This is a genomic window from Escherichia sp. 93.0816 (assembly GCF_013368855.2).
GTDB lineage: Bacteria > Pseudomonadota > Gammaproteobacteria > Enterobacterales > Enterobacteriaceae > Escherichia > Escherichia ruysiae.
Genome location: NZ_JABWNC020000006.1, coordinates 173,014 through 218,990 on the forward strand (window position 1 = coordinate 173,014; position 45,977 = coordinate 218,990).

General features: G+C 53.3%; 44 protein-coding genes and 2 tRNA genes (1 of these 46 running past the window's edge). 26 read left to right on the plus strand and 20 right to left on the minus strand.

From position 1 onward, the window contains the following. From pcm to rpoS, 3 genes are all read left to right on the plus strand, one after another. Positions 1 to 188: the 3' portion of a protein-L-isoaspartate O-methyltransferase gene (pcm, locus tag HEM79_RS09665; protein WP_000254704.1), read on the plus strand. Its footprint begins 439 nt before the window's first position; the window shows 188 of its 627 coding nt (coding positions 440–627); its start codon lies off the left edge, out of view; the stop codon is at positions 186 to 188. 139 nt (positions 189 to 327) lie between these two features. After that, positions 328 to 1,467 carry a murein hydrolase activator NlpD gene (gene nlpD, locus HEM79_RS09670; protein WP_001272603.1) on the plus strand — a complete coding sequence of 380 codons (1,140 nt, stop codon included), beginning with the start codon at positions 328 to 330 and terminating at the stop codon, positions 1,465 to 1,467. 62 nt (positions 1,468 to 1,529) lie between these two features. After that, a complete protein-coding gene (gene rpoS / locus HEM79_RS09675) occupies positions 1,530 to 2,522 on the plus strand; it encodes an RNA polymerase sigma factor RpoS (RefSeq protein ID WP_000081550.1) in 993 nt (330 codons plus the stop codon). A gap of 202 nt (positions 2,523 to 2,724) precedes the next feature. Here the strand turns inward: rpoS and pphB are convergent, their stop codons facing one another. Both pphB and mutS read right to left on the minus strand, forming a co-directional pair. After that, entirely contained in the window at positions 2,725 to 3,381 is a 657-nt protein-coding gene (gene pphB, locus HEM79_RS09680) for a protein-serine/threonine phosphatase (protein ID WP_176241669.1), read from the minus strand. Between the two features lie 105 nt (positions 3,382 to 3,486). Next, positions 3,487 to 6,048, minus strand: coding sequence for a DNA mismatch repair protein MutS (mutS, locus tag HEM79_RS09685; RefSeq protein ID WP_000110912.1), 2,562 nt, complete (start codon positions 6,046 to 6,048; stop codon positions 3,487 to 3,489). Between the two features lie 285 nt (positions 6,049 to 6,333). Here mutS and HEM79_RS09690 point away from each other — a divergent pair, with 285 nt between their 5' ends. Further along, positions 6,334 to 6,687, plus strand: coding sequence for a nitrous oxide-stimulated promoter family protein (locus HEM79_RS09690; RefSeq protein ID WP_000015504.1), 354 nt, complete (start codon positions 6,334 to 6,336; stop codon positions 6,685 to 6,687). 38 nt (positions 6,688 to 6,725) lie between these two features. Here HEM79_RS09690 and flhA read toward each other — a convergent pair whose 3' ends face one another. The 6 genes from flhA to hypA form a co-directional block, all read right to left on the minus strand. Next, positions 6,726 to 8,804, minus strand: coding sequence for a formate hydrogenlyase transcriptional activator FlhA (flhA, locus tag HEM79_RS09695; protein WP_010352002.1), 2,079 nt, complete (start codon positions 8,802 to 8,804; stop codon positions 6,726 to 6,728). Between the two features lie 73 nt (positions 8,805 to 8,877). Continuing rightward, positions 8,878 to 9,888 carry a hydrogenase maturation carbamoyl dehydratase HypE gene (gene hypE, locus HEM79_RS09700; protein ID WP_021551282.1) on the minus strand — a complete coding sequence of 337 codons (1,011 nt, stop codon included), beginning with the start codon at positions 9,886 to 9,888 and terminating at the stop codon, positions 8,878 to 8,880. Beyond that, the gene (hypD, locus tag HEM79_RS09705; RefSeq protein WP_001212986.1) at positions 9,885 to 11,006 is read right to left on the minus strand and encodes a hydrogenase formation protein HypD; all 1,122 of its coding nucleotides are present in this window, start codon (positions 11,004 to 11,006) and stop codon (positions 9,885 to 9,887) included. Before hypD ends, hypE begins: the two co-directional genes overlap by 4 nt. After that, positions 11,006 to 11,278, minus strand: a complete 273-nt coding sequence (gene hypC, locus HEM79_RS09710; RefSeq protein WP_000334881.1) for a hydrogenase 3 maturation protein HypC — start codon at positions 11,276 to 11,278, stop codon at positions 11,006 to 11,008. The genes hypD and hypC overlap by 1 nt, the downstream gene beginning before the upstream one ends. Continuing rightward, entirely contained in the window at positions 11,269 to 12,141 is an 873-nt protein-coding gene (hypB, locus tag HEM79_RS09715) for a hydrogenase nickel incorporation protein HypB (protein ID WP_176241668.1), read from the minus strand. Before hypB ends, hypC begins: the two co-directional genes overlap by 10 nt. A 3-nt stretch (positions 12,142 to 12,144) precedes the next feature. After that, positions 12,145 to 12,495: a hydrogenase maturation nickel metallochaperone HypA gene (gene hypA / locus HEM79_RS09720; RefSeq protein WP_001516945.1), complete on the minus strand. Its 351-nt coding sequence runs from the start codon at positions 12,493 to 12,495 to the stop codon at positions 12,145 to 12,147. A 212-nt stretch (positions 12,496 to 12,707) separates the two neighbouring features. Here hypA and hycA point away from each other — a divergent pair, with 212 nt between their 5' ends. The 10 genes from hycA (at position 12,708) to HEM79_RS09770 (ending at position 21,368) form a co-directional block, all read left to right on the plus strand. Continuing rightward, positions 12,708 to 13,169 (plus strand): formate hydrogenlyase regulator HycA, encoded by a 462-nt coding sequence (gene hycA, locus HEM79_RS09725; RefSeq protein WP_000158052.1) that lies wholly within the window; start codon positions 12,708 to 12,710, stop codon positions 13,167 to 13,169. Positions 13,170 to 13,293: 124 nt separating this feature from the next. Further along, positions 13,294 to 13,905, plus strand: a complete 612-nt coding sequence (gene hycB / locus HEM79_RS09730; protein ID WP_176241667.1) for a formate hydrogenlyase subunit HycB — start codon at positions 13,294 to 13,296, stop codon at positions 13,903 to 13,905. After that, positions 13,902 to 15,728, plus strand: a complete 1,827-nt coding sequence (hycC, locus tag HEM79_RS09735) for a formate hydrogenlyase subunit 3 (protein ID WP_176241666.1) — start codon at positions 13,902 to 13,904, stop codon at positions 15,726 to 15,728. Before hycB ends, hycC begins: the two co-directional genes overlap by 4 nt. Positions 15,729 to 15,730: 2 nt before the next feature. Further along, positions 15,731 to 16,654, plus strand: coding sequence for a formate hydrogenlyase subunit HycD (gene hycD / locus HEM79_RS09740; RefSeq protein WP_176241665.1), 924 nt, complete (start codon positions 15,731 to 15,733; stop codon positions 16,652 to 16,654). Positions 16,655 to 16,671: 17 nt separating this feature from the next. Then, positions 16,672 to 18,381, plus strand: coding sequence for a formate hydrogenlyase subunit HycE (hycE, locus tag HEM79_RS09745; RefSeq protein ID WP_016159605.1), 1,710 nt, complete (start codon positions 16,672 to 16,674; stop codon positions 18,379 to 18,381). Positions 18,382 to 18,390: 9 nt separating this feature from the next. Then, entirely contained in the window at positions 18,391 to 18,933 is a 543-nt protein-coding gene (gene hycF / locus HEM79_RS09750; RefSeq protein WP_000493785.1) for a formate hydrogenlyase subunit HycF, read from the plus strand. Further along, positions 18,933 to 19,700 (plus strand): formate hydrogenlyase subunit HycG, encoded by a 768-nt coding sequence (gene hycG / locus HEM79_RS09755; protein ID WP_000067399.1) that lies wholly within the window; start codon positions 18,933 to 18,935, stop codon positions 19,698 to 19,700. Before hycF ends, hycG begins: the two co-directional genes overlap by 1 nt. Then, the gene (gene hycH / locus HEM79_RS09760) at positions 19,697 to 20,107 is read left to right on the plus strand and encodes a formate hydrogenlyase assembly protein HycH (protein ID WP_001291925.1); all 411 of its coding nucleotides are present in this window, start codon (positions 19,697 to 19,699) and stop codon (positions 20,105 to 20,107) included. Before hycG ends, hycH begins: the two co-directional genes overlap by 4 nt. Next, positions 20,100 to 20,570, plus strand: a complete 471-nt coding sequence (hycI, locus tag HEM79_RS09765; RefSeq protein WP_000132961.1) for a hydrogenase maturation peptidase HycI — start codon at positions 20,100 to 20,102, stop codon at positions 20,568 to 20,570. The genes hycH and hycI overlap by 8 nt, the downstream gene beginning before the upstream one ends. Positions 20,571 to 20,612: 42 nt before the next feature. Beyond that, a complete protein-coding gene (locus HEM79_RS09770; protein WP_176241705.1) occupies positions 20,613 to 21,368 on the plus strand; it encodes a hypothetical protein in 756 nt (251 codons plus the stop codon). A gap of 103 nt (positions 21,369 to 21,471) precedes the next feature. Here HEM79_RS09770 and ascB read toward each other — a convergent pair whose 3' ends face one another. Together ascB and ascF are read right to left on the minus strand one after the other, a co-directional pair. Next, positions 21,472 to 22,896, minus strand: a complete 1,425-nt coding sequence (gene ascB, locus HEM79_RS09775) for a 6-phospho-beta-glucosidase AscB (RefSeq protein WP_176241664.1) — start codon at positions 22,894 to 22,896, stop codon at positions 21,472 to 21,474. 8 nt (positions 22,897 to 22,904) lie between these two features. Then, positions 22,905 to 24,362, minus strand: coding sequence for a PTS cellobiose/arbutin/salicin transporter subunit IIBC (ascF, locus tag HEM79_RS09780; RefSeq protein WP_176241663.1), 1,458 nt, complete (start codon positions 24,360 to 24,362; stop codon positions 22,905 to 22,907). A gap of 259 nt (positions 24,363 to 24,621) precedes the next feature. Here ascF and ascG point away from each other — a divergent pair, with 259 nt between their 5' ends. From ascG to hypF, 3 genes are all read left to right on the plus strand, one after another. After that, positions 24,622 to 25,632 (plus strand): DNA-binding transcriptional regulator AscG, encoded by a 1,011-nt coding sequence (ascG, locus tag HEM79_RS09785; RefSeq protein ID WP_165383309.1) that lies wholly within the window; start codon positions 24,622 to 24,624, stop codon positions 25,630 to 25,632. Between the two features lie 148 nt (positions 25,633 to 25,780). After that, positions 25,781 to 26,308 carry an electron transport protein HydN gene (gene hydN, locus HEM79_RS09790; protein ID WP_001078777.1) on the plus strand — a complete coding sequence of 176 codons (528 nt, stop codon included), beginning with the start codon at positions 25,781 to 25,783 and terminating at the stop codon, positions 26,306 to 26,308. A 152-nt stretch (positions 26,309 to 26,460) separates the two neighbouring features. Next, positions 26,461 to 28,701, plus strand: coding sequence for a carbamoyltransferase HypF (hypF, locus tag HEM79_RS09795; protein WP_176241662.1), 2,241 nt, complete (start codon positions 26,461 to 26,463; stop codon positions 28,699 to 28,701). Between the two features lie 77 nt (positions 28,702 to 28,778). Here the strand turns inward: hypF and norW are convergent, their stop codons facing one another. Together norW and norV are read right to left on the minus strand one after the other, a co-directional pair. Then, the gene (gene norW / locus HEM79_RS09800) at positions 28,779 to 29,912 is read right to left on the minus strand and encodes an NADH:flavorubredoxin reductase NorW (protein ID WP_176241661.1); all 1,134 of its coding nucleotides are present in this window, start codon (positions 29,910 to 29,912) and stop codon (positions 28,779 to 28,781) included. Beyond that, positions 29,909 to 31,348: an anaerobic nitric oxide reductase flavorubredoxin gene (norV, locus tag HEM79_RS09805; RefSeq protein ID WP_176241660.1), complete on the minus strand. Its 1,440-nt coding sequence runs from the start codon at positions 31,346 to 31,348 to the stop codon at positions 29,909 to 29,911. Before norV ends, norW begins: the two co-directional genes overlap by 4 nt. Positions 31,349 to 31,534: 186 nt before the next feature. On the opposite strand from norV, the gene norR reads away from it, so the two are divergent. Beyond that, positions 31,535 to 33,049: a nitric oxide reductase transcriptional regulator NorR gene (gene norR / locus HEM79_RS09810; RefSeq protein ID WP_176241659.1), complete on the plus strand. Its 1,515-nt coding sequence runs from the start codon at positions 31,535 to 31,537 to the stop codon at positions 33,047 to 33,049. Here the strand turns inward: norR and gutQ are convergent. The 7 genes from gutQ to srlA form a co-directional block, all read right to left on the minus strand. Then, the gene (gutQ, locus tag HEM79_RS09815; RefSeq protein ID WP_001287440.1) at positions 33,046 to 34,011 is read right to left on the minus strand and encodes an arabinose-5-phosphate isomerase GutQ; all 966 of its coding nucleotides are present in this window, start codon (positions 34,009 to 34,011) and stop codon (positions 33,046 to 33,048) included. The two genes, norR and gutQ, sit on opposite strands and share 4 nt — an antisense overlap. Continuing rightward, positions 34,004 to 34,777 carry a glucitol operon DNA-binding transcriptional repressor SrlR gene (gene srlR, locus HEM79_RS09820; RefSeq protein ID WP_176241658.1) on the minus strand — a complete coding sequence of 258 codons (774 nt, stop codon included), beginning with the start codon at positions 34,775 to 34,777 and terminating at the stop codon, positions 34,004 to 34,006. The genes gutQ and srlR overlap by 8 nt, the downstream gene beginning before the upstream one ends. A 66-nt stretch (positions 34,778 to 34,843) precedes the next feature. Next, on the minus strand, positions 34,844 to 35,203 hold the full coding sequence (gene gutM, locus HEM79_RS09825) for a transcriptional regulator GutM (protein WP_176241657.1): 360 nt from the start codon (positions 35,201 to 35,203) through the stop codon (positions 34,844 to 34,846). A gap of 118 nt (positions 35,204 to 35,321) precedes the next feature. After that, positions 35,322 to 36,101 (minus strand): sorbitol-6-phosphate dehydrogenase, encoded by a 780-nt coding sequence (srlD, locus tag HEM79_RS09830; RefSeq protein WP_176241656.1) that lies wholly within the window; start codon positions 36,099 to 36,101, stop codon positions 35,322 to 35,324. 3 nt (positions 36,102 to 36,104) lie between these two features. Continuing rightward, the gene (srlB, locus tag HEM79_RS09835) at positions 36,105 to 36,476 is read right to left on the minus strand and encodes a PTS glucitol/sorbitol transporter subunit IIA (protein WP_000216197.1); all 372 of its coding nucleotides are present in this window, start codon (positions 36,474 to 36,476) and stop codon (positions 36,105 to 36,107) included. Between the two features lie 10 nt (positions 36,477 to 36,486). Beyond that, a complete protein-coding gene (gene srlE, locus HEM79_RS09840; RefSeq protein WP_176241655.1) occupies positions 36,487 to 37,446 on the minus strand; it encodes a PTS glucitol/sorbitol transporter subunit IIB in 960 nt (319 codons plus the stop codon). Further along, a complete protein-coding gene (srlA, locus tag HEM79_RS09845) occupies positions 37,443 to 38,006 on the minus strand; it encodes a PTS glucitol/sorbitol transporter subunit IIC (protein ID WP_000573315.1) in 564 nt (187 codons plus the stop codon). Before srlA ends, srlE begins: the two co-directional genes overlap by 4 nt. A 255-nt stretch (positions 38,007 to 38,261) precedes the next feature. On the opposite strand from srlA, the gene mltB reads away from it, so the two are divergent. Continuing rightward, the gene (gene mltB / locus HEM79_RS09850) at positions 38,262 to 39,347 is read left to right on the plus strand and encodes a lytic murein transglycosylase B (protein ID WP_012311623.1); all 1,086 of its coding nucleotides are present in this window, start codon (positions 38,262 to 38,264) and stop codon (positions 39,345 to 39,347) included. Positions 39,348 to 39,385: 38 nt separating this feature from the next. Here mltB and HEM79_RS09855 read toward each other — a convergent pair whose 3' ends face one another. After that, positions 39,386 to 39,634, minus strand: a complete 249-nt coding sequence (locus tag HEM79_RS09855; RefSeq protein ID WP_176241654.1) for a hypothetical protein — start codon at positions 39,632 to 39,634, stop codon at positions 39,386 to 39,388. Between the two features lie 180 nt (positions 39,635 to 39,814). On the opposite strand from HEM79_RS09855, the gene pncC reads away from it, so the two are divergent. The 7 genes from pncC to HEM79_RS09890 all read left to right on the plus strand — a co-directional run bounded on the left by pncC (position 39,815) and on the right by HEM79_RS09890 (position 45,861). Further along, positions 39,815 to 40,312 (plus strand): nicotinamide-nucleotide amidase, encoded by a 498-nt coding sequence (gene pncC / locus HEM79_RS09860; protein ID WP_176241653.1) that lies wholly within the window; start codon positions 39,815 to 39,817, stop codon positions 40,310 to 40,312. A 79-nt stretch (positions 40,313 to 40,391) separates the two neighbouring features. Further along, entirely contained in the window at positions 40,392 to 41,453 is a 1,062-nt protein-coding gene (gene recA, locus HEM79_RS09865) for a recombinase RecA (protein ID WP_000963153.1), read from the plus strand. 240 nt (positions 41,454 to 41,693) lie between these two features. Then, entirely contained in the window at positions 41,694 to 42,194 is a 501-nt protein-coding gene (gene recX, locus HEM79_RS09870; RefSeq protein WP_176241652.1) for a recombination regulator RecX, read from the plus strand. A 128-nt stretch (positions 42,195 to 42,322) separates the two neighbouring features. After that, positions 42,323 to 44,953: an alanine--tRNA ligase gene (alaS, locus tag HEM79_RS09875; RefSeq protein WP_000047207.1), complete on the plus strand. Its 2,631-nt coding sequence runs from the start codon at positions 42,323 to 42,325 to the stop codon at positions 44,951 to 44,953. 234 nt (positions 44,954 to 45,187) lie between these two features. Further along, the gene (gene csrA, locus HEM79_RS09880; protein WP_000906486.1) at positions 45,188 to 45,373 is read left to right on the plus strand and encodes a carbon storage regulator CsrA; all 186 of its coding nucleotides are present in this window, start codon (positions 45,188 to 45,190) and stop codon (positions 45,371 to 45,373) included. 315 nt (positions 45,374 to 45,688) lie between these two features. Further along, positions 45,689 to 45,781: transfer RNA gene (locus HEM79_RS09885), tRNA-Ser, on the plus strand. A 3-nt stretch (positions 45,782 to 45,784) separates the two neighbouring features. Next, positions 45,785 to 45,861 (plus strand) — tRNA-Arg (locus HEM79_RS09890). Positions 45,862 to 45,977 lie beyond the last annotated feature (116 nt).

The following is a 45,977-nucleotide window of genomic DNA, read 5'->3' on the forward strand; positions in this document are numbered from 1 at the left end:
TAACGGCAGCACCGCCCGAAATTCCTACTGCGCTAATGACGCAACTGGATGAAGGCGGGATTCTCGTCTTGCCGGTCGGGGAAGAGCACCAGTATTTGAAACGGGTGCGTCGCCGTGGAGGCGAATTTATTATCGATACCGTAGAGGCCGTGCGCTTTGTCCCCTTAGTGAAGGGGGAGCTGGCTTAAAGTGCGAGAGAATACCTGGAATTTTCCTGGTTATTTTGCAGCAAGTCAGCGTATCGTGAACATCTTTTCCAGTGTTCAGTAGGGTGCCTTGCACGGTAATTATGTCACTGGTTATTAATCAATTTTTCCTGGGGGATAAATGAGCGCGGGAAGCCCAAAATTCACCGTTCGCCGTATTGCGGCTTTGTCACTGGTTTCGCTATGGCTGGCTGGCTGTTCTGACACATCGAATCCACCGGCACCAGTTAGTTCCGTTAATGGCAATGCGCCGGCAAATACCAATTCAGGTATGCTGATTACGCCGCCGCCGAAAATGGGAACGACATCTACAGCGCAGCAACCGCAAATTCAGCCGGTACAGCAGCCACAAATTCAATCTACGCAACAACCACAAATCCAGCCGGTACAGCCTGTCGCTCAGCAACCGGTGCAAATGGAAAATGGGCGTATCGTCTACAACCGTCAGTACGGGAATATTCCGAAAGGCAGTTATAGCGGTAGTACCTATACCGTGAAAAAAGGCGACACACTTTTCTATATTGCCTGGATCACTGGCAACGATTTCCGCGATCTCGCCCAACGCAATAATATTCAGGCACCATACGCGTTGAACGTCGGTCAGACCTTACAGGTTGGCAACGCCTCCGGTACGCCAATCACTGGCGGAAATGCTATTACCCAGGCGGATGCAGCAGAGCAAGGAGTTGTGATCAAGCCTGCACAAAATTCCACCGTTGCTGTTGCGTCGAAACCGACAATTACGTATTCTGAGTCTTCGGGTGAACAGAGTGCTAACAAAATGTTGCCGAACAACAAGCCAACTGCGACCACGGTCACAGCGCCTGTAACGGTGCCAACAGCAAGCACAACCGAGCCGACTGTCAGCAGTACATCAACCAGTACGCCTATCTCCACCTGGCGCTGGCCAACTGAGGGCAAAGTGATTGAAACCTTTGGCGCTTCTGAGGGGGGCAACAAGGGGATTGATATCGCAGGTAGCAAAGGACAGGCAATTACCGCGACCGCAGATGGCCGCGTTGTTTATGCCGGTAATGCGCTGCGCGGTTACGGTAATCTGATTATCATCAAACATAATGATGATTACCTGAGTGCCTACGCCCATAACGACACAATGCTGGTCCGGGAACAACAAGAAGTGAAGGCGGGGCAAAAAATAGCAACCATGGGTAGCACCGGAACCAGTTCAACACGATTGCATTTTGAAATTCGTTACAAGGGGAAATCCGTAAACCCGCTGCGTTATTTACCGCAGCGATAATTCGGCGGAACCAGGCTGTTGCTTGAGCGTTCCGTCAAGGGATCACGGGTAGGAGCCACCTTATGAGTCAGAATACGCTGAAAGTTCATGATTTAAATGAAGATGCGGAATTTGATGAGAACGGAGTTGAGGTTTTTGACGAAAAGGCCTTAGTAGAAGAGGAACCCAGTGATAACGATTTGGCCGAAGAGGAACTGTTATCGCAGGGTGCCACACAGCGTGTGTTGGACGCGACTCAGCTTTACCTTGGTGAGATTGGTTATTCGCCACTGTTAACGGCCGAAGAAGAAGTTTATTTTGCGCGTCGCGCACTGCGTGGAGATGTTGCCTCCCGCCGCCGGATGATTGAGAGTAACTTACGTCTGGTGGTAAAAATTGCCCGCCGTTATGGCAATCGTGGTCTGGCTTTGCTGGATCTTATCGAAGAGGGCAACCTGGGGCTGATCCGCGCGGTTGAGAAGTTTGACCCGGAACGTGGTTTCCGCTTCTCAACATACGCAACATGGTGGATTCGTCAGACGATCGAACGGGCGATTATGAACCAAACCCGTACTATTCGTTTGCCGATTCACATCGTAAAGGAGCTGAACGTTTACCTGCGAACCGCACGTGAGTTGTCCCATAAGCTGGATCACGAACCGAGTGCGGAAGAGATCGCAGAGCAACTGGATAAGCCAGTTGATGACGTCAGCCGTATGCTTCGTCTTAACGAGCGCATTACCTCGGTAGACACCCCTCTGGGCGGTGATTCCGAAAAAGCGTTGCTGGACATTCTGGCCGATGAAAAAGAGAACGGTCCGGAAGACACCACGCAAGATGACGATATGAAGCAGAGCATCGTCAAATGGCTGTTCGAGCTGAACGCCAAACAGCGTGAAGTGCTGGCACGTCGATTCGGTTTGCTGGGGTACGAAGCGGCAACACTGGAAGATGTAGGTCGTGAAATTGGCCTCACTCGTGAACGTGTTCGCCAGATTCAGGTTGAAGGCCTGCGCCGTCTGCGTGAGATTTTGCAGACTCAGGGGCTGAATATCGAGGCGCTGTTCCGCGAATAAGCAAGCATCTGTCAGAAAGGCCAGTCTCAAGTGAGGCTGGCCTTTTTCTTTTGTATGATCCGTCCTGAATAGCGTTGATGGTGACGCCGGCTTCTGACAGTAAACTGGTGTGCGAAACCCGATGTCTTTATGAAGAAATTCATGACCGATATTGGCAATAGCGGATCTGAACCAGAGCTGATCCTTATCCTGACTGGATTAACTATTTAATTTTATAAAACGATAAGCGTCCGCTTTTCGGCGATCCGGTATCAATATAAATCTGGTTAGCGAATGTCTGAATGTTATCAAACATCATATGTCCAAATATAAAATAATCAGCACCATTTATTTTTTGTAACTCGCCATGAAGCGACTTCTGCACACGATCAACAGGCCGGAGTAATTCGCTTTCCGCAATTTCTTTGCCAAAGTGATATTCATTACCCGGATAATCTGCATGTGCGATGACATATTTTCTAATATCGTTACTCAATTCGATAATATGCGGGAGATGATGAAACCTCAGCAACAGATCTATTGCTTCTTTTTGCTCTGAATCATTTAAATCAAAAAACCATTCGCCGCCGCTGGCTAACCACATATTGCCATCACCGGTTGCGAATGCATCAAGCGCCATCGCTTCGTGGTTGCCTTTCACGGAGGTAAACCAGGGCTGGTTTAACAGGCGTAGCACGTTAAGACTCTCCGACCCACGATCAATATTATCGCCTGTGGAAATAAGTAAGTCTGTTTCGTGACAAAAAGATAATTCATGCAAACGGGATTGTAATAATTGATAGTCACCATGAATATCACCAACAGCCCAAATATGGCGGTAGTGATGAGCATCAATTTTTTGATAGCGTGTTGATGGCATGATTTTACCCTGTAAAATAATCTCTACTATTATACAGGGTATTTTTATTAGATTCGCCAGTTGTCATTAATATTCCCGATAGTAAAAGACTATCGGGAATTATTTTTACACCAGACTCTTCAACCGATAAATCCACTCCAGCGCCTGACGCGGAGTCAGAGAATCTGGATCGAGATTTTCCAGTGCTTCGACCGCTGGCGAGGTTTCTTCCGGCACAGAAAGTAGCGACATTTGCGTACCATCTACCTGTGTAGCGGCAGCATTCGGCGAAATGCTTTCCAGCTCACGCAGTTTCTGTCGCGCACGTTTGATCACTTCTTTCGGTACACCTGCCAGCGCAGCAACCGCCAGACCGTAGCTCTTACTCGCCGCGCCGTCCTGCACGCTGTGCATAAAGGCGATAGTGTCTCCGTGCTCCAGCGCATCGAGATGCACATTGGCGACGCCTTCCATTTTCTCCGGCAGTTGAGTCAGCTCGAAGTAATGGGTAGCAAACAGCGTCAACGCTTTAATTTTATTCGCCAGATTTTCCGCACATGCCCACGCCAGCGACAGGCCATCGTAAGTGGACGTCCCGCGCCCAATCTCATCCATCAACACCAGACTGTACTCGGTGGCGTTATGCAGAATATTAGCGGTTTCGGTCATCTCCACCATAAAGGTTGAACGTCCGGAAGCCAGATCATCCGCTGCGCCAACACGGGTGAAGATGCGATCGATCGGTCCAATCTCGACTTTTTGTGCCGGTACGTAACTGCCAATATACGCCATCAGCGCAATCAACGCGGTCTGGCGCATATAGGTACTTTTACCGCCCATGTTCGGACCGGTGATGATCAACATGCGACGCTGAGGCGACAGATTCAGCGGGTTAGCGATAAACGGCTCATTCAGCACCTGTTCAACCACCGGATGGCGACCTTCGGTAATGCGAATGCCGGGTTTATCGATAAAGGTCGGGCAGGTGTAGTTCAGGGTATATGCGCGTTCCGCCAGATTTACCAGCACGTCCAGTTCTGCCAGCGCGCTCGCACTCTGTTGTAACGCTTCCAGATGCGGCAGTAGCAGGTCGAACAACTCTTCATAAAGCTGTTTTTCCAGCGTCAGTGCTTTACCTTTTGAAGTCAGTACCTTGTCTTCGTACTCTTTCAGCTCCGGAATAATGTAACGTTCGGCGTTTTTCAGCGTCTGGCGGCGCATATAGTTGATTGGCGCCAGATGGCTTTGCCCACGGCTGATTTGAATGTAGTAGCCGTGCACCGCATTAAAGCCGACTTTCAGTGTGTCCAGACCGGTACGTTCACGCTCGCGGATTTCCAGACGCTCCAGATAATCGGTCGCACCGTCAGCCAGCGCACGCCACTCATCCAGTTCTTCGTTATAGCCTGGAGCGATGACGCCACCGTCGCGTACCAGCACTGGCGGTGTCTCGATAATTGCCCGCTCCAGCAGGTCACGCAGCTCGGCAAACTCACCCATTTTTTCACGCAGCGCCTGTACTGGTGCACTATCGATATTTTCTAACTGTGCGCGCAGTTCCGGCAGTTGCTGGAAGGCATGGCGCATACGAGCCAGATCGCGCGGGCGAGCAGTGCGTAACGCCAGGCGCGCCAGAATACGCTCCAGATCGCCGACCTGCCGTAGTACCGGCTGTAACTCGGCGGTGAAATCCTGCAATGCGCCAATAGTTTGCTGACGCTCAAGCAACACACGGGTGTCGCGCACCGGCATATGCAGCCAGCGTTTCAGCATACGGCTACCCATCGGCGTGACGGTGCAATCGAGCACGGAAGCCAATGTATTTTCCGCACCGCCCGCCAGATTCTGGGTAATTTCCAGGTTACGACGTGTCGCAGCATCCATAATGATGCTGTCCTGCTCACGTTCCATAGTGATAGAACGAATATGCGGCAGGGTCGTGCGTTGGGTATCTTTCGCATACTGTAACAGGCAACCGGCAGCACAAAGCCCGCGAGGCGCGTTCTCGACGCCAAAACCGACCAGATCGCGGGTGCCAAATTGCAGGTTCAACTGCTGGCGCGCGGTGTCGATTTCAAACTCCCACAGCGGACGACGGCGCAGGCCGCGACGACCTTCAATCAACGACATCTCGGCGAAATCTTCTGCATAAAGCAGTTCCGCCGGATTGGTGCGTTGCAGTTCTGCCGCCATCGTTTCGCGGTCAGCCGGTTCGCTCAGACGAAAACGGCCGGAGCTGATATCCAGCGTCGCGTAACCGAAACCTTTACTGTCCTGCCAGATAGCCGCCAGCAGGTTGTCCTGACGCTCCTGCAACAGGGCTTCATCGCTGATAGTGCCCGGCGTAACGATACGCACAACTTTGCGCTCAACCGGCCCTTTGCTGGTGGCCGGATCGCCGATTTGTTCACAAATCGCAACCGACTCACCTTGATTCACCAGTTTGGCGAGATAGTTTTCCACTGCATGGTAGGGAATACCCGCCATCGGGATCGGCTCGCCCGCAGATGCGCCGCGTTTAGTCAGTGAAATATCCAGCAGCTGCGACGCTCGTTTTGCGTCGTCATAAAACAGCTCGTAAAAGTCACCCATCCGGTAGAACAGCAGGATCTCAGGATGCTGGGCTTTCAGCTTGAGGTACTGCTGCATCATCGGAGTATGGGCGTCGAAATTTTCTATTACACTCATGGAGTTAGATCCAGTTCCCTGATGTTAAATGTAGTGTGATGGTTTTTATTTTCGTTGTAATCACATAAGGCGCACATGATACCGGAGTTAATCATTTCAGGGGAAGACGCGAAAGGTGAGTTCTTGATGTCGGTTCCGGTAAAAATGCTGTTTTGCAGCGTTTGCTTGTTGACTGTGAAGAAGGCGCACAACATTGCCTGGTTGAAGAAATCTCCTCCTTCTGAGCCATAGTCCCCTTTAAATTTAAGTTGTAATATAAATGCACCTTAAGAGTATGGAGGCAGCATGTCCGGCAAGCGTATCTCTCGTGAAAAACTGACGATTAAAAGAATGATCGATCTTTATCAAGCGCAATGCCCGCAGGCGTCAGCGGAGCCGGGGCATTACGATGCGCTGTTTGCTTACGCGCAAAAGCGGTTGGATAAATGTGTGTTTGGCGAAGAGAAACCGGCCTGTAAGCAGTGTCCGGTTCACTGTTATCAGCCTGCGAAGCGTGAGGAGATGAAGCAGATTATGCGTTGGGCAGGGCCGCGAATGCTGTGGCGTCATCCGATCTTAACCGTGCGTCATCTGATTGATGACAAGCGTCCGGTGCCAGAATTGCCGGAAAAATATCGCCCGAAGAAACCACGTGAATAGCGTGCCGGATAGATCTACCTGTCCGGCACTCCAGACAATTAAACCAACGCCGCTTTATCAATTCCCAGCCGTTTCATCCGTGACAGCAGGGTCGTGCGTTTTAGCCCCAGACGTTGCGCAGCGCCTTTCGGACCCGCGACTACGCCGTTCGTCTCTTTTAATACGCGAACAATCAGTTGATATTCATCTTCGCCTTCCTGAGCGACGACCGTTGCAGCAGGCGGCGTTTCAGGTTCTGGCAGTGAGATATCGGGTAAAGAGAGTTGTAGAACATTACCGCGAGTCAGCAGTACCGCACGCTCAATAACATTTTCCAGTTCGCGCACGTTACCCGGCCATTCCATGTTGCTCAATATGCGCAGCGTCTCGGCAGGAATGCTGTCGATATTGCGCCCCAGTCGGCGGGCAATTTTGAAGGTAAAGGCTTTCGCCAGCAGCGGAATATCTTCCGGGCGCTCGCGTAACGGCGGCAGGTGGATCGGGAAGACGTTCAGGCGGTAATAGAGATCGCTACGGAACTCGCGGTCGGCGACCATTTTTTTCAGATCGCGATTAGTTGCGGCGATTAAACGCACGTCTGTCTGAATGATTTTGTTGCTGCCGAGGCGTTCAAACTCCTGCTCCTGCAATACGCGCAGCAACTTCGGCTGTAACTCCAGTGGCATATCACCCACTTCATCGAGGAACAGCGAGCTTTTATCCGCCAGTTCAAAACGACCGATGCGCTGTGCGCTGGCACCAGTAAAGGCACCACGTTCATGACCAAACAGATCGCTTTCCAGTAATCCTGCAGGCATCGCCGCGCAGTTCATTTTCACCATGCGACGATTGTTCCGCCCACTCAGATTGTGAATTGCGCGGGCGATTAGCTCTTTTCCTGTGCCAGTTTCACCAAGAATGAGTACGGTACTGTCGCTTTGCGCCACCATCTCAACCTGCTTGAGCACGCTGTACATGCTTTCGCTGCGACCAATAATCTCGCCAAATTCACTATCTACATTGTTGAGTTGTTCAGTCAGGGCGAGGTTTTCATCAACCAGCCGCTCTTTCAGACGGTGGATTTCCTGGTAGGCGAGGGCATTATCGACGGCGATTGCCACTCGTTCGGCAATCTGGCGCAGCAAACTCAGGTTGGTGGTGGTAAACGTTTTCTCTTCGCACTGTGCCAGTTTCAGCACGCCCAGCATGGTATTGCCAGACATCAACGGCAGCAGGCACAGCGTCTGGATCTGGTTGCCCCAGGTATCAAACAACATGCGTTCGTAGGGGGCTAAATCATCCCGCTCGTGGAGATTAATCAGCAGCATCTCTTTGCTTTTAAATACGCGCTCGGTGAGGGTTCCGGCCTCATCAACTTCACTCTGTTCGTGAGTGGGATGCTGTTTATCGAGATAGTGAGTGGAGTAGACGTTGAGTTTGTTTTTGCGGTGGCTACGTAAGACGATACTGATATCGTCGATATCGAAGTAGTAGTGGATCTCTTTCGCCACTTCGCTGACCAGTTCGTCCATATCCAGGCGGGAGAGTACCGCATTGGTGATGGCGACCAGAATGCGGAAGTTATCCCGTTCCCGACATAACAGTTCGTAGTCGACATTGTTGATGATGCGGCTCTGAATTTGCTCGGTGACAACAGAAACAATCTGCGTAAAGGTTTGCAGGCGATTGAACTCTTTTTCGCTCCACGGGCGATCGTCATAACGAATAAATTCACAGCCGCCAAAAATATGTCCTTCCGCTGCCTGTGGCATCAGGCAATAGTGACCAAATTTAGGGTATAGCCCGCTTGTGGCCAGTTGCGGCCAGGTTTCACAAAATTCTTCGTAGCTGCAATGCAGCGTATCAGGACGCGACAAAATGCTACGCACCGGCCCATGCGCCAGAACGGTTTCGTCTTCGTATTTTATGGGAGTTTCTTTGTCACGCGACGCGTAATAAGTCGCACGTTGAGTCTGCGCTTGCCACAACACAATCGCCGCGTTGTCGGCGAGCGCAGAACGCTTTACCAGTTGCGAAAGAGCCTCACACAGCGAGGCCAGATCGGGCTGCTGCAATAGTGTCCGAGTGATGTCGAACAACCCTTGTTGCCCGAGATCACTCATCGGTGTATACGACATGTTGTTCTTCCAGGAAAGCACCGCTAAGCGGTGCAAAAGGTAAATGACAAATTATAGGAGCTTTAGATTTTTATTAGCATATACGAGGCAGCGGTTCGGCGTGAGGTAGATCGAGAGTTCGTTTCACGCCATAAAGCCCTGCGAGACGAACACCTTTACGCTCCACCACTTCGCCAATTAACGCTGCATCCTGTCCTAGTGGATGGGAATGCAGCGCCGCCAACACTTGCTCAGCCGCATTACGCTCTACGGCAATCACCAGCTTACCTTCATTGGCAAAGTTGAGGGCGTCCAGCCCCAGCAGCTCACAAACGCCGCGCACAGCAGGTTTAACCGGTAGCGCAGCTTCTGAAAGCTCAATACCGCAACCGCAGGCTGCCGCGAACTCATGAACCACCGCGTTCACCCCACCGCGCGTGGCATCGCGCAGCGCCTTCACGCCGGGAATGTCTCGCAGCGTCTGAATCAGCGGCGTCAGCACCGCGCAGTCGCTGACCAGTTCGCCATCCAGCCCCAGTTGTTCGCGCAAGTTAAGGATAGTCGCACCGTGGTCGCCGAGTGTACCGCTAACCAGCAATACATCGCCTGCGGTCAGGGTTTGTGCGCCCCAGTGAATATTTGTCGGGATCGCGCCCATGCCTGCGGTGTTGATAAACAGTTTATCTGCCGCCCCACGCTGCACCACTTTTGTATCGCCAGTAACGATGGCGATGCCAGCCGCACGGGCAGTTTCAGCCATGCTGGTGACCACTGCTTTCAGCGTCTCCATCGGCAATCCTTCTTCAAGGATAAATCCACAGGAGAGATAGCGTGGAATTGCACCGCTGACCGCCACGTCATTCGCCGTGCCGCAAATCGCCAGCTTGCCAATATTGCCACCAGGAAAGAATAGCGGGTCAATGACGTAGCTGTCGGTGGAAAAGGCCAGACGGTCGCCTTCCGCCACCAGTTGCGCCAGATCAAGACGCGCTTGATCTTCCTGCTCAGCCAGCCACGGATTCGCAAAGGCTTCCATAAACAGGCTGTTGATTAATTGCTGCATCGCCTGGCCGCCGCTGCCGTGGGCGAGTTGGATATTATTCACGCTTCACTCTCCTGCTGACGATACTGATACCACGCGGCGCACGCTCCTTCAGAGGAGACCATCAGCGCGCCGAATGCGGTTTGAGGATTACAGGTGTTACCAAACAGCGGGCATTGATGCGGCTTACATTTGCCCGTCAATACTTCGCCACAGCGCGCGCGTGGATCATCGCAAACCTGCTGCGGTGCCGGGCGGAAATGCGCTTCAGCGTCAAATCGCTGATAATCCGGCGTCAGATGCACGCCAGATGATTCGATCACCCCAAGGCCACGCCATTCGCTATCGCCGTTAACACAGAACACGTCGGCTATCGCCTGTTGCGCCAGCAGGTTACCTGCGTCAGGCACCACCCTACGGTACTGATTCTCTACTTTGCTGTGGGCCGCTATTTTCTGCTCTACCAGCATCACCACGCCTTGTAGTAGATCAAGTGGTTCGAAACCAGCGACCACCAGCGGACGATTAAAATCGCTGGCGATAAAATTATAGGCATCGGTGCCGATAACCATACTGACGTGGCCCGGCGCGAGGAACGCATCAATGCCATTGTCCGGTTGTTCCAGCAAACTGCGCAGCGTGGGGATAAGCGTAATGTGCTGGCAGAAGAAGTAAAAGTTCTGCACATCGCGGGCTTTCGCCTGTTGCAGGGTGATGGCGGTGGTCGGCATGGTGGTTTCAAACCCTAAGCCGAAGAACACCACTTTGCGGGTTGGGTTCTCCTGCGCCAGTTTCAACGCATCCATTGGCGAGTAGACGATGCGCACATCGGCACCGCGTGCTTTTGCCTGCAACAGTGACCCCTGTTTTCCTGGTACGCGCATGGCGTCGCCAAAGGTACAGAAAATCACTTCCGGATGGCTGGCAATTTCCACGCAGGTGTCGATTCTGCCCATCGGCAGTACGCACACCGGGCAGCCCGGACCGTGGATAAACTCAACGTTTTCTGGCAGTAACTGATCGAGGCCGAATTTAAAAATGGCGTGGGTATGACCGCCGCACACTTCCATAATACGCAGAGGGCGTTCGGCGGTGTAAGAGAGGTGTGAAGCACGTTCGCGCAGATGCTCAATTAACTGCATCACCTGTTCCGGCGCGCGATATTCATCAACAAAACGCATTATTTTTCCTCGCCATACAACAGCGCACCGACATCCGGCTCAACGTCAAACATATTTTGTAAGGCGTCGAGGGTATCGCGCGCTTCGGCTTCATTAATTACGCTCATGGCAAAGCCAACGTGAACCAGTACCCACTGACCCACGCGCGGCTGACCGTTTTCATCGCAGCTGCCGACTAACGTTAAATCGACATCGCGCTGAATGCCGCAGACGTCGACTTTCGCCTGGTTGCCGTCAATGGTGCGAATCTGGCCGGGAACGCCTATGCACATCGCTGTGTCTCCAGCCAGTTCAGCCACTGATCCATCCCTTCGCCGCTGGTGGCAGAAATGAGGATGATTTCAATTTCTGGATTGACTTCGCGGGCGCAGGCGATGCATTTCTCAACGTCGAAATTGAGATACGGCAGCAGGTCAACTTTGTTGAGTAGCATCAGCGAGGCGGCGGCAAACATATGCGGATATTTCAGCGGCTTGTCTTCGCCTTCGGTAACGGAAAGCACCGCCACTTTATGTTTCTCACCCAGATCGAAGCTGGCCGGGCACACCAGGTTGCCAACGTTTTCGATAAACAGAATACCGTTATCGTCCAGTGGCAGGCGCGGCGCGGCGTCGGCGATCATCTGTGCATCGAGATGGCAGCCTTTACCGGTGTTCACCTGAATTGCTGGCGTACCGGTAGCGCGAATACGTGCGGCATCGTTTACGGTTTGCTGATCGCCTTCAATTACCGCGCATGGAACGCTGTCTTTCAGGCGCATTAAGGTTTCAGTCAGCAGCGTGGTTTTACCGGAACCGGGGCTGGATACCAGGTTGAGCACCAGTTGATTACGGGCAGCAAAACGCGCGCGGTTACGTTCAGCCAGGCGGTTATTTTTGTCCAGCACGTCAATTTCGACTTCCAGCATCCGGCGCTGGCTCATGCCCGGCGCGTGTGTGCCTGCTTCACCATGACCGTAATGCAGGTCGCCTTCTTCGGTCTGGCTGGGGGTAAATTCAGGCGTTTTAATGCCGGTGATTTTCATCTTCGGGCGTGCTGCCGGGGCAAATGGCGCGCTACGAAACGCGGAATGAGGGTTATGTTCATCACCCTCGATATACAGGTTGCCTTCACCGCAACCGCATGTTGTACACATCGCTCACTCCTGGTCTATTTCTATTCGCCGAATCTGTAAACCGTCGTCTGCCACAATGCGCAGCATGTCGCCATGACACTGTGGGCAGCGGCGGACACGCTGGGTCAGTAGCGTCACATACTGTTGGCATGTTTCACACCAGCATTCGGCCTCTTGTTCTTCGAGGTGCAGTTTACAACCTTCCGCCACGCTGCCACGGCAAACCAGATCAAAACAAAAGGCAAGAGAGCTGGTTTCGACACAAGAAAATGCGCCAATTTTGAGCCAGACCCCAGTTACGCGTTTTGCGCCGTGCTTTGCGGCCTGTTGTTCGATCAATTCCAGTGCCCGTTGGCAGAGGGTTATTTCGTGCATATCGCCTCCCATTAACTATTGCCAGCTATAAGCAATAATTGTGCCAGTGTTGACTATCCCTGCGGTGAATAATGTCGATGATGTCGAAATGACACGTCGACACGGCGTCGAAATTCAGTGAAATCATAAAAATCACCTAAATAACAATGTATTAAAAATTGGCACAGAAAATGCTTAAGGGCAGACATCTCTGTTAAACGGGTAACCTGACAATGACTATTTGGGAAATAAGCGAGAAAGCCGATTACATTGCACAGCGGCATCGTCGCCTACAGGACCAGTGGCATATCTATTGCAATTCGCTGGTTCAGGGGATCACGTTATCAAAAGCGCGTTTGCATCACGCGATGAGCTGCGCGCCAGATAAAGAGCTCTGTTTCGTTCTTTTTGAACATTTTCGAATTTACGTCACCCTGGCGGATGGTTTTAACAGCCATACCATCGAGTACTACGTCGAAACGAAAGACGGCGAAGATAAGCAGCGGATTGCACTGGCTCAGTTGAGCAGTGACGGCATGATTGATGGCAAGGTCAACATCCGTAATCGCGAACAAGTGCTGGAACACTATCTCGAAAAAATCGCCGGCGTTTACGACAGCTTATACACCGCCATTGAAAACAATACCCCGGTGAATTTAAGCCAACTGGTAGAGGGACAAAGCTCGGCTGCATGAGCTGAGGCTTTGCCCGTTTTGCAGGCGTCATGCCTGTTTGGGGATGGGCGTGTCGATGAGTGTCGAAAATGACATTTCATCGGCATGTTTTCGTCAAAAATGACAATCACCTGAGGAATGCCTGGTGAATCGTTTTGTAATTGCTGACTCCACGCTCTGTATCGGCTGCCACACCTGTGAGGCCGCCTGCTCAGAGACGCATCGCCAGCACGGCCTGCAATCCATGCCGCGCCTGAGAGTGATGCTAAATGAAAAAGAATCTGCACCGCAGCTCTGTCACCACTGTGAAGATGCGCCCTGTGCGGTGGTCTGCCCGGTTAACGCCATCGAGCGCGTTGATGGTGCCGTTCAGCTTAATGAAAGCCTGTGCGTAAGCTGCAAACTGTGCGGCATCGCCTGCCCGTTTGGCGCAATTGAATTTTCCGGCAGCCGTCCGCTGGATATTCCGGCAAATGCCAATACCCCGAAAGCGCCACCGGCACCGCCTGCTCCGGCGCGTGTCAGCACATTGCTTGACTGGGTGCCGGGCATTCGCGCGACCGCCGTCAAATGTGACCTTTGTAGCTTTGATGAACAAGGTCCAGCCTGCGTGCGGATGTGCCCAACTAAAGCCCTGCATCTGGTGGATAACACCGATATCGCCCGCGTCAGCAAACGTAAGCGTGAGCTGACTTTTAACACCGATTTTGGCGATCTCACCTTGTTTCAGCAGGCTCAAAGTGGAGAGGCTAAATGAGCGCAATTTCCCTGATCAATAGCGGCGTTGCGTGGTTTGTCGCCGCCGCTGTTCTGGCATTTCTCTTTTCTTTTCATAAGGCGCTAAGCGGCTGGGTCGCCGGGATTGGCGGCGCGGTTGGTAGCGTGTACACGGCAGCAGCAGGTTTCACCGTGCTGACGGGGGCGGTCGGCGTGAGCGGTACGCTGTCACTGGTGAGTTTTGATATCCAAATCTCCCCGCTTAACGCGATTTGGTTGATTACCCTCGGCCTGTGCGGCCTGTTTGTCAGCCTCTACAACATTGACTGGCATCGCCACGCGCAGGTGAAGTGCAACGGCTTGCAGATCAATATGCTGATGGCTGCCGCCGTGTGCGCCGTTATCGCCAGCAACCTGGGCATGTTAGTAGTAATGGCTGAAATCATGGCTCTGTGCGCGGTGTTCCTCACCAGTAACAGCAAAGAGGGCAAACTGTGGTTTGTGCTGGGGCGTCTTGGCACTCTGCTGCTGGCGATTGCCTGCTGGCTGGTCTGGCAGCGTTACGGCACGCTGGATCTGCGCCTGCTGGATATGCGCGTACAACAACTGCCGCTCGGTTCCGATATCTGGCTGCTCGGTGTGATTGGCTTTGGCCTGCTGGCCGGGATTATCCCGCTGCACGGCTGGGTGCCGCAGGCTCATGCTAACGCCTCAGCGCCTGCTGCGGCGCTGTTTTCCACGGTGGTAATGAAAATCGGCCTGCTGGGCATTTTAACCCTGTCTTTGCTGGGCGGTAATGCGCCGCTGTGGTGGGGAATTGCGCTGCTGGTGCTCGGCATGATCACCGCGTTCGTCGGTGGTCTGTATGCGCTGATGGAACACAACATCCAGCGTCTGCTGGCTTACCACACCCTGGAAAATATCGGCATTATCCTGCTGGGGCTGGGCGCTGGCGTAACGGGGATCGCGCTCGAACAACCGGCGCTGATTGCTCTTGGCCTGGTCGGTGGTCTGTACCATCTGCTTAACCATAGCCTGTTCAAAAGCGTACTGTTCCTCGGTGCGGGTAGCGTCTGGTTCCGTACTGGTCATCGCGATATCGAAAAACTCGGCGGCATTGGCAAGAAAATGCCGGTTATCTCCATCGCCATGTTAGTCGGGCTGATGGCAATGGCTGCGCTGCCGCCGTTGAACGGGTTTGCCGGGGAGTGGGTTATCTACCAGTCCTTCTTCAAACTAAGCAATAGCGGGGCGTTTGTTGCTCGTCTGCTGGGACCGCTGCTCGCCGTGGGGCTGGCAATTACCGGTGCGCTGGCGGTGATGTGTATGGCGAAAGTTTATGGCGTTACGTTCCTTGGCGCGCCGCGTACCAAAGAAGCCGAAAACGCCACCTGTGCGCCGCTCCTGATGAGCGTAAGCGTAGTGGCACTGGCGATTTGCTGCGTAATTGGCGGTGTTGCTGCGCCGTGGCTGCTGCCGATGCTGTCTGCTGCGGTGCCTCTGCCGCTGGAGCCTGCTAACACCACCGTTTCTCAACCAATGATCACCCTGCTGCTGATTGCCTGCCCGCTGCTGCCATTCATCATTATGGCGATTTGCAAAGGCGACCGCCTGCCGTCGCGTTCCCGTGGCGCGGCATGGGTGTGCGGCTACGACCATGAAAAATCAATGGTGATTACCGCTCACGGTTTTGCCATGCCGGTGAAACAGGCGTTTGCGCCGGTGCTGAAACTGCGCAAAGTGCTGAATCCGGTGTCGCTGGTGCCGGGCTGGCAGTGCGAGGGGAGTGCGTTGCTGTTCCGCCGGATGGCGCTGGTTGAACTGGCGGTACTGGTGGTGATTATTGTTTCACGAGGAGCCTGAGAATGAGTGTTTTATATCCGTTAATTCAGGCGCTGGTGTTATTTGCCGTTGCGCCGCTGCTCTCCGGTATTACCCGCGTGGCGCGCGCCCGTCTGCATAATCGTCGCGGGCCGGGCGTGTTGCAGGAGTATCGCGACATTATCAAACTGCTGGGGCGCCAGAGCGTTGGCCCGGATGCCTCCGGCTGGGTGTTCCGCCTGACGCCGTATGTGATGGTGGGCGTCATGCTGACTATCGCTACCGCGCTGCCGGTGGTGACCGTCGGTTCTCCGCTGCCGCAAATGGGCGATTTGATCACCTTGCTGTATCTCTTCGCCATTGCGCGTTTCTTCTTTGCCATTTCCGGTCTGGATACTGGTAGCCCGTTTACCGCTATCGGCGCGAGTCGTGAAGCGATGCTCGGTGTGCTGGTCGAGCCGATGCTGCTGCTTGGCCTGTGGGTTGCGGCGCAGGTTGCCGGTTCCACCAACATCAGCAACATCACCGACACCGTTTATCACTGGCCTCTGAGCCAGAGCATCCCGCTGGTGCTGGCGCTTTGTGCCTGTGCGTTCGCCACCTTTATCGAAATGGGCAAACTGCCGTTCGACCTGGCGGAAGCCGAGCAGGAGTTGCAGGAAGGTCCGCTCTCTGAATACAGCGGTAGCGGCTTTGGCGTCATGAAATGGGGCATCAGCCTGAAACAGCTGGTGGTGTTGCAGATGTTCGTCGGGGTGTTTATTCCGTGGGGACAAATGGAAACCTTCACCGCCGGTGGACTGCTGCTGGCGCTGGTGATTGCCATCGTCAAACTGGTGGTCGGCGTACTGGTTATCGCGCTGTTCGAAAACAGCATGGCCCGTCTGCGTCTTGATATTACTCCGCGCATTACCTGGGCTGGGTTTGGCTTTGCATTTTTAGCGTTCGTCTCCTTGCTGGCGGCGTGATTAAAGAGAGTATGAGCATGTCTGAAGAAAAATTAGGTCAACATTATCTCGCCGCGCTGAATGAGGCATTTCCGGGCGTCGTGCTGGACCACGCCTGGCAGACCAAAGATCAGCTGACCGTTACCGTAAAGGTAAACTATCTGCCGGAAGTGGTGGAGTTCCTCTACTACAAACAGGGTGGCTGGCTGTCGGTACTGTTTGGTAACGATGAACGCAAACTGAATGGTCATTACGCCGTTTACTACGTGCTGTCGATGGAGAAGGGCACCAAGTGCTGGATCACGGTTCGCGTCGAAGTTGATGCCAACAAACCGGAATATCCGTCCGTGACGCCGCGCGTTCCGGCGGCGGTGTGGGGCGAGCGTGAAGTGCGCGATATGTATGGTTTGATTCCGGTTGGTCTGCCGGATGAACGCCGTCTGGTGCTGCCGGATGACTGGCCGGATGAACTTTATCCGCTGCGTAAAGACAGCATGGATTATCGTCAGCGTCCGGCACCGACCACCGATGCTGAAACCTACGAGTTCATCAACGAACTGGGTGATAAGAAAAATAACGTTGTGCCAATCGGTCCGCTGCACGTCACTTCTGACGAACCGGGACATTTCCGTCTGTTCGTCGATGGCGAAAACATTATCGACGCTGACTACCGCCTGTTCTACGTCCATCGCGGCATGGAAAAACTGGCGGAAACCCGCATGGGTTATAACGAAGTGACGTTCCTCTCTGACCGTGTTTGCGGCATCTGCGGCTTTGCCCACAGCACCGCCTACACCACGTCAGTGGAAAACGCGATGGGTATTCAGGTGCCAGAGCGCGCGCAGATGATCCGCGCCATTCTGCTGGAAGTGGAACGCCTGCATTCGCATCTGCTCAACCTCGGCCTCGCCTGTCACTTTACCGGCTTTGACTCCGGCTTTATGCAGTTCTTCCGCGTGCGCGAATCCTCCATGAAAATGGCGGAGATCCTCACCGGGGCGCGTAAAACTTACGGCCTGAACTTGATCGGCGGGATTCGTCGCGATCTGCTGAAAGATGACATGATCCAGACCCGTCAACTGGCGCAGCAAATGCGTCGTGAAGTGCGGGAACTGGTGGATGTGCTGCTGAGTACGCCAAACATGGAACAGCGCACCGTCGGCATTGGTCGCCTCGACCCGGAAATCGCCCGCGATTTCAGTAACGTCGGCCCGATGGTTCGCGCCAGCGGCCACGCTCGTGATACCCGTGCCGATCACCCGTTTGTTGGTTATGGTCTGCTGCCGATGGAAGTTCACAGCGAGCAGGGCTGCGACGTTATTTCGCGCCTGAAAGTGCGTATTAACGAAGTCTTTACCTCACTCAATATGATTGACTACGGCCTGGACAACCTGCCAGGCGGTCCGCTGGCGGTGGAAGGATTCACCTACATTCCACACCGTTTTGCGTTGGGCTTTGCTGAAGCGCCGCGTGGCGATGATATCCACTGGAGCATGACCGGCGACAACCAGAAGTTGTACCGCTGGCGCTGCCGTGCCGCGACCTACGCGAACTGGCCGACCCTGCGCTACATGCTACGCGGCAACACCGTTTCCGATGCGCCGCTGATTATCGGTAGCCTCGACCCTTGCTACTCCTGTACCGACCGCATGACCGTGGTCGATGTGCGTAAGAAGAAGAGCAAAGTGGTGCCGTACAAAGAACTCGAGCGTTACAGCATTGAGCGTAAAAACTCGCCGCTGAAATAAGGAATCGCCATGTTTACCTTTATCAAAAAAGTCATCAAAACCGGCACGGCGACCTCGTCTTATCCGCTGGAGCCGATTGCGGTTGATAAAAACTTCCGTGGTAAGCCAGAGCAGAACCCGCAGCAGTGCATTGGCTGCGCGGCCTGCGTCAATGCCTGCCCGTCAAACGCCTTAACGGTTGAAACCGACCTCGCCACCGGTGAGCTGGCGTGGGAGTTCAATCTTGGGCGCTGCATCTTCTGTGGACGTTGCGAAGAAGTTTGCCCGACGGCGGCGATCAAACTGTCGCAAGAGTACGAACTGGCGGTGTGGAAGAAAGAAGACTTCCTGCAACAGTCCCGTTTCGCGCTGTGCAACTGCCGCGTCTGCAATCGTCCTTTCGCCGTACAGAAAGAGATCGACTACGCCATTGCGCTGCTTAAGCACAACGGTGACAGTCGCGCGGAAAACCACCGCGAAAGCTTTGAGACTTGCCCGGAATGTAAGCGCCAGAAATGCCTGGTGCCGTCCGACCGTATTGAACTGACTCGCCATATGAAAGAGGCCATCTGATGAGCAATTTATTAGGCCCCCGTGACGCCAACGGCATTCCGGTTCCGATGACGGTGGATGAATCCATCGCCAGCATGAAGGCGTCGTTACTGAAAAAAATCAAACGTTCTGCCTACGTTTACCGCGTGGACTGCGGTGGCTGCAATGGCTGCGAAATCGAAATTTTCGCTACGCTTTCGCCGCTGTTCGATGCAGAACGCTTCGGTATTAAAGTTGTTCCATCCCCGCGTCATGCGGATATTTTACTGTTTACCGGCGCGGTCACCCGTGCAATGCGATCCCCTGCGCTGCGTGCGTGGCAGTCCGCGCCGGACCCGAAAATCTGTATCTCCTACGGTGCCTGCGGTAACAGCGGCGGGATCTTCCACGATCTCTACTGCGTGTGGGGCGGAACCGACAAAATTGTCCCGGTGGATGTGTACATTCCTGGCTGCCCGCCAACGCCTGCCGCCACGCTGTACGGCTTTGCGATGGCGCTCGGCCTGCTGGAGCAGAAAATCCACGCCCGTGGGCCGGGTGAGCAGGATGAACAACCGGCAGAAATTCTGCATGGCGATATGGTGCAGCCGCTGCGTGTGAAAGTGGATCGCGAAGCGCGTCGCCTGGCGGGTTACCGTTATGGTCGCCAGATTGCCGATGACTTCCTTACGCAATTAGGGCAGGGTGAAGAGCAGGTTGCACGCTGGCTGGAAGCGGAAAACGATCCGCGTCTGAACGAGATTGTCAGCCATCTGAATCATGTTGTTGAAGAGGCGCGTATCCGATGAGTGAAAAGGTGGTGTTCAGTCAACTGAGCCGTAAATTTATTGATGAGAACGATGCCACGCCCGCCGAGGCGCAGCAGGTGGTCTATTACAGCCTGGCGATTGGTCACCACCTTGGGGTTATCGATTGTCTGGAAGCGGCGCTCACCTGCCCGTGGGATGAATATCTGGCATGGATTGCCACTCTGGAGGCGGGCAGCGAAGCCCGCCGCAAAATGGAAGGCGTGCCGAAATATGGCGAGATCGTCATCGACATTAACCATGTGCCGATGCTGGCCAACGCATTCGATAAAGCCCGGGCTGTGCAAACTTCGCAGCAGAAGGAATGGAGTACAATGCTGTTAAGTATGCTGCATGATATTCATCAGGAAAACGCCATCTATTTGATGGTGAGGAGACTGCGTGACTGACGTTTTACTCTGTGTTGGTAATAGCATGATGGGCGATGATGGCGCAGGTCCGCTGCTGGCTGAAAAGTGCGCCGCCGCGCCGAAAGGTAACTGGGTGGTGATTGACGGCGGTAGCGCACCGGAAAACGACATTGTCGCTATCCGCGAACTGCGCCCGACACGGCTGCTGATTGTCGACGCCACGGATATGGGGCTAAACCCCGGCGAGATCCGCATCATCGACCCGGATGATATCGCCGAGATGTTTATGATGACTACCCATAACATGCCGCTGAACTACCTTATCGACCAGTTGAAAGAAGACATTGGCGAAGTGATTTTCCTCGGTATCCAGCCGGACATTGTTGGCTTTTACTACCCGATGACCCAGCCGATTAAAGATGCTGTGGAAACCGTTTATCAACGGCTGGAAGGCTGGGAAGGGAACGGCGGATTCGCGCAGTTAGCGGTGGAAGAAGAGTAGTTCTTCATTAAGGAATTCAGGGAATTGAAAACCAGGACAGGGATGTGCGCTTTTTTATTGAGCTTAGTGCTTCCTGCGCAGGCCACCAGCTTTACCGAGTATCTGCCGATGAGTGACAGCGAATACGCACAAAAGCGGGCGCTGAAACCTCTCCTGACCATGCCTTATTATACCGAGCAAAACTGGCATTTTAGAAAAGTGGGCGTTGCTGGCGTAACGCTTGAGAAGATGCCAAATGAAGAGGATGACTGGCAATTAACCGCAAAAGACCGCGCCGGTAAATCCTGGACAGTGCCTGTGGGTATGCTGGCAAACATAGCGGGCAAAGGGCAACTCTATCGCGCCGATCTTGATCGTAACGGCATTCAGGATCTGGTTATCTGGTTACCCAGTGCCGGTAATGGTCTGGCTCCTTATGCACATTTAATCCTGTTGACGTTCACACGCGAAGGTCGTCCCTGTGTCTTTGAACCCTGGGGATTCTACACCGCAAGCGAAACTAGCGTTGATGATTTGCTGGATTTGCAAGGCAATGGTCACACGCAGCTGCTGGATATGCAGTTTGATTCTGGTTACTGGCTAACCAGTTTGTATCAGGTAAAAGAGGCCAAATGGCAGCGTGTTCATGGCTGGTTTGGCAAGTTAAGCTATCCTGCACTCACGCGTTTTACTTATACTCCCAACCGTAAACTCGTTCTCAAACCCATCGCTGGACGCTACCCGCAAACGGAAGATTTGGCGCTGACGCAGCGTTGTTTGATAACGGGGGATGTGCTTGATGGGGTGAATCAGAACTGATGGCAAACGCTAAATTGCCCGATGCGCTGCGCTTATCGAGCCTACAAAGTTCGTGCGACGTGTAGGCCAGATAAGGCGTTCACGCCGCATCCGGCACGGTTGCTTACTCTAAATCTTCGCCGTTACTGGCAATCACTTTTTTATACCACCAGAACGATTTCTTACGCGTGCGCGCCAGTGTGCCGTTACCTGCATCGTCACGGTCTACATAGACAAAACCGTAGCGTTTGCTCATTTCACCCGTTGAGGCGGAAACCAAATCAATACAGCCCCAGGTGGTGTAGCCCATCAGCGGAATGCCGTCTGCAATCGCTTCGCCCATTGCGCGGATGTGCTCGCGTAAATAGCTGATGCGATAGTCATCGTTAATCTCTCCATTGGCAGAAAATTCATCTTTTGCACCCAGGCCGTTTTCCACCAGAAACAGCGGCTTCTGATAACGGTCGTACATCATATTCATGGTGATACGCAGACCGAGCGGATCAATACCCCAGCCCCAGTCGCTTACCTGTAGATACGGGTTACGCAGCGATTTCACCACGTTTGCCGCACTGCTGTTGTTGGCGTTCATCTCCGCCGAGGCGCAGCGCGAGGCGTAATAGCTGAAAGAGACAAAATCGACGGTGTTTTTCAGGATTTCATCATCGCCAGGCGCTTTGTCGATAGTCACGCCTTTTTCGCGAAATACGCGGGCAGAGTAAGCTGGGTACGCGCCACGCGCCTGCACATCGATAAAAAACAGGTTTTCGCGGTCTTTCTCCAGCGCCGCCCAGACATCTTCTGGCTTGCAGCTATATGGGTAGAAGTTACCGCCCGCCAGCATACAGCCCACCTGATTTTGCGGGTTAATTTCATGGGCGATTTTGGTGGCTAATGCACTGGCAACCAGTTGGTGATGTGCGGCCTGATATTTCACCTGATCCTGATTTTCCCCTTCTTCAAACACCAGACCCGCGCCGGAGAACGGGCTATGCAACATAATGTTGATTTCATTGAAGGTTAGCCAGTATTTCACCAGTCCATCAAATGCTTCAAAACAGGTTCGGGCGTAGCGAGTGAAAAACTCCACCAGCTTACGGTTACGCCAGGAGCCATATTCCGTCACCAGATGCATCGGCACATCGAAGTGACACAACGTGACCAGCGGTTCGATTCCGTACTTTTTACACTCTTCAAAGACAGAACGATAAAAAGCAATGCCTTGCTGGTTGGGCGTCAGCTCATCGCCCTGCGGAAAGAGGCGGCTCCAGGCAATCGAGGTGCGGAAAACCCTGAATCCCATCTCAGCCATCAGGGCGATATCTTCTTTATACCGATGATAAAAATCCGTCGCCTCATGGCTGGGATAAAACTCGTCATCGCGCAACTGAAAACGTTTTTCCAGCCCCAGTTTCACCGCCATTCGATGCTCGCCGTGTGGGATCATATCGACCGTGGTCAGCCCTTTGCCACCTTCACGGTACGCGCCTTCAGACTGGTTGGCGGCAAGCGCGCCGCCCCATAAAAAACCTTGCGGAAATACAGACATTTTCATCCTCAATTAAGACTTACTTCTTTGGCGACGGTCGGTTGTGCGCCCTGATGCTTTCGCGCCTCGGCAGCCGCTTCCTCCGCAGGAATATCCTCAAAGCCGAGCAGCAGTGTGAGGATAAACGACAGCACGACCGCCAGCGCCATGACGGCGAACACCCAGACGATGCTCATTGGATTCGCCGGATCGAAGAATTGCACGCTGGTAAATAGCCCCGGCGCTGCCATTGAGTGGCTGGCAAGCCCCGCCATACCGGCAACCGCGCCGCAAATAAAACCGCTGATAAGACTGGCGATAAGCGGACGTTTCAGACGGATCGCCACGCCGTATAACGCCGGTTCGGAAATCCCCGCCATAATGGCTGATGCCGCCGCAGCCAGCGCCGTCTGGCGTAGTTCTGGGTTTTTCGTTTTCCACGCCACCGCCAGCGATGAACCGCCCAGCGACAGGTTAGCGCCGATTTCTGACGGCATGACCATCCCTTCTTTTCCGGTTTCGGCAATGGTCTGAATGATGGTTGGTGTAAAGACGCGGTGCATCCCGGTCATTACCAGCAGTGGCCACAGCGCGCCCATAATGGCGACAGAAAGCCAGCCCAGATAACCATGAATGGTGTAAACCAGCGTCGAAATGGCGCTACCGATCCAGATACCAATCGGGCCAATCAGCAGGATTGCCAGCGGTGCGGCAATCAACACAATCAGCATCGGTTTGAGGAAGTTTTTCGTCACTGCCGGTGTAATGCTGTCCACCCAGCGTTCGATATATGACAGGCACCAGGTCATCACCAGCGCCGGGATCACCGTGTAGGTGTATTTCACCGCCGTGACCGGAATCAGGGCAAATTCAACATGTTCACCCTGAGCCGCTTTCGCCATCAGCTCAATGAAACTCGGATGTACCAGTACACCCGCGATGGCAATCGCCAGCGACATATTGGTTTTAAATTTGATGGCGGCAGAAGCTGCGACCATCAGCGGCAGGAAGAAGAAAGCGCCGTCACCAATCACCGTCAGAATGGTTAATGTCGGCGATCCTTTTGTCAGCACGCCGCTCATTTCGAGGATCATTGCCAGCAGTTTGACCATCGATCCGCCGATAATCGCCGGGATCAGCGGTGACATGGTGCCGATCAGCGCATCGAGGATCCCCGCACCAATGCGACGTAACGTGAGCTTTGGTTTACCCACGGGCTGCGCGGGCTGCATATCTCCAGGTAACAAGCTGACGACTTCCTGAAAGGCCTGCGAAACCGTATTGCCGATAATCACCTGGCACTGGTTGTCGCTACGTACCACGCCGAGCACGCCGGGGATGGTTTTTAACGTCGGGCTGTCGATAAGCGCATCATCTTTGATAACAAAGCGCAAACGCGTCATACAGTGCGTGACCGCCGAGATGTTATCAACGCCGCCCAGTGCCGCTATCACCGAGCGCGCCAGCGCCGCATAATTTTTGGCCATCGGATTTTATCCTGTTATCAGTAGGGTAGAGGTAGTTGTTATCAGTCGACGTGACGGGAAAATGCCGATGCTGAAACGGAAATAAGAAACCGGTTTCACAAAATCATGAATAGTTGTCATTTAATAAGCAAGAGAGTTGATTGTTCATTTTTTATATTTGTGAAACCGGTCACCTGAATATTTTTCCCGCTGATTGCGCAAGGACAACCAGCCAACGGTGCAGTACACTGCGATGATTGCGTGTAAAGGGATGAAAACAATGACGACAATGCTGGAAGTGGCGAAGCGCGCCGGGGTTTCAAAAGCGACCGTTTCCCGCGTGCTTTCAGGCAATGGCTACGTCAGCCAGGAGACGAAAGATCGCGTGTTTCAGGCGGTGGAAGAGAGCGGTTATCGCCCAAACTTGCTGGCGCGCAATCTGTCGGCGAAGAGTACTCAGACGCTGGGGCTGGTAGTGACCAACACGCTTTACCACGGCATTTATTTTAGTGAATTACTGTTTCATGCCGCGCGGATGGCGGAAGAGAAAGGGCGGCAACTGTTGTTGGCTGATGGTAAACACAGCGCCGAAGAAGAGCGCCAGGCGATTCAGTATCTGCTGGATTTGCGCTGCGACGCCATTATGATTTACCCGCGTTTTTTAAGCGTGGATGAGATTGATGACATCATTGACGCACACAGTCAGCCGATAATGGTGCTTAATCGCCGCCTGCGCAAAAATAGCAGCCATAGCGTCTGGTGCGATCATAAACAGACCAGCTTTAACGCCGTGGCAGAGTTGATAAACGCCGGACATCAGGAGATTGCTTTCCTTACCGGCTCGATGGATTCCCCCACCAGCATTGAGCGTCTTGCCGGATATAAAGACGCGCTGTCGCAGCATGGTATTGCTCTCAATGAAAAACTTATCGCTAACGGTAAATGGACGCCCGCCAGCGGGGCCGAAGGGGTAGAAACGTTGCTCGAACGTGGGGCTAAATTTAGCGCGTTAGTTGCCAGTAACGACGATATGGCGATAGGTGCGATGAAAGCGTTACACGAGCGCGGCGTAGCGGTGCCAGAGCAGGTGTCAGTTATCGGATTCGATGATATCGCTATTGCCCCCTACACCGTTCCGGCGCTCTCCAGCGTAAAAATTCCGGTGACTGAGATGATTCAGGAAATTATTGGACGGCTGATTTTTATGCTCGATGGCGGGGATTTCTCACCGCCGAAAACTTTCAGTGGAAAACTGATCCGCCGCGACTCCCTCATTGCTCTTTCGCAATAAACATTGTCATCACATGTCATCGTCACTTGTGTCGATGACATCGTTTTTTCTGCATTATGGAATTTAATTTCCTTAAATAACAGTAAATTAAAAACTGGCATGATTTGTGAATGTATCGGCGCATTAACTGTCATTGCTGGAGAATTTGATGAACCGTTTCATCATTGCTGACGCGAGTAAATGTATTGGTTGCCGTACCTGTGAAGTGGCGTGCGTGGTTTCTCATCAGGAAAATCAGGACTGTGCATCGCTGACCCCGGAAACTTTTTTACCGCGTATCCATGTCATTAAAGGTGTGAACATTTCCACGGCGACAGTCTGCCGTCAGTGTGAAGATGCACCGTGCGCTAACGTCTGCCCGAATGGTGCTATCAGCCGTGATAAAGGGTTTGTTCATGTGATGCAGGAACGTTGCATTGGTTGCAAAACCTGCGTTGTGGCTTGCCCGTATGGCGCGATGGAAGTGGTGGTGCGTCCGGTGATTCGCAACAGCGGCGCGGGGCTGAATGTACGTGCAGACAAAGCCGAAGCCAATAAATGCGACCTGTGTAACCATCGTGAAGATGGTCCGGCGTGTATGGCCGCTTGCCCGACCCATGCGCTGATTTGTGTCGATCGGAATAAACTTGAACAACTGAGTGCAGAAAAACGCCGCCGCACGGCGCTGATGTTCTAAAAATCTTACAGAACTGTTCTGGCATCAAAGGAATTCCCGGAAATATTCGTAGAATACGGGGCGGGCGATATCGCCGACCTGTGACTGCCGGATGCGACGTGCTCGTGTCCGGCAGGGTGGGTTACGCAATTCATGATGGCGGGAATAACTCAATGGCAAAAAACACATCTTGCGGTGTCCAACTGCGTATTCGTGGCAAAGTGCAGGGCGTCGGTTTTCGTCCCTTTGTCTGGCAGCTGGCACAGCAATTAAATCTTCACGGCGATGTCTGTAATGACGGCGATGGCGTGGAAGTCCGGTTGCTGGAAGACCCGGATACGTTTCTTGCGCAGTTGCATCTGCACTGTCCGCCGCTGGCGCGTATTGATAGCGTCGAGCGTGAACCTTTTACCTGGTCACAACCGCCCACTGAGTTCACTATCCGCCAGAGCGCAGGCGGTGCCATGAATACGCAAATTGTTCCCGATGCCGCTACTTGTCCAGCGTGTCTTGCCGAAATGAATACCCCGGGCGAGCGGCGTTATCGTTATCCGTTTATCAACTGTACTCATTGTGGCCCGCGTTTCACTATTATTCGCGCGATGCCCTATGACCGCCCGTTTACCGTGATGGCGGCGTTTCCGCTGTGTCCGGCCTGTGACAAAGAGTACCGCGACCCGCTCGATCGCCGCTTTCACGCCCAGCCGGTGGCCTGCCCGGAGTGTGGCCCGCATCTTGAATGGGTAAGTCATGGCGAACATACCGAACAAGAGGCCGCGTTACAGGCGGCTATCGCACAGTTAAAAGCGGGCAAGATTGTCGCCATCAAAGGGATTGGCGGATTTCATCTCGTCTGCGATGCACGTAACAGTAACGCGGTGGCGACACTGCGGGCACGCAAACATCGCCCGGCGAAACCGCTGGCGGTTATGTTGCCAACAGCAGAAGGCTTACCAGACGCTGCACGCCAGTTGCTTACCACGCCCGCCGCGCCTATTGTGCTGGTGGATAAAAAATACGTACCTGAGCTTTGTGATGATATCGCCCCAGGCCTTAACGAAGTCGGGGTAATGTTGCCTGCGAACCCGCTCCAGCATTTGCTGTTACAGGAACTGCAATGCCCGCTGGTGATGACCTCCGGCAACCTGAGCGGTAAACCACCGGCTATCAGCAACGAACAGGCGCTGGACGATTTGCAGGGCATTGCCGACGGATTCTTGATACATAACCGCGACATCGTTCAGCGGATGGATGATTCGGTGGTGCGTGAAAGCGGCGAAATGCTGCGCCGTTCGCGGGGGTATGTGCCGGACGCGTTGGCTTTGCCTCCGGGCTTTAAAAATGTTCCGCCTGTACTGTGTCTTGGTGCGGATCTGAAAAATACCTTCAGCCTGGTGCGTGGTGAACAAGCGGTGTTGAGTCAACATTTGGGTGATTTAAGTGACGATGGCATCCAGATGCAATGGCGCGAAGCGTTACGTCTGATGCAAAACATCTACGATTTCACCCCGCAATACGTTGTGCATGACGCGCATCCGGGCTATGTCTCCAGCCAGTGGGCGAGCGAAATGAATCTGCCGACGCAAACGGTGCTGCATCATCATGCTCACGCGGCGGCGTGTCTGGCAGAACATCACTGGCCGCTGGATGGCGGTGATGTCATTGCTTTGACGCTCGACGGTATTGGTATGGGGGAGAACGGCGCTTTGTGGGGCGGCGAGTGCCTGCGGGTGAACTATCGCGAATGTGAGCACCTGGGCGGCTTGCCTGCGGTGGCGCTTCCGGGGGGCGATTTGGCTGCAAAGCAGCCGTGGCGTAACCTGCTGGCGCAGTGCCTGCGCTTTGTGCCGCAGTGGCAGAGTTACCCTGAAACGGCAAGTGTGCAACAGCAAAACTGGAGCGTGCTGGCGCGGGCCATTGAGCGTGGAATTAACGCGCCGCTGGCGTCATCGTGTGGGCGTTTGTTCGATGCAGTGGCGGCGGCACTGGGCTGTGCGCCAGCCACGTTAAGTTATGAAGGTGAAGCGGCTTGTGCTCTGGAGGCGCTCGCAGCCTCATGCGACGGAGTGACGCATCCGGTGACGATGCCGCTGGTGGACAATCAACTGGATCTCGCCACCTTCTGGCAGCAGTGGCTGAACTGGCAGGCTCCGGTTAATCAACGCGCGTGGGCGTTTCATGATGCGCTGGCGCAGGGTTTTGCATCGTTGATGCGTGAGCAGGCCACGATGCGCGGTATCACTACGCTGGTATTTAGTGGTGGGGTTATTCATAACTGTTTGCTGCGCGCACGTCTGGCGCATTATCTCGCTGATTGCACATTGCTTTTTCCACAGAGTTTACCGGCGGGTGATGGCGGTTTGTCTCTGGGGCAGGGGGTTATTGCTGCGGCGCGCATCCTGCATGCTGCATAGTGGCGGATGTGGCGTAACTAAGCGTAGAAAGAGCGCGGACAGTCCCCTCGCCCTTTGGGCGAGGGAGAAAACCATGCCTACACCGGCAACGTTTTCAACAATCCAAATGCCTCTTTCATCCGATCCTCACTGACCACAAAGGCGCGAAGCTGGTCAGCATCGTCAACGCCGCGAGCCACCATTCCCTGGCGTTCGGTATTAATCTGCCAGCGTAAATCCTGACGCTGGGTTTCGCCTGCCAGATGCAGCGGTAATTCCGGCGTTTTGATTTTCACCAGCATCGCCGGTAGTTTCAGCGGCGTGTTATTGCCGAGAAGATTTTTTGCCAGCACCATCGCGCTAAGTTGAATCGGCTGGAGGAACGGCAGTACCTGACCGTTAATTTCTGCGCAATCGCCCAGCGCATAAATATCGGCATTACTGGTTTGCAGATAACTATCGACGCAAACGCCGCGATTAATCGTCAGCCCGGCGCGTCGTGCCAGGGCGGTTTCCGGGCGCAGTCCGGTTGCGGCAATTACCGCATCCACTTCGATGCTGCGTTGGCGATCCAGCGTTGCCCGAATGCCAGAATCCGTTTTTTCCAGCCCCTGCAACTGAGATTTCAACAGCAGATGAACGCCCATCTCCGTCAACCGATGCTGCAAGCGGCTGCTTACTTCCGGTGGCATTAACGATGCCAGAATACTGGCATCGTTGTCGATTAGCGTGACCGCTTTGCCTGCACGACAAAAATCCATCGCCAGTTCGCTACCAATCAAACCACCGCCGACAATCAACACGCGTCGGGCATCCCGCAGTTGCGTTTCACAGGCGCGATACTCTTGCTGACTATTTAACGTCAGCATTAACTCACGCCCGGGCACTGGCGGGACAAAGGCGCTGGCACCGGTTGCCAGCACTAACTTGTCGTATTGCCACTGATTATTCTGACTTTTCACCACATGGGCTTCGGCATCGATATCCGTCACCCAGGTGTGCGGAAACAGGCGCAGATTAAACTGCTCGGCAAATTCACCTGCCGTCTGGCGGGTAAGGTCGTCGGCACGTTGCCCCTGACTGATCACATGGCTGAGGTCAGGTTTGTTGTACTCATCCATGCTGTCGGCGGCAATCAGGGTTAATGGAATACTGGCGTCCTGTTTGCGAATATTTTTCACCAGTTGGCGGGCGGCGAAGCCCGAACCAATGATCACAATGCCGTTGCTCATTTTGCCTCCGATGCCAGTTCGTCAAAGACGTCTTTGCCGAGTGAACATTCCGGGCACAGGAAGTTGTCCGGAACTTCACTCCACGGTGTTCCAGGTGCAACGTCCTGCATTGGCTCGCCTTTTGCCGGATCGTAAATCCACTGGCAGACGCTGCACTGCATCCGTGAGCCGAGGTCAGCCGTCGTGGTGGTACTGGTTTCTTCTTTAACCACCGTATTCACCGTGCTCTGTGGCAGCGGCGAAAGCGCCCACTGACGGGCAATTTCACGACCGTGTTCACGGCATAACTCCAGCGCGTCCTGGTCCGGTCGCCATTTGGCTTTCAGGCTAATTGACATTTCGAAACCCGCATCCTGCAAGCGCGTGGAAAGACGATCCACCGCACCGCCGCTCCAGCCGTGAGAGCCGAAAGCACTGGCGCGTTTGTTACGAAAGCGCAATCCGGTCATCTCCTCCACCAGCCCGGCGATTTTCGGCATCATCACGTTATTCATCGTCGAAGTACCGACCAGCACACCTTTTGAGCGGAAGACATTGGTCAGGATTTCGTTTTTATCGCTACGGGCGACGTTGAAAATTTTCACCGCTACGCGCGGGTCGGTTTCCGCGATCCCCTGGGCGATAGCGTCAGCCATCATGCGGGTGTTATTCGACATGGTGTCGTAGAAAATGGTTATTCTGTCTTCCTGATAATCCGCCGCCCATTTCAGGTACAGCTCGACAATCTGCGTTGGGTTATCGCGCCACACCACGCCGTGGGAAGTGGCTATCATATCGACTGGTAAGTTAAAGCCGAGGATCTCGGTAATTTTCGGCGTTACCAGGCGGCTGAACGGCGTCAGGATATTGGCGTAGTAACGCTGGCACTGCTCGAAAAGCTCCGTCTGATCCACTTCATCGTTGAACAGATGCTCGTCGCAGTAGTGCTGACCGAAAGCATCGTTACTGAACAGCACCGCGTCGCCCGTCAGGTAAGTCATCATGCTGTCCGGCCAGTGCAGCATTGGTGTTTCGACAAAAATGAGCTGTTTGCCGTTGCCGATATCCAGCGTGTCGCCGGTTTTCACCACGTTGAAATTCCACTCTGGATGATGGTGATGACCATTTATTGAGTCGATAGCGTTGGCAGTACAGTAGATCGGCGTATCGGGAATTTGCGCCATTAGTTCGGTCAGCGCCCCGGCGTGGTCTTCTTCTGCATGGTTAATCACGATGTAATCGATATCCGCCAGATCGATTTCATTACGCAGGTTCTGCACAAATTCGCGGCTGAATTTATGGTCGACGGTGTCGATCAGTACGTTTTTTTCTTCACGAATGAGGTAGCTGTTGTAGCTGCTGCCGCGCAGCGTTTTATATTCCGTGCCGTGAAAATCACGTACTTCCCAGTCACGTTGACCCACCCAATGAATGTTATTTTTCACCACAATAGACATAGCAACCTCAATTTATTCAGCGTGTTCTAAAAAGATGTCTTGTTAATTGCAGGTTGCGTGCCAGTTTTTTATCTTATTGTTTTTAATGTATAAATTAATTTATGCTCATTAGTGAGTAGTCAAAATGACTATCAATAAAATGGTCGATATGACAATATATATAGTCAAATTGACAGTGAGGCAAAGATGAGTTTTTCCGTTGATGTGCTGGCGAATATCGCCATCGAATTGCAGCGTGGGATTGGTCATCAGGATCGTTTTCAGCGCCTGATCACCACGCTGCGTCAGGTGCTGGAGTGCGATGCGTCTGCGTTGCTACGTTACGACTCGCGGCAGTTTATTCCGCTTGCCATCGACGGGCTGGCGAAGGATGTACTCGGTAGACGCTTTGCGCTGGAAGGTCATCCACGGCTGGAAGCGATTGCTCGCGCGGGTGATGTGGTGCGCTTTCCCGCAGACAGCGAATTGCCCGATCCCTATGACGGTTTGATTCCCGGGCAGGAGAGTTTGAAGGTTCACGCCTGCGTTGGTCTGCCATTGTTTGCCGGACAAAACCTGATCGGCGCACTGACGCTCGACGGGATGCAGCCCGATCAGTTCGATGTTTTCAGCGACGAAGAGTTACGCCTGATTGCCGCGCTGGCGGCGGGAGCGTTAAGCAATGCGTTGTTGATTGAACAACTGGAAAGCCAGAATATGCTGCCGGGCGATGCCGCGCCGTTTGAAGCGGTGAAACAGACGCAGATGATCGGTCTGTCGCCAGGTATGACGCAACTGAAAAAAGAGATTGAGATTGTGGCGGCGTCCGATCTCAACGTCTTAATCAGCGGCGAGACGGGAACCGGTAAGGAGCTGGTGGCGAAAGCGATTCATGAAGCCTCGCCACGGGCGGTGAATCCGCTGGTCTATCTCAACTGTGCCGCACTGCCGGAAAGTGTGGCGGAAAGTGAATTGTTCGGGCATGTGAAAGGAGCGTTTACTGGCGCTATCAGTAACCGCAGCGGGAAGTTTGAAATGGCGGATAACGGCACGCTGTTTCTCGATGAGATCGGCGAGCTGTCGTTGGCATTGCAGGCCAAGCTGCTGCGGGTGTTGCAGTATGGCGATATTCAGCGCGTTGGCGATGACCGCAGTTTGCGGGTCGATGTGCGCGTGCTGGCGGCGACTAACCGCGACTTGCGTGAAGAGGTGCTGGCAGGGCGATTCCGCGCCGATTTGTTCCATCGCCTGAGCGTGTTTCCGCTTTCGGTGCCGCCGCTGCGTGAGCGGGGCGATGACGTCACTCTTCTGGCGGGGTATTTCTGTGAGCAGTGCCGTTTGCGGCTGGGGCTCTCCCGCGTAGTGTTAAGTTCCGGAGCGCGAAATTTACTGCAACACTACAGTTTTCCGGGAAACGTGCGCGAACTGGAACATGCTATTCATCGGGCGGTAGTACTGTCGAGAGCCACCCGCAGCGGCGATGAAGTGATTCTTGAGGCGCAACATTTTGCTTTTCCAGAAGTGACGGTGCCGCCGCCAGAAGTGGCAGCGGTGCCCGTTGTTAAGCAAAATCTGCGTGAAGCGACAGAAGCGTTCCAGCGTGAAACCATTCGCCAGGCACTGGCACAAAATCATCACAACTGGGCCGCCTGCGCGCGGATGCTGGAAACCGACGTCGCCAACCTGCATCGGCTGGCGAAACGTCTGGGATTGAAGGATTAAATAATCCCGGCCTGATAGAAATCCTGCAGGTTAATTGCGCCGGTGAGTTTGCCGTTTTCATCCACCACCGGTGCGGCGGTGATTTTGCGCTTCATCAGGATCTCTTTGGCGTCGATAGCGCGACTTTGTGCCTGTAATGTGGTTCCGCCAGTCGTCATCGCTTCATTAACCGGCGTGGTGAGTGCGCCGCCGCCAACCAGCCAGCGACGTAAATCGCCGTCGGTAAAGACGCCTTGTACCTGTTGTTGAGCGTCACATACTGCCACCAGCCCCAGACCGGTGCGGCTGAGTTCCAGCATCGCATCCATCACGCTGGCGGTTAACGCTACCTGCGGGATGGCATCATCACGGCGCATCAGATGATGTACTTTATTCAGCAAGCGAGCGCCCAGCGCGCCGGCAGGGTGGGAGCGGGCAAAATCTTCTTCATTAAATCCGCGCGCCTGCATGACCGCCATCGCCAGCGCGTCGCCCATCATCAGGGTATTGACGGTGCTGGAGGTCGGCGCAAGGTGCATCGGACAGGCTTCGCGTTCTACGGAGATATCCAGCACCGCTTTTGCCGCCAGGCCCAGCGGTGACGTCGGTTTGCCGGTCATCGCCAGCAGGGCGATAGATTTATCTTCCAGACGCGGAATAATCAGATCCAGTTCCTTCGCGCCACCGGAGTAAGAGATAAACAGCATCACATCGCGGCTTTCAATCATCCCCAGATCGCCGTGCAGTGCTTCTGCGGGATGGACAAAAAAAGCCGGTGTGCCGGTGCTGGCAAGCGTTGCGGCGATTTTCTTACCAATGTGGCCCGATTTGCCGATTCCGGAAACCACCACTTTGCCTTCGCAGTGCAGGATGATATTGGCGGCGCGAACAAAATCATCGCCCAGACGTTCCGGTAAACGACTTGCTTCCTGCAACTCCAGCGTTAACGTCTGACGTCCCGCGTTCAGTAGTGCTTCACTCATTGCTCTCTCCGGTTATGATCACGTCGATCCCTTTCTCTTCCAGCGCCTGACGAAACGCCGGATCGATACCTGCGTCGGTAATTAGCTTATCGACGCTTTCAAGACTGCAAACTACGTTGGGGCTTTTACGGCCAAACTTTGATGAGTCCGCCATCAAAATCACTTCGCGCGCGGCATTGCACATTGCCTTACTGACGGTATAAACCTCGTTGAACGTGGTTACGCCCGCATTGAGATCGATGCCGTCGGTGCCCATAAACAATTTGTCGAAGGTGAAATGTTCGAAGGCATTCTCTGCCAGCTGCCCGTGAAATGAGGCCGATTTTTTACGAAACGTTCCGCCTGGCATCAGGATAGTTTGTTCATTATCCAGTTCGGATAGCGCCTTGACGATATGCAGGCTGTTGGTCATCACTGTGATGTTATTAAAGCGCGAGAGCAGGGGCACCATCTGCAATACGGTACTGCCAGCATCAAGAATGATCGAATCGCCATCATGAATAAAACTGACGGCAGCTTCTGCAATCAGCTCTTTCTTGTGGGTGTTGATGAGCGTTTTATGATCGATAGGCGGATCGGATTCCTCTTTATTTAACACCACGCCGCCATAGGTTCGGATGACGGTTCCGGCATGTTCCAGAATAACCAGATCTTTGCGAATGGTGGTGCCTGTGGTGTCAAAGTATTGCGCCAATTCTTCAACCGAGCATTTCCCCTGCTTTTGCAGATACTCCAGAATGGCGGCCTGACGCTGACGAGGTTTCATGGGCGTGATTACCTGATTTAGGTTTCAAAATGATAACTTCGCAAGCTAGTAACATTCACAACGAAATTATCCACGTTTCAGTTTAAGCGCCAATGATAGAGCATTCTGTGATAGTGGATCATGGGGAAAGATCACATCGGGCTTTAAATCACCAGAATACATACCCTTAATTGCGGGAATTTTTTGTGGTCGGGCGAAAACGGTCAGTCCTTTCATAAACAAGGTGTCGGTGACGCGCTGCTGATCGTCCAGGGCGATGGCGACCACGACCCGTGGCTTAAAGCGCCCACTGGAACGACCTACACCGACGCGCCCTTGCTGGCAGAGCGCGTCGAAGGCTCGATTAAAACGAGAAATTTGCCAGCCGCCTAAGGCCAGTTGCGCACACCAGGCGATAACGGCGACGGTGATGAGAGCTGATACCATAACTTCTCCTAAATGTGGGTACGTTTTTCCCCCTCACCCCAAAGAGGCGAGGGGATCGTCCGAACCCTTTTTGAACATTGTCATCAGTCTGAAATCCTAAAAGGATCTCCGCTGTTGATCAGAACATCACCTGACCACCGGTGACATTGATTGACTGTCCGGTGCAGTACGACGCTTTGGGACTGGCGTAGAACAGCAGCATATTCAGCACATCCTGATAATCGCAGCCGCGTTTGAGCGGTACTTTATCGATGTAATAGTGCTCGACTTCGTCCGGTTTGATACCCAGCTTGGTGGCGTATTGCGGCAACAGTGACTGGAACATCGGCGATTTCAGCAGGTTACCGAGCATCAGCGAATGCACCGTAATGCCGTACTCTGCCAGATCCAGCGCCAGTGATTGAGTCAGCCCTACGCCACCAAATTTCGCGGCGCTGTAGCCAGAGTTATGTTTACTGCCCACCTTGCCGGATTTCGAGTTGATCTGAATAATGCGTCCCTGAATGCCGTCGCGGATCATCAAACGCGAAAATTCACGCGCGCACAGGAAATAGCCCACCAGATTCACCTGTAGCGAACGGTCAAAATCGCCGAGCTGGAAATCGCTGATAAAGGCTGCTTTTGCTATTCCGGCGCTGTAGACCAGCAAATCCACGCGACCAAAGATTTCATCTACCCCACGAGAGAGCGCCAGAACGCTTTGCTCGCTGGTGGCGTCAGCACCAAAACCGTACGCTGTTCCTTCACCATATTCGGCGTTAATTTCTTGTGCCACATTTGCGGCTTTGTCGCTCTGAATATCGACAACCGCGACGCGATACCCCTCGGCAGCCAGACCGTGGCACAGGAACGCGCCTAAGGTTTGCCCACCACCAATGACAACGGCAACCTGATTCATTTTTTACTCCTTAACAGATTCAAACTTCAAAACCGATCCCGGCGCGATATCGTCGGGTACAGGGCCTGCCACATGGACAGTGCCCGGAAATTCCGCTTCGCTTAAACCATCGAAGCGCAGGGTGACATGACCCAGTTCGCGAAGATTGTTCTCCGCCACGCTGCCAACGGCGGTCACCGGATAGCGATGCTGCCCGAGAGAAAATTGCAAACCGGGATGGAGTTCACCTTTCAATTCGCCGTGGCAATGGATGAAGCAATACTCTTCGAGATCCGCAGGTGCGCCTTCACGAAAGGTGATGAGCATCTGGTCGCTGAAGGCGTCAGTGGCGCTCGCGCCGATACGGGTGATGGTGGTCTGATAAATAACGGTCATGTTTCAGCCTCTATTGATAGATAAAACCGGAGACAAACCAGGCGATCAGTACAGTTGGTGCGCCGGTCAAAAAGCGGCTCACCAGTACAGAAGGGACGCCGACGCGAACCGTGTCCTGACGGGCTTCCGCCAGCGATAAACCGACCGGGATAAAGTCGCAGGCCGCCTGCGCGTTGATGGCAAACAGCGCCGGTAAAGCCAGATGCGGCGGAATATTGCCGAGACCAATCTGCACACCAATCAATACGCCGATAACCTGCGCAATAACGGCGCCTGGGCCGAGGAAAGGCGAAAGCAGCGGGAAGGAGCAGATGAGCGCCAGCATGACCAGACCCAGTGGATGGCTCGCCAGCGGAGCAAGACCGTGGGCAATCCAGTCTCCAAGGCCGGAGGCCATAATGATGCCGATGAGCGCCGAGACGAACGCCATAAACGGCAGAATGGTTTTTAATACGGTATCGATAGTGTCGCGCCCGGACTGAAACAGCACGGCAACGGCAGACCCCATGCCCATTCCCACTTTCGCCAGTAAACCATCGCTTTGTTCGGTGATTTTCTTGCTGGCGTCGTAGTCACGGCCAACGGAAGAAGATTGTGGGGCAACAACGTCAATGGCGGTAATGTTCTCTTCTTTCACGCCAGAGACATAAATATCCTCCACGATGTACTGCGCCAGTGGACCGGACTTGCCTGTCGAATGGATATTAATGGTGGGAATACGCCGTTTTGGATAGATGCCGCAGCGCAGTGTGCCGCCGCAGTCGATTACTGCAACGCCGATTTCCGCTTCCGCTGGTTCACCTTCTTTAAAGCCGTCGATAGCCTGCCAGCCAGTAAGCTGTGCCAGTTTGTCGACAATTGCAGGCCGGGTTCCGGCGGTGATATAGACGATTTTTTTACCTGGCGTGGCTTCCAGTTCAAGCGGGCCACCCCAGCCACCAGTGCCTTTTTCGATCCGAATACGCGTCATGATGTCGCTCCTGCCAGGTGAACTTTCTGTTCAAGTTGAATGCCCATCTTTCTCTCGAAAATGGCGGTGGTCAGGTCGGTCACCCAGCCACGGAAAAAGTTCGTAACCAGACCAACCAGCAGGTAGCTCACTGCCAGTGGGCCAAGTGGCAGATTCAGCGTCGTCAGACCGCTGGCAATTCCCAGATAAACAAACAGTTCACCAGGGTTGATATGAGGGAAGAGACCGTTCATTGAGTGGCAGCTATAAGAAGCCGCCGCGTAATAGCTGGGTTTGAACTTTTCCGGCATAAAACGGCCCAGGCTTAAGGTCATTGGGTTACAAAAAACAAACGTGCCAATACACGGTAATAGCAGGTAACGGGAAACAGGATTGCCGGCGCAACGTTGAGCAAATCGTTCAATGCGGTGCTGCCCGATAAAATTAATCAGCGCGTTCATGATTACCAGCAGGCTTATCAACAGCGGAAGAATGCCGGTCACCATCCCGGTAAACACCTCTCCACCTTTCTGGAACAGCCCGATGAACCACTCTGCGCCATGAGTAATGGTTTCTATCATTGTTCACTCCTTCAGAATTTATTGTTTTATTACCAAACGGCAACCCAATCTAATCAAATTGAAAGATTTAAAAGTGTTATTTTGATCGCAAAATGAAAGATAAATATTTTAATTTGAAAGTTTAGTTAAAAGGATGGTGAGGAAGGTGATTTGTGTTATGTAAAGTCCGTATTGGGCAGTGACTACCGCTTCCTTGTGCGGGGCGGGATGCTTTACCATACTTGCCCCTGGTTGAATCTGTTAAATGGACTCCTCATGTTCAAGCGTCGTTATGTAACATTGCTTCCCCTTTTTGTGTTGCTTGCCGCCTGTAGCAGCAAGCCAAAACCTACTGAGACTGAAACGACCACCGGAACGCCGTCCGGCGGCTTCCTGCTTGAGCCGCAGCACAATGTGATGCAGATGGGTGGTGACTTCGCTAACAATCCGAATGCGCAGCAGTTCATCGACAAAATGGTGAACAAACACGGCTTCAATCGTCAGCAGTTGCAGGAAATCCTCTCCCAGGCGAAACGTCTGGATTCGGTACTGCGGCTGATGGATAACCAGGCACCAACCACATCAGTGAAGCCGCCATCAGGCCCGAACGGCGCATGGCTGCGTTATCGCAAAAAATTTATTACGCCGGATAACGTGCAGAACGGCGTGGTTTTCTGGAACCAGTATGAAGATGCGCTGAATCGCGCGTGGCAGGTGTATGGCGTACCGCCGGAAATTATCGTCGGGATTATCGGCGTTGAAACCCGCTGGGGACGCGTGATGGGTAAAACTCGCATCCTCGATGCGTTGGCGACGCTGTCATTTAACTACCCGCGCCGCGCGGAGTATTTCTCTGGTGAGCTGGAAACCTTCCTGCTAATGGCGCGCGATGAGCAGGACGATCCGCTCAATCTGAAAGGTTCCTTTGCCGGTGCAATGGGCTACGGTCAGTTTATGCCGTCGTCTTACAAACAATACGCCGTGGATTTCAGCGGCGACGGGCATATCAACCTGTGGGACCCGGTTGATGCCATTGGCAGCGTGGCGAACTATTTCAAAGCGCATGGCTGGGTGAAAGGCGATCAGGTCGCTGTAATGGCAAATGGTCAGGCACCGGGGTTGCCAAATGGCTTCAAAACCAAGTACAGCATTTCACAACTTGCAGCGGCAGGGCTGACGCCACAGCAGCCACTGGGCAATCATCAGCAGGCCAGCTTGCTGCGTCTGGATGTCGGGACGGGGTATCAGTACTGGTACGGTTTGCCGAACTTCTACACTATTACCCGTTACAACCACAGCACTCACTACGCAATGGCGGTCTGGCAGTTAGGACAAGCCGTGGCGCTGGCGCGCGTACAGTAACTCTTTGCAAGAGGGAGGTTAAACCTCCCTCTGCTATCTTACTGTTTATTCGAAAGAGATTGCTGACGTAATTGTTTGATTTTCTTAGACAGCGACACTGTATATCCCAGGCAGACAACGCCTAACGCAGCTTGACCAAAATCGAAAGGTTCAAGATAGCCGGAAGATAAAATCTTACATACCACTGCAACCAGGGCGCTGATGCCGCCAATGGTGACCCACATACGCATTTGCGTGGTCTGTTTGAGTACGTTTTGTGGGGTGTTATCCGTTTTCTTTGTTGCCATTACTTTTCTCTCCCTATGAATACATATCAATGCGAACGCGGCATGGTAGCTTTTTTCTTTACTGGTTGGTCGTAACAGTCTTATTTCGGAATGCGACTCGTAAAATGAATCGCTCGTCCCCATCTTTTACGGGAAAGTGCTATCTTGTCCGGCATAAATATCTGACTGATAGAGGTTGTGATGACTGACAGTGAACTGATGCAATTAAGCGAGCAGGTAGGGCAGGCGCTGAAAGCCCGTGGCGCAATCGTAACAACCGCTGAATCTTGTACCGGTGGCTGGGTAGCGAAAGTTATTACTGATATTGCTGGCAGTTCCGCCTGGTTTGAACGCGGATTTGTCACCTACAGTAACGAGGCCAAATCGCAGATGATCGGCGTGCGAGATGAGACGCTGGTGCAGCATGGCGCGGTGAGTGAACCCGTCGTGGTGGAAATGGCGATTGGCGCCCTGAAAGCGGCTCGTGCCGATTATGCCGTTTCTATCAGCGGTATCGCCGGGCCGGATGGCGGCAGCGAAGAGAAGCCAGTTGGCACTGTCTGGTTTGCTTTTGCTTCAGCCAGCGGCGAAGGTATTACCCGCCGGGAATGCTTCAGCGGTGACCGTGATGCGGTGCGTCGTCAGGCGACGGCTTATGCATTGCAGACGTTGTGGCAACAATTTCTACAAAACACTTGATACTGTATGAGCATACAGTATAATTGCTTCAACAGAATATATTGACTATCCGGTAATACCCGGCATGACAGGAGTAAAAATGGCTATCGACGAAAACAAACAGAAAGCGTTGGCGGCAGCACTGGGCCAGATTGAGAAACAATTTGGTAAAGGCTCCATCATGCGCCTGGGTGAAGACCGTTCTATGGATGTGGAAACCATCTCTACCGGTTCGCTTTCACTGGATATCGCGCTAGGGGCAGGCGGTCTGCCGATGGGTCGTATCGTCGAAATCTACGGACCGGAATCTTCCGGTAAAACGACACTGACTCTGCAGGTTATTGCTGCTGCGCAGCGCGAAGGTAAAACCTGTGCGTTTATCGATGCAGAACACGCGCTGGACCCGGTCTACGCACGTAAACTGGGGGTCGATATCGATAACCTGCTGTGCTCTCAGCCGGACACCGGCGAGCAGGCACTGGAAATCTGTGACGCCCTGGCGCGTTCTGGCGCCGTAGACGTTATCGTCGTTGACTCCGTTGCGGCACTGACGCCGAAAGCGGAAATCGAAGGCGAAATCGGCGACTCTCATATGGGCCTTGCGGCACGTATGATGAGCCAGGCGATGCGTAAGCTGGCGGGTAACCTGAAACAGTCCAACACGCTGCTGATCTTCATCAACCAGATCCGTATGAAAATTGGTGTGATGTTCGGTAACCCGGAAACCACAACCGGTGGTAACGCGCTGAAATTCTACGCCTCTGTTCGTCTTGATATCCGTCGTATCGGTGCGGTGAAAGAGGGAGAAAACGTGGTGGGTAGCGAAACCCGTGTGAAAGTCGTGAAGAACAAAATCGCTGCGCCATTTAAACAGGCTGAATTCCAGATCCTCTACGGCGAAGGTATTAACTTCTACGGCGAGCTGGTTGACCTGGGCGTGAAAGAGAAGCTGATCGAGAAAGCGGGTGCATGGTACAGCTACAAAGGCGAGAAAATCGGCCAGGGTAAAGCGAATGCAACTGCATGGCTGAAAGACAACCCGGAAACCGCGAAAGAGATCGAGAAGAAAGTGCGTGAGCTGCTGCTGAGCAACCCGAACTCAACGCCGGATTTCTCTGTAGATGACAGCGAAGGCGTAGCAGAAACTAACGAAGATTTTTAATCGTTAGTTATGATAATAGATAATGTGTGCACGGACGGTTCCCTCGCCCCTTTGGGGAGAGGGTTAGGGTGAGGGGAACAGGCCAGCACTGGCGTGAAAAATTACTCTCACCTCGATCCTCTGAGTGGCAGGCAGGGCCTGCGGGGAAATCCTGCCACTCATTGACTATTAAACCTGTTTGTCAGCAAAACTTGGGTCGCATTTGCGACCCTTTTGCTTTTTAAGTTTTAAGGATATGCCATGACAGAATCAACATCCCGTCGTCCGGCATATGCCCGCCTGTTGGATCGTGCGGTACGCATTCTGGCGGTACGCGATCACAGCGAGCAAGAATTGCGACGTAAACTCTCAGCACCGATTATGGGCAAAAATGGCCCGGAAGAGATTGATGCCACGGCAGAAGATTATGAACGTGTTATTGCCTGGTGCCATGAACATGGCTATCTCGATGACAGCCGATTTGTTGCGCGCTTTATCGCCAGCCGTAGCCGTAAAGGTTATGGACCAGCGCGTATTCGTCAGGAACTGAACCAGAAAGGTATCTCCCGAGAGGCCACAGAAAAAGCGATGCGTGAATGTGACATCGACTGGTGCGAACTGGCGCGTGACCAGGCGACGCGAAAATATGGCGAACCGCTACCAACAGTCTTTTCAGAAAAAGTTAAGATCCAGCGTTTTCTGCTCTATCGTGGCTATCTGATGGAAGATATCCAGGAGATTTGGCGAAATTTTGCCGACTGAACGCATACGGTATTTTACTTCCCAGTCAAGAAAACTTATCTTATTCCCACTTTTCAGTTACCAGCCCAGCGGTTATTAACTTGCTGCTGCTGGTGGCGATATTTCGTTAGCTTGATTTCAGGATAATTATGAGCAAGAGCACCGCTGAGATCCGTCAGGCGTTTCTCGACTTTTTCCATAGTAAGGGACATCAGGTAGTTGCCAGCAGCTCCCTGGTCCCCCATAACGACCCAACTTTGTTGTTTACCAACGCCGGGATGAACCAGTTCAAGGATGTGTTCCTTGGGCTCGACAAGCGTAATTATTCCCGCGCTACCACCTCCCAACGCTGCGTGCGTGCGGGTGGTAAACACAACGACCTGGAAAACGTCGGTTACACCGCGCGTCACCATACCTTCTTCGAGATGCTGGGCAACTTCAGCTTCGGCGACTATTTCAAACACGATGCCATTCAGTTTGCATGGGAATTACTGACCAGCGAAAAATGGTTTGCTCTGCCGAAAGAGCGTCTGTGGGTTACCGTCTATGAAAGCGACGACGAAGCCTACGAAATCTGGGAAAAAGAAGTTGGTATCCCGCGTGAACGCATTATCCGTATCGGCGATAACAAAGGTGCGCCATACGCGTCTGATAACTTCTGGCAGATGGGTGACACTGGTCCGTGCGGCCCGTGTACTGAAATTTTCTACGATCATGGTGACCACATCTGGGGTGGCCCTCCGGGAAGTCCGGAAGAAGACGGCGACCGCTACATTGAGATCTGGAACATCGTCTTCATGCAGTTCAACCGTCAGGCGGATGGCACGATGGAACCGCTGCCGAAGCCGTCTGTAGATACCGGTATGGGTCTGGAGCGTATTGCTGCGGTGCTGCAACATGTTAACTCTAACTATGACATCGACCTGTTCCGCACGCTGATCCAGGCGGTAGCGAAAGTCACTGGCGCGACCGATCTAAGCAACAAATCGCTGCGCGTAATCGCTGACCACATTCGTTCTTGTGCGTTCCTGATCGCGGATGGCGTAATGCCGTCCAACGAAAACCGTGGTTATGTACTGCGTCGTATCATTCGTCGCGCGGTGCGTCACGGCAATATGCTGGGCGCGAAAGAAACCTTCTTCTACAAGCTGGTGGGGCCACTGATCGAGGTCATGGGTTCTGCGGGTGAAGACCTGAAACGCCAACAGGCTCAGGTTGAGCAGGTGCTGAAAACTGAAGAAGAGCAGTTTGCGCGTACTCTGGAGCGCGGTCTGGCGCTGCTGGATGAAGAGCTGGCGAAGCTTTCTGGTGATACGCTGGATGGCGAAACCGCTTTCCGTTTGTACGACACTTACGGCTTCCCGGTTGACCTGACGGCTGACGTTTGTCGTGAGCGCAACATCAAAGTTGACGAAGCTGGCTTTGAAGCAGCAATGGAAGAGCAGCGTCGTCGTGCGCGCGAAGCCAGCGGCTTTGGTGCCGATTATAACGCAATGATCCGTGTTGACAGTGCATCTGAATTTAAAGGCTATGACCATCTGGAACTGAACGGCAAAGTGACCGCGCTGTTTGTTGATGGTAAAGCGGTTGATGCCATCAATGCAGGCCAGGAAGCGGTAGTTGTGCTGGATCAAACGCCATTCTATGCAGAATCTGGCGGTCAGGTTGGCGATAAAGGCGAACTGAAAGGCGCAAACTTCTCCTTTGCGGTAGAAGATACGCAGAAATACGGCCAGGCGATTGGCCACATCGGTAAACTTGCTGCGGGGTCTCTGAAAGTGGGCGACGCGGTGCAGGCTGATGTTGATGAGGCTCGTCGCGCTCGTATTCGTCTGAATCACTCCGCAACGCACTTGATGCACGCCGCGCTGCGCCAGATTCTGGGGACTCATGTATCGCAGAAAGGTTCTCTGGTTAACGACAAAGTGCTGCGTTTCGACTTCTCACATAATGAAGCGATGAAACCAGAGGAAATTCGTGCCGTAGAGGATCTGGTTAACGCACAGATTCGTCGTAACTTGCCGATCGAAACCAACATCATGGATCTCGAGGCTGCGAAAGCGAAAGGCGCGATGGCGCTATTTGGCGAGAAGTATGATGAACGTGTACGTGTACTGAGCATGGGCGATTTCTCCACAGAGCTGTGTGGCGGTACTCACGCCAGCCGCACCGGTGATATCGGTCTGTTCCGTATTATCTCTGAATCGGGTACTGCTGCGGGCGTTCGTCGTATCGAAGCTGTAACCGGAGAAGGCGCTATTGCCACCGTTCATGCAGACAGCGATCGCTTAAGCGAAGTTGCGCATCTGCTGAAAGGCGATAGCAATAATCTGGCTGATAAAGTTCGTTCAGTACTGGAACGTACGCGTCAGTTGGAAAAAGAGCTACAACAGCTTAAAGAACAGGCTGCCGCGCAGGAGAGTGCAAATCTTTCCAGTAAGGCAATTGATGTTAATGGTGTTAAGCTGTTGGTTAGCGAGCTTAACGGTGTTGAGCCGAAGATGTTGCGTACCATGGTTGACGATTTAAAAAATCAGCTGGGGTCGACAATTATCGTGCTGGCAACGGTAGCCGAAGGTAAGGTTTCTCTGATTGCAGGCGTATCTAAGGACGTCACAGATCGTGTGAAAGCAGGGGAACTGATTGGTATGGTCGCTCAGCAGGTGGGCGGCAAGGGTGGTGGACGTCCTGACATGGCACAAGCCGGTGGTACGGATGCTGCGGCCTTACCTGCAGCGTTAGCCAGTGTGAAAGGCTGGGTCAGCGCGAAATTGCAATAATATTAGCGTCAGGCAATGCCGTGGACTTGCTCCACGGCATTCGCATCAACGCTATCGACAACGATAAAGTCAGGTTGAAGTTGTGTATATCGGCTAAACTTAGGTTTAACAGAATGTAATGCCATGACTGCTTACATGTAATGTGTTTGTCATTGCTTACTTTTTGGCGTTATATGATGGATAATGCCGGGATACAGAGAGACCCGACTCTTTTAATCTTTCAAGGAGCAAAGAATGCTGATTCTGACTCGTCGAGTTGGTGAGACCCTCATGATTGGGGATGAGGTCACCGTGACAGTTTTAGGGGTAAAGGGCAACCAGGTACGTATTGGCGTAAATGCCCCGAAGGAAGTTTCTGTTCACCGTGAAGAGATCTACCAGCGTATCCAGGCTGAAAAATCCCAGCAGTCCAGTTACTAATCTTTCCGCGTCTCATCTTTAACGGTGAGACGCACCCTCAAAATCTCTCCTTCACTTCATTTTCTTTTCGCGTTACTCCCGTTCATTCAACGTTAACATCCATTTTTCTGCATCACGCCTGCCTGTCATAGGCCATTTTTTCTGTTGATAAAACACTCTTTTTGACGTTTTTACAGTCTAATTGAGCGTGAAGTGTGCAAACGATAAAAGTGTGGGAAAAATTGTTTGACTTATAAGTCTCAGAAAGTAATATGTGCGCCACGCAGCGACGATGAGCGATAAACAAGTTCTTCGAAGCACTCGTAAGAGGCGTGTGGTGAGGTGGCCGAGAGGCTGAAGGCGCTCCCCTGCTAAGGGAGTATGCGGTCAAAAGCTGCATCCGGGGTTCGAATCCCCGCCTCACCGCCATTTGCATCCGTAGCTCAGCTGGATAGAGTACTCGGCTACGAACCGAGCGGTCGGAGGTTCGAATCCTCCCGGATGCACCATCTCTTACTTGATATAGCTTTCGTAGCGATATCAATATCAGCAGTAAAATAATTTTCCCGATGCATCCGTAGCTCAGCTGGATAGAGTACTCGGCTACGAACCGAGCGGTCGGAGG

Bases quoted from the DNA above. Each gene is read 5' to 3' on its own strand.
- hypA (WP_001516945.1), bottom strand. From the start codon at position 12,495: ATGCACGAAATAACCCTCTGCCAACGGGCACTGGAATTGATCGAACAA.
- mutS (WP_000110912.1), bottom strand. From the start codon at position 6,048: ATGAGTGTAATAGAAAATTTCGACGCCCATACTCCGATGATGCAGCAG.
- HEM79_RS09690 (WP_000015504.1), top strand. From the start codon at position 6,334: ATGTCCGGCAAGCGTATCTCTCGTGAAAAACTGACGATTAAAAGAATG.
- srlB (WP_000216197.1), bottom strand. From the start codon at position 36,476: ATGACCGTTATTTATCAGACCACCATCACCCGTATCGGCGCGAGCGCC.
- recX (WP_176241652.1), top strand. From the start codon at position 41,694: ATGACAGAATCAACATCCCGTCGTCCGGCATATGCCCGCCTGTTGGAT.
- hypD (WP_001212986.1), bottom strand. From the start codon at position 11,006: ATGCGTTTTGTTGATGAATATCGCGCGCCGGAACAGGTGATGCAGTTA.
- pncC (WP_176241653.1), top strand. From the start codon at position 39,815: ATGACTGACAGTGAACTGATGCAATTAAGCGAGCAGGTAGGGCAGGCG.
- nlpD (WP_001272603.1), top strand. From the start codon at position 328: ATGAGCGCGGGAAGCCCAAAATTCACCGTTCGCCGTATTGCGGCTTTG.
- ascB (WP_176241664.1), bottom strand. From the start codon at position 22,896: ATGTCTGTATTTCCGCAAGGTTTTTTATGGGGCGGCGCGCTTGCCGCC.
- gutQ (WP_001287440.1), bottom strand. From the start codon at position 34,011: ATGAGTGAAGCACTACTGAACGCGGGACGTCAGACGTTAACGCTGGAG.
- hycG (WP_000067399.1), top strand. From the start codon at position 18,933: ATGAGCAATTTATTAGGCCCCCGTGACGCCAACGGCATTCCGGTTCCG.
- hypF (WP_176241662.1), top strand. From the start codon at position 26,461: ATGGCAAAAAACACATCTTGCGGTGTCCAACTGCGTATTCGTGGCAAA.
- hycD (WP_176241665.1), top strand. From the start codon at position 15,731: ATGAGTGTTTTATATCCGTTAATTCAGGCGCTGGTGTTATTTGCCGTT.
- csrA (WP_000906486.1), top strand. From the start codon at position 45,188: ATGCTGATTCTGACTCGTCGAGTTGGTGAGACCCTCATGATTGGGGAT.
- hycF (WP_000493785.1), top strand. From the start codon at position 18,391: ATGTTTACCTTTATCAAAAAAGTCATCAAAACCGGCACGGCGACCTCG.
- alaS (WP_000047207.1), top strand. From the start codon at position 42,323: ATGAGCAAGAGCACCGCTGAGATCCGTCAGGCGTTTCTCGACTTTTTC.
- hypC (WP_000334881.1), bottom strand. From the start codon at position 11,278: ATGTGCATAGGCGTTCCCGGCCAGATTCGCACCATTGACGGCAACCAG.
- srlD (WP_176241656.1), bottom strand. From the start codon at position 36,101: ATGAATCAGGTTGCCGTTGTCATTGGTGGTGGGCAAACCTTAGGCGCG.
- mltB (WP_012311623.1), top strand. From the start codon at position 38,262: ATGTTCAAGCGTCGTTATGTAACATTGCTTCCCCTTTTTGTGTTGCTT.
- ascF (WP_176241663.1), bottom strand. From the start codon at position 24,362: ATGGCCAAAAATTATGCGGCGCTGGCGCGCTCGGTGATAGCGGCACTG.
- hycH (WP_001291925.1), top strand. From the start codon at position 19,697: ATGAGTGAAAAGGTGGTGTTCAGTCAACTGAGCCGTAAATTTATTGAT.
- flhA (WP_010352002.1), bottom strand. From the start codon at position 8,804: ATGTCGTATACACCGATGAGTGATCTCGGGCAACAAGGGTTGTTCGAC.
- srlE (WP_176241655.1), bottom strand. From the start codon at position 37,446: ATGACGCGTATTCGGATCGAAAAAGGCACTGGTGGCTGGGGTGGCCCG.
- pphB (WP_176241669.1), bottom strand. From the start codon at position 3,381: ATGCCATCAACACGCTATCAAAAAATTGATGCTCATCACTACCGCCAT.
- hycC (WP_176241666.1), top strand. From the start codon at position 13,902: ATGAGCGCAATTTCCCTGATCAATAGCGGCGTTGCGTGGTTTGTCGCC.
- ascG (WP_165383309.1), top strand. From the start codon at position 24,622: ATGACGACAATGCTGGAAGTGGCGAAGCGCGCCGGGGTTTCAAAAGCG.
- gutM (WP_176241657.1), bottom strand. From the start codon at position 35,203: ATGGTATCAGCTCTCATCACCGTCGCCGTTATCGCCTGGTGTGCGCAA.
- hydN (WP_001078777.1), top strand. From the start codon at position 25,781: ATGAACCGTTTCATCATTGCTGACGCGAGTAAATGTATTGGTTGCCGT.
- rpoS (WP_000081550.1), top strand. From the start codon at position 1,530: ATGAGTCAGAATACGCTGAAAGTTCATGATTTAAATGAAGATGCGGAA.
- hycA (WP_000158052.1), top strand. From the start codon at position 12,708: ATGACTATTTGGGAAATAAGCGAGAAAGCCGATTACATTGCACAGCGG.
- norR (WP_176241659.1), top strand. From the start codon at position 31,535: ATGAGTTTTTCCGTTGATGTGCTGGCGAATATCGCCATCGAATTGCAG.
- HEM79_RS09855 (WP_176241654.1), bottom strand. From the start codon at position 39,634: ATGGCAACAAAGAAAACGGATAACACCCCACAAAACGTACTCAAACAG.
- HEM79_RS09770 (WP_176241705.1), top strand. From the start codon at position 20,613: ATGTGCGCTTTTTTATTGAGCTTAGTGCTTCCTGCGCAGGCCACCAGC.
- srlA (WP_000573315.1), bottom strand. From the start codon at position 38,006: ATGATAGAAACCATTACTCATGGCGCAGAGTGGTTCATCGGGCTGTTC.
- recA (WP_000963153.1), top strand. From the start codon at position 40,392: ATGGCTATCGACGAAAACAAACAGAAAGCGTTGGCGGCAGCACTGGGC.
- hycE (WP_016159605.1), top strand. From the start codon at position 16,672: ATGTCTGAAGAAAAATTAGGTCAACATTATCTCGCCGCGCTGAATGAG.
- norW (WP_176241661.1), bottom strand. From the start codon at position 29,912: ATGAGCAACGGCATTGTGATCATTGGTTCGGGCTTCGCCGCCCGCCAA.
- srlR (WP_176241658.1), bottom strand. From the start codon at position 34,777: ATGAAACCTCGTCAGCGTCAGGCCGCCATTCTGGAGTATCTGCAAAAG.
- hypB (WP_176241668.1), bottom strand. From the start codon at position 12,141: ATGTGTACAACATGCGGTTGCGGTGAAGGCAACCTGTATATCGAGGGT.
- norV (WP_176241660.1), bottom strand. From the start codon at position 31,348: ATGTCTATTGTGGTGAAAAATAACATTCATTGGGTGGGTCAACGTGAC.